At 36.8% G+C, this 57,671-nt stretch carries 45 protein-coding genes, 1 other RNA gene and 1 other annotated feature (2 of these 47 running past the window's edge); of the genes, 38 read left to right on the top strand and 8 right to left on the bottom strand.

Translation table 11 applies throughout. From position 1 onward, the window contains the following. Nucleotides 1–88, top strand: the 3' end of a protein-coding gene (gene hemL, locus HBB17_RS09190) for a glutamate-1-semialdehyde 2,1-aminomutase (RefSeq protein WP_167957178.1). It extends 1,211 nt beyond the left edge of the window; 88 of the gene's 1,299 nt are visible here — the last part of the coding sequence; the start codon falls outside the window, past its left edge; it ends in the stop codon at nucleotides 86–88. Here hemL and HBB17_RS09185 read toward each other — a convergent pair. After that, complete coding sequence (locus tag HBB17_RS09185; RefSeq protein WP_167957177.1) at nucleotides 63–1,247, bottom strand: MFS transporter; 1,185 nt, start codon at nucleotides 1,245–1,247, stop codon at nucleotides 63–65. The two genes, hemL and HBB17_RS09185, sit on opposite strands and share 26 nt — an antisense overlap. Nucleotides 1,248–1,548: 301 nt before the next feature. On the opposite strand from HBB17_RS09185, the gene HBB17_RS09180 reads away from it, so the two are divergent. From HBB17_RS09180 to HBB17_RS20345, 8 genes are all read left to right on the top strand, one after another. Further along, nucleotides 1,549–2,274, top strand: coding sequence for a PadR family transcriptional regulator (locus tag HBB17_RS09180; RefSeq protein WP_167957176.1), 726 nt, complete (start codon nucleotides 1,549–1,551; stop codon nucleotides 2,272–2,274). A gap of 112 nt (nucleotides 2,275–2,386) precedes the next feature. Next, on the top strand, nucleotides 2,387–3,163 hold the full coding sequence (locus HBB17_RS09175; protein ID WP_167957175.1) for an ABC transporter ATP-binding protein: 777 nt from the start codon (nucleotides 2,387–2,389) through the stop codon (nucleotides 3,161–3,163). Then, nucleotides 3,163–3,930: an ABC transporter permease gene (locus tag HBB17_RS09170; RefSeq protein ID WP_167957174.1), complete on the top strand. Its 768-nt coding sequence runs from the start codon at nucleotides 3,163–3,165 to the stop codon at nucleotides 3,928–3,930. Before HBB17_RS09175 ends, HBB17_RS09170 begins: the two co-directional genes overlap by 1 nt. After that, nucleotides 3,902–4,804 (top strand): ABC transporter permease, encoded by a 903-nt coding sequence (locus tag HBB17_RS09165; protein ID WP_167957173.1) that lies wholly within the window; start codon nucleotides 3,902–3,904, stop codon nucleotides 4,802–4,804. Before HBB17_RS09170 ends, HBB17_RS09165 begins: the two co-directional genes overlap by 29 nt. Nucleotides 4,805–5,573: 769 nt before the next feature. Next, a complete protein-coding gene (locus HBB17_RS09160; RefSeq protein ID WP_167957172.1) occupies nucleotides 5,574–5,942 on the top strand; it encodes a VOC family protein in 369 nt (122 codons plus the stop codon). A gap of 64 nt (nucleotides 5,943–6,006) precedes the next feature. Further along, complete coding sequence (locus HBB17_RS09155; RefSeq protein ID WP_167957171.1) at nucleotides 6,007–6,453, top strand: MarR family winged helix-turn-helix transcriptional regulator; 447 nt, start codon at nucleotides 6,007–6,009, stop codon at nucleotides 6,451–6,453. 40 nt (nucleotides 6,454–6,493) lie between these two features. Next, nucleotides 6,494–6,892 carry a metal-dependent transcriptional regulator gene (locus HBB17_RS09150; RefSeq protein WP_167957170.1) on the top strand — a complete coding sequence of 133 codons (399 nt, stop codon included), beginning with the start codon at nucleotides 6,494–6,496 and terminating at the stop codon, nucleotides 6,890–6,892. 103 nt (nucleotides 6,893–6,995) lie between these two features. Then, complete coding sequence (locus tag HBB17_RS20345; RefSeq protein WP_207717337.1) at nucleotides 6,996–8,072, top strand: transglutaminase domain-containing protein; 1,077 nt, start codon at nucleotides 6,996–6,998, stop codon at nucleotides 8,070–8,072. A gap of 32 nt (nucleotides 8,073–8,104) precedes the next feature. On the opposite strand, the gene HBB17_RS09140 is transcribed toward HBB17_RS20345, so the two are convergent. Continuing rightward, nucleotides 8,105–8,896 carry an AraC family transcriptional regulator gene (locus tag HBB17_RS09140; protein WP_167957169.1) on the bottom strand — a complete coding sequence of 264 codons (792 nt, stop codon included), beginning with the start codon at nucleotides 8,894–8,896 and terminating at the stop codon, nucleotides 8,105–8,107. A gap of 235 nt (nucleotides 8,897–9,131) precedes the next feature. Between HBB17_RS09140 and HBB17_RS09135 the strand changes: the two genes are divergently transcribed. After that, nucleotides 9,132–10,613, top strand: a complete 1,482-nt coding sequence (locus HBB17_RS09135; protein ID WP_330588197.1) for an alpha-N-arabinofuranosidase — start codon at nucleotides 9,132–9,134, stop codon at nucleotides 10,611–10,613. After that, complete coding sequence (locus HBB17_RS09130; protein WP_167957168.1) at nucleotides 10,614–10,862, top strand: DUF6171 family protein; 249 nt, start codon at nucleotides 10,614–10,616, stop codon at nucleotides 10,860–10,862. A gap of 54 nt (nucleotides 10,863–10,916) precedes the next feature. Here the strand turns inward: HBB17_RS09130 and HBB17_RS09125 are convergent, their stop codons facing one another. Next, entirely contained in the window at nucleotides 10,917–12,608 is a 1,692-nt protein-coding gene (locus HBB17_RS09125) for a phosphoenolpyruvate carboxykinase (ATP) (RefSeq protein ID WP_167957167.1), read from the bottom strand. Between the two features lie 461 nt (nucleotides 12,609–13,069). Next, nucleotides 13,070–14,821 (bottom strand): DUF885 domain-containing protein, encoded by a 1,752-nt coding sequence (locus HBB17_RS09120; protein WP_167957166.1) that lies wholly within the window; start codon nucleotides 14,819–14,821, stop codon nucleotides 13,070–13,072. Between the two features lie 252 nt (nucleotides 14,822–15,073). Beyond that, nucleotides 15,074–15,326 (top strand) — a binding site (T-box leader). Nucleotides 15,327–15,817: 491 nt separating this feature from the next. On the opposite strand from HBB17_RS09120, the gene metG reads away from it, so the two are divergent. The 5 genes from metG (at nucleotide 15,818) to HBB17_RS09095 (ending at nucleotide 22,356) form a co-directional block, all read left to right on the top strand. After that, nucleotides 15,818–17,779 carry a methionine--tRNA ligase gene (gene metG / locus HBB17_RS09115; RefSeq protein WP_167957165.1) on the top strand — a complete coding sequence of 654 codons (1,962 nt, stop codon included), beginning with the start codon at nucleotides 15,818–15,820 and terminating at the stop codon, nucleotides 17,777–17,779. A 98-nt stretch (nucleotides 17,780–17,877) separates the two neighbouring features. Beyond that, nucleotides 17,878–18,294 carry a hypothetical protein gene (locus tag HBB17_RS09110; protein WP_167957164.1) on the top strand — a complete coding sequence of 139 codons (417 nt, stop codon included), beginning with the start codon at nucleotides 17,878–17,880 and terminating at the stop codon, nucleotides 18,292–18,294. A gap of 321 nt (nucleotides 18,295–18,615) precedes the next feature. Next, the gene (locus HBB17_RS09105) at nucleotides 18,616–19,386 is read left to right on the top strand and encodes a TatD family hydrolase (RefSeq protein WP_167957163.1); all 771 of its coding nucleotides are present in this window, start codon (nucleotides 18,616–18,618) and stop codon (nucleotides 19,384–19,386) included. 78 nt (nucleotides 19,387–19,464) lie between these two features. After that, the gene (gene rsmA, locus HBB17_RS09100) at nucleotides 19,465–20,343 is read left to right on the top strand and encodes a 16S rRNA (adenine(1518)-N(6)/adenine(1519)-N(6))-dimethyltransferase RsmA (RefSeq protein WP_167957162.1); all 879 of its coding nucleotides are present in this window, start codon (nucleotides 19,465–19,467) and stop codon (nucleotides 20,341–20,343) included. A gap of 180 nt (nucleotides 20,344–20,523) precedes the next feature. Then, nucleotides 20,524–22,356 (top strand): DUF6128 domain-containing protein, encoded by a 1,833-nt coding sequence (locus HBB17_RS09095; protein ID WP_167957161.1) that lies wholly within the window; start codon nucleotides 20,524–20,526, stop codon nucleotides 22,354–22,356. A 9-nt stretch (nucleotides 22,357–22,365) separates the two neighbouring features. Here HBB17_RS09095 and HBB17_RS09090 read toward each other — a convergent pair whose 3' ends face one another. Further along, on the bottom strand, nucleotides 22,366–22,920 hold the full coding sequence (locus HBB17_RS09090; RefSeq protein ID WP_167957160.1) for a GNAT family N-acetyltransferase: 555 nt from the start codon (nucleotides 22,918–22,920) through the stop codon (nucleotides 22,366–22,368). Between the two features lie 54 nt (nucleotides 22,921–22,974). Further along, nucleotides 22,975–23,697: an anaerobic ribonucleoside-triphosphate reductase activating protein gene (locus tag HBB17_RS09085; RefSeq protein ID WP_238483712.1), complete on the bottom strand. Its 723-nt coding sequence runs from the start codon at nucleotides 23,695–23,697 to the stop codon at nucleotides 22,975–22,977. A gap of 126 nt (nucleotides 23,698–23,823) precedes the next feature. Between HBB17_RS09085 and tadA the strand changes: the two genes are divergently transcribed. The 10 genes from tadA (at nucleotide 23,824) to HBB17_RS09035 (ending at nucleotide 42,154) form a co-directional block, all read left to right on the top strand. After that, entirely contained in the window at nucleotides 23,824–24,291 is a 468-nt protein-coding gene (gene tadA / locus HBB17_RS09080) for a tRNA adenosine(34) deaminase TadA (protein WP_167957159.1), read from the top strand. A 117-nt stretch (nucleotides 24,292–24,408) separates the two neighbouring features. Then, nucleotides 24,409–24,671, top strand: an RNA gene (gene ffs / locus HBB17_RS09075) — signal recognition particle sRNA large type. Between the two features lie 303 nt (nucleotides 24,672–24,974). Beyond that, a complete protein-coding gene (locus tag HBB17_RS09070; RefSeq protein ID WP_167957158.1) occupies nucleotides 24,975–27,311 on the top strand; it encodes a cyclic nucleotide-binding domain-containing protein in 2,337 nt (778 codons plus the stop codon). Nucleotides 27,312–27,573: 262 nt separating this feature from the next. Next, the gene (locus HBB17_RS09065) at nucleotides 27,574–29,175 is read left to right on the top strand and encodes a hypothetical protein (RefSeq protein ID WP_167957157.1); all 1,602 of its coding nucleotides are present in this window, start codon (nucleotides 27,574–27,576) and stop codon (nucleotides 29,173–29,175) included. After that, nucleotides 29,168–29,893, top strand: coding sequence for a DUF6063 family protein (locus tag HBB17_RS09060; RefSeq protein WP_238483711.1), 726 nt, complete (start codon nucleotides 29,168–29,170; stop codon nucleotides 29,891–29,893). The genes HBB17_RS09065 and HBB17_RS09060 overlap by 8 nt, the downstream gene beginning before the upstream one ends. After that, nucleotides 29,880–34,280 carry a coiled-coil domain-containing protein gene (locus tag HBB17_RS09055; RefSeq protein WP_167957155.1) on the top strand — a complete coding sequence of 1,467 codons (4,401 nt, stop codon included), beginning with the start codon at nucleotides 29,880–29,882 and terminating at the stop codon, nucleotides 34,278–34,280. Before HBB17_RS09060 ends, HBB17_RS09055 begins: the two co-directional genes overlap by 14 nt. Nucleotides 34,281–35,027: 747 nt before the next feature. Then, a complete protein-coding gene (locus tag HBB17_RS09050; protein ID WP_167957154.1) occupies nucleotides 35,028–37,592 on the top strand; it encodes an ATP-binding protein in 2,565 nt (854 codons plus the stop codon). 71 nt (nucleotides 37,593–37,663) lie between these two features. Continuing rightward, a complete protein-coding gene (locus HBB17_RS09045) occupies nucleotides 37,664–39,331 on the top strand; it encodes a putative manganese-dependent inorganic diphosphatase (protein WP_167957153.1) in 1,668 nt (555 codons plus the stop codon). A 20-nt stretch (nucleotides 39,332–39,351) separates the two neighbouring features. Beyond that, on the top strand, nucleotides 39,352–41,160 hold the full coding sequence (locus tag HBB17_RS09040; RefSeq protein WP_167957152.1) for a M28 family metallopeptidase: 1,809 nt from the start codon (nucleotides 39,352–39,354) through the stop codon (nucleotides 41,158–41,160). Next, the gene (locus tag HBB17_RS09035) at nucleotides 41,153–42,154 is read left to right on the top strand and encodes an aromatic acid exporter family protein (protein ID WP_167957151.1); all 1,002 of its coding nucleotides are present in this window, start codon (nucleotides 41,153–41,155) and stop codon (nucleotides 42,152–42,154) included. The genes HBB17_RS09040 and HBB17_RS09035 overlap by 8 nt, the downstream gene beginning before the upstream one ends. Before the next feature lie 150 nt (nucleotides 42,155–42,304). Here the strand turns inward: HBB17_RS09035 and HBB17_RS09030 are convergent, their stop codons facing one another. Further along, the gene (locus tag HBB17_RS09030; protein ID WP_167957150.1) at nucleotides 42,305–43,204 is read right to left on the bottom strand and encodes a LysR family transcriptional regulator; all 900 of its coding nucleotides are present in this window, start codon (nucleotides 43,202–43,204) and stop codon (nucleotides 42,305–42,307) included. 202 nt (nucleotides 43,205–43,406) lie between these two features. Between HBB17_RS09030 and HBB17_RS09025 the strand changes: the two genes are divergently transcribed. The 9 genes from HBB17_RS09025 (at nucleotide 43,407) to HBB17_RS08985 (ending at nucleotide 53,999) form a co-directional block, all read left to right on the top strand. Then, nucleotides 43,407–43,553: a hypothetical protein gene (locus tag HBB17_RS09025; protein WP_167957149.1), complete on the top strand. Its 147-nt coding sequence runs from the start codon at nucleotides 43,407–43,409 to the stop codon at nucleotides 43,551–43,553. 72 nt (nucleotides 43,554–43,625) lie between these two features. Further along, a complete protein-coding gene (locus HBB17_RS09020) occupies nucleotides 43,626–44,825 on the top strand; it encodes a sodium ion-translocating decarboxylase subunit beta (RefSeq protein WP_167957148.1) in 1,200 nt (399 codons plus the stop codon). 444 nt (nucleotides 44,826–45,269) lie between these two features. Next, entirely contained in the window at nucleotides 45,270–46,925 is a 1,656-nt protein-coding gene (locus tag HBB17_RS09015; protein ID WP_238483710.1) for an ABC transporter substrate-binding protein, read from the top strand. 2 nt (nucleotides 46,926–46,927) lie between these two features. After that, entirely contained in the window at nucleotides 46,928–47,911 is a 984-nt protein-coding gene (locus HBB17_RS09010; protein ID WP_167957147.1) for an ABC transporter permease, read from the top strand. Further along, the gene (locus HBB17_RS09005) at nucleotides 47,908–48,744 is read left to right on the top strand and encodes an ABC transporter permease (protein WP_167957146.1); all 837 of its coding nucleotides are present in this window, start codon (nucleotides 47,908–47,910) and stop codon (nucleotides 48,742–48,744) included. The genes HBB17_RS09010 and HBB17_RS09005 overlap by 4 nt, the downstream gene beginning before the upstream one ends. 9 nt (nucleotides 48,745–48,753) lie before the next feature. After that, nucleotides 48,754–49,674 (top strand): ABC transporter ATP-binding protein, encoded by a 921-nt coding sequence (locus HBB17_RS09000; RefSeq protein WP_167957145.1) that lies wholly within the window; start codon nucleotides 48,754–48,756, stop codon nucleotides 49,672–49,674. Next, the gene (locus tag HBB17_RS08995; protein ID WP_167957144.1) at nucleotides 49,664–50,272 is read left to right on the top strand and encodes an ABC transporter ATP-binding protein; all 609 of its coding nucleotides are present in this window, start codon (nucleotides 49,664–49,666) and stop codon (nucleotides 50,270–50,272) included. The genes HBB17_RS09000 and HBB17_RS08995 overlap by 11 nt, the downstream gene beginning before the upstream one ends. 559 nt (nucleotides 50,273–50,831) lie before the next feature. Then, nucleotides 50,832–53,207, top strand: a complete 2,376-nt coding sequence (locus HBB17_RS08990) for an ABC transporter permease (protein ID WP_167957143.1) — start codon at nucleotides 50,832–50,834, stop codon at nucleotides 53,205–53,207. Between the two features lie 18 nt (nucleotides 53,208–53,225). Further along, nucleotides 53,226–53,999: an ABC transporter ATP-binding protein gene (locus HBB17_RS08985; RefSeq protein WP_167957142.1), complete on the top strand. Its 774-nt coding sequence runs from the start codon at nucleotides 53,226–53,228 to the stop codon at nucleotides 53,997–53,999. 19 nt (nucleotides 54,000–54,018) lie between these two features. Here the strand turns inward: HBB17_RS08985 and HBB17_RS08980 are convergent, their stop codons facing one another. Continuing rightward, nucleotides 54,019–54,963 carry an AEC family transporter gene (locus tag HBB17_RS08980; RefSeq protein WP_167957141.1) on the bottom strand — a complete coding sequence of 315 codons (945 nt, stop codon included), beginning with the start codon at nucleotides 54,961–54,963 and terminating at the stop codon, nucleotides 54,019–54,021. A gap of 234 nt (nucleotides 54,964–55,197) precedes the next feature. Between HBB17_RS08980 and HBB17_RS08975 the strand changes: the two genes are divergently transcribed. From HBB17_RS08975 to HBB17_RS08965, 3 genes are all read left to right on the top strand, one after another. Continuing rightward, nucleotides 55,198–55,767, top strand: a complete 570-nt coding sequence (locus HBB17_RS08975; protein ID WP_167957140.1) for a class I SAM-dependent methyltransferase — start codon at nucleotides 55,198–55,200, stop codon at nucleotides 55,765–55,767. 64 nt (nucleotides 55,768–55,831) lie between these two features. Beyond that, on the top strand, nucleotides 55,832–56,521 hold the full coding sequence (locus HBB17_RS08970; RefSeq protein ID WP_167957139.1) for a response regulator transcription factor: 690 nt from the start codon (nucleotides 55,832–55,834) through the stop codon (nucleotides 56,519–56,521). A gap of 66 nt (nucleotides 56,522–56,587) precedes the next feature. Beyond that, nucleotides 56,588–57,671: the 5' portion of a sensor histidine kinase gene (locus HBB17_RS08965; RefSeq protein WP_167957138.1), read on the top strand. The gene runs 233 nt beyond the window's last position; 1,084 of the gene's 1,317 nt are visible here — the first part of the coding sequence; the start codon lies at nucleotides 56,588–56,590; the stop codon falls past the right edge of the window.

The raw sequence follows: 57,671 nt of genomic DNA, 5'->3' as shown, positions 1-57,671 counted from the left end.
CTTATCCGCAGCGCATACAGAAGAAAATGTGCAGACATTTCTATCTGATGCAAAGGATTTCTTTATTTCGATTTCCAACGAGGTCTAAGCAGTAGGATTCCTACGATTAATAAAAGAGGGAAAAGGATTGCCGCAAGGATTCCAGCTTTCAAATTATCGGAGAAGGCACTTGATACAAGGCCAACATAAGTGGGACCACTAGAGCATCCTAGGTCACCTGCAAGTGCTAGTATAGCAAACATGGCAGTTCCGCCACCCCGTAATGTAGCAGAGGCAATACTGAAGGAACCTGGCCATAGGATTCCAACGGAGAAACCAGTCAGTCCACATCCAATCAAACCAAGGAACGGATTGGTAGACAGGGAAATCAGCAGATATGATAAGATACAAGCAATGCAGCTGTACAGCATAAATCGTTTTAGGTTGATCTTATCTCCATATTTTCCGTAGATTGCTCGTGAGGTGCCCATGAGTATAGCAAAGAGCATAGGCCCAGTGAGATCGCCAATACTTTTACTGACGTGTAACCCTTTTTCGGCAAAGGTAGATGCCCATTGGCTGACTGCTTGTTCACTAGCGCCTGCACAGACCATCAATAAGACCAATACCCAAAAGACTTTCTTTCTCACTAATTCGTGTAAGGAAAGTCCTTTTTGTCCTTCCTCTAAAAGTGGTGCAATAGGAACTCTGGTAAATGCCAAAGCATTAAGAAGTGGAATCAGTGCCCAAAATATCGCTAGGAACTTCCAATGTTCTATGCCAAATAAAGTGAAGAATATGGTAGAGAGCAAGACAACGCCTACATGTCCCCAACAATAGAAGGAATGGAGTAGGCTCATTGCCTTTTCCTTATTGTCGGTCGGACACGCCTCTACGATTGGACTAATCAGTACTTCCAAAAGACCACCACCGACAGCATAGACCATGACGGACAAAAAGATACCTATATAGGGATCGGGAGTGCATTCTGGGAGAATGGTTAGTAATAGCAGTCCAGACGCGGCAAATATATGGGCAAGTAAGGCGGAGGTGCGATATCCAATGCGATCAATAAAACGTATGGAAAGCAGATCCACCAATAATTGTAGCCCAAAATTCACCGTTACTAGAAAGGTAATCTTTGAGAGTGTGATATCATAACTGGATTGAAAAGTTAAAAAAAGTAGAGGAATAAAGTTATTAACAATTGCTTGTACGACATAACCCATAAAACAAGCATAAATAGTTTTTTGATATTTGTGATTCAAGTGAAAACCTCCTATGTACATATCGCTTTCCCTAGTATAGCATAGGAAGAAAATAGATGAAATAAAAATTATGGACTCCAAAAGTAAGGAGCTTCAAAGATAAGGACTATGTACATAGGCATTATGTTAGTAAAAGGTAAAAGGGCTTTTGACCCCCTAACCGTAAAAGAAAAAGAAAATGGAAAAAATACTACAAAAGAATTGACAATAATCAACGTTGGATATATAATATACTCAACGTTGAGTATTTGATGTAAATACAAGAACAGAAAGAACATATTAAGAGAGGGGGGAAGAGGCAGTGATAAAAGCGTTAATCTTATACTATCTAAGCATAAAACCAACCCATGGATATGAGATCCAGAAGTTTATTCAATTATCAGGGACGGATCAATGGGTAAAGATCCAATCAGGGTCTATCTATTATGCTTTGACCAAATTAGAAAAAGAAAAGAGTATTGCCGTATTGCGAGAAGAACGGACGGGGTCCCGTGTACGTAAGATCTATGAAATTACCAAGCAGGGAATGGAAGAGATGCATAAGGAAATGGAAAATGTGCTACAAACGCCAATCCAGACAACGGGCTCTCCAAAATTCATTATTGAGCCAATGTTATCGATTCTTTCTGAGGAGGAATTGAATGGAATCATCCGTGGACATATAAAAGAGTTAAAGGAGAAAAAAGCCTATTGGGAACATTGGAGTGAGATAAAAGCAGGAGATAAGGCAACAAAGCTAGTACAGCTATCGTTTGCTATGACCATTCAATCTCTAGAAAATCAAATTGAATGGCATGAAGAGTTGCTGGCAAATCTAACAAAGTATCGCAATGATAGCGATACAATGAAGCAATTTATTCTGCAATTTGATGCAGATAATGAAAACCTACAGGGTGGAAATTCTGAACTAGATGAGAAGATTCACTATCTAACGCAGATTAAATCTATGTTGGCAGTTGATCCAAACAAAGCAATGGATAATCTGGATTCTATCCTGGAAGAATTAAAAAGGCAACGCTCAAATTAAAAGAGTTTATATAGATGCTACTTACTGATGTGCAAGTGGCATCAGCTTTTAAGTATAATATCCAACGTTGGATAAACAATATTAGATAACAATATAAGGAGGATAAGAATTAATGAAAAATTATGGTCAAACGAAGGAGTGCTTATTTCATATTCAGAATTTACAAAAAAGTTATGACGGAAAGGAAATCTTAAAGGGATTAACCATACCTGTCTATGCAGGAGATATGATTGGACTATTAGGACCAAATGGTGCGGGTAAGAGTACAATGACAAAGATTATAGGAGGAATTGAACAGAAAGACGCAGGAACACTCCTGTTTCATGGAAAAGACGTACATAAGAATCCAAGAGAATTTAAAAGAAAGTTAGGGATTGTTCCACAGGAAATTGCTCTATATGAAGAGTTAAGTGCATATGAAAATATACAATTTTTCGCCTCATTGTATGGTTTAAACGGAACGAAGAGAGAGAAAAAGATAGAGGAAGTCCTGCGTTTTGTTGGTTTATGGGAGAGAAGAAAAGAGACGCCAGCCAAGTATTCAGGGGGAATGAAGCGTAGGCTTAATATCGCCTGCTCGGTTGTACATGACCCCGAGATCTTAATCATGGATGAGCCAACGGTAGGCATTGATCCCCAATCCAGAAATCATATTATGAATCTGATTCGTAGTTTACAAGCAGCCGGTACAACGGTAATTTATATCTCTCATTATATTGAAGAAATTGAAGAATTATGTAACCGTGTAATCATTATGGATCATGGGCAGATTCTAGTTGATGAAGAAAAAGAAGCACTTAAAAAACGTTACGTGGAACAAGGAATGGATCATTTGGAATCCATATTTTTATCAATTACGGGAACACAGTTAAGAGATGAGGTGGAATAATGCGTGAGTTATGGACATTAACAATATTTCAAATGAAACGAAGAGTAAGGGATGGATTCAGTATTGGGTATAATGTGATTTTTCCCTTAGTTATCACAGCGTTGCTTGGATTGTTAACAAAAAAGCAATTTACCCAAACCATCACAAGCTATCAGTATTATGCATTAGTAATGATTCCATTTTGTGCAACGATGTCAATAATAACAGCAGCGTATGCGGGAAAAGAAGATGCGTATGCGAAAACAGCCTCTCGTTATCTTATAGCACCCATTCATGAAAAAAATATTGTAGTAGCAAAGATTCTATCCTGTAGCTTAATATTTAGTTGTTGTAACGGCGTTACATTTTTTGTATGTTGTGCGCTTTGGCATATACCAAGTAGCGAAAATTGGTGGCTGATTTTTTTGCTATTATGTGTACTTAGTTTTGTCATTGCTTCAATTGGTGTTCTGATTGGGACGGGGATGAAGAATTTTTTAGTACTTAAGAATGTGATCAACATACCAATTGGATTATGTGCAGTGGCAGCAGGTGTTTTCTATCCCTTTGGTACAAGTGATAGGTTAATACAAAGTTTGCAGAATCTCTCCCCGCTTACGTGGATCAATCGTTTTGTATTTGCGGCCTTATATGATTGCCGAAGTAAAGAAATTGGTATATTGATTGTGATACTAGTAATGGTTGGAGTTGGCATGACAGCATTAGCAGTGAAAAACTTTCAAAAGGAGGAGTTCATACATGGGGATTTACCTGGTTATCAAAAATAATATCGTTAGGGCGACAAAGAAGAAGGGAAATTTGATTCTAATGCTTCTAATACCAATCGTGATCAGTATTCTTACGATCGTTTCATTACAAATTAAGAATAATACTGTTCGTATCGGTATACTAGAAAGCAGGACTGCTAGTATGAATGAGGAGCAAATAAAAATAATGAAAGAAATCTTTGAACCGTATGATCATGTAGAAGTCCATCTTGCACAGAGAGAATATGAGAAAACGTATCAAATCATGGGGAAATACCACTTCTATATTGATTTGGATAAACCGATGCAGGCACAGATTGATCAAATTTTAAGAGAAGTAGGGAATTTGGAAACGGTTGGAAACACAGTGGAAAAAGCAATAGATAAAAATGCAATACAGGAAACAACCAAAGAGGAACAAGCGATGCAACAGGCAGTAGGGCTCTTGATCACTACATTCCTTGTTTTAGCTACTGTACATGGAGCAGGGTATATTAATGACAAAAAGGGAGGAATGGTAGACAGATATCAAATAGCAGGGAATGGAAAAGATTCATATTATGTAGGATATTGTGCATATACTTTTTTAGTCACCGCCTTTCAATGTGGAATCTGTTTGGGACTTATGCAGATTTTTATACCGAATTTTACAATATCCATTTGGTTGAGTCTTAAATTACTTGGAGCAATTGCGTTATTATCCAGTGGACTTTCTATGCTGTTGGTAAGAATGTGTAAAAGTGAAATGCAGGCAAACTTATTAAGTTCAGGGTTGGCCATTGTGCTATCTCTACTTGCAGGAACATTTGTTGAGACGGAGAGTATGCCACAGCTTTTGCAAAACTTACAGGTAATAAACCCGGTTCATTGGATTCTACAGATGTTAGGAACATAAAGATATGAGAAATATAAAGATATGAGAAATATAAAAATATGAGAAATATAAAAAATATGAGAAATATAAAGATATGAGGAACATAAAATTAGCAGAAACATAAAAATATAAGGAATTAAAAGACGGGACGATCTATTGCTCCTAAAATTATGATAAATCAAGTATATATGAAAAAATCTTCATGAATAATCAAACAAGAACTGACACATTGTGCCAAAAGCATGTAATTCATTCATGAAGATTCTTTTTGTGTTGTAATGAAACAACATTTTTCTTTTGTAATGTTATCTTTTGTAAAAGATTTTCTTTTGTATGTTGTTGTACTTGTTAGCACAACCTTATCTTTGGTATTCCCTGACTTTAAGGATTTTCTTTTGTAAAGACTTTTCATTTGTAGTCTTTCATCATTTGTACATATTTTCTTTTGTAAATTCTACCTTATATTAAGGTGTTCTCTTTGGTGATTTAGTTCTTTTGTGGCTTTTTTGGGGCCTAAGTATATTATTCATTTGTATGTAAAAGCTAGATTACTCTAAGCTTTTCATATGGTTGCATTAATTAAAAAAGACAAATTAATGTTTTATCTGATACCATTATAGTACAGCATTTTATAAAAATCAATGGAAAAAACTAAAAAAGAGTCATAATTAATACTTATATAGATTACTTCTTTATTTGTCGTAATTATTTGAAATCATGGATAAGCTATGTTAAGATAGTATTAGATAAGGTTACTCGTGGGTTTGACTGAAAGATATGGAGGTATTTTATGAAGTTTAAGTTTGCGCATAATAATTTTAATGTTAAGGATCTAGATAAATCAATCGCATTCTATAAAGAAGCATTAGGTTTAGTTGAAACAAGAAGAATGGAAGCGGAAGATGGCAGTTTTATTCTTGTGTATCTCGGTGACCAGAGCACGTCACATCTACTTGAATTAACATGGCTCAAGGAATGGGACCGTCCTTATAACTTAGGGGATAACGAGTTCCATTTAGCATTTGAAGTTGATGATTTTGATGCAGCATTAAAAAAACATCGGGAAATGAATTGTGTATGTTTTGAGAATGAAGCGATGGGAATCTATTTTATCAATGATCCGGATGGATATTGGTTAGAGGTTATTCCAGCTAAATAACACATGCCAATCAGGTAGAATATTACGAGGAACGGCGTAAGTGATATAGAAATGAGGAGTCATTATGGATGCATACGATACGTTTCATGAAACCTTAGTTTCTTTATTCAATGATATTATGGAATTGGAACAGAAGGCAATAATTACGGATCGATTTAAAAATATTACGAATAATGATATGCATATCATAGAAGCAATTGGAGACAAAGCAGCAAAAAATATGTCTTCTGTAGCGAAAGCTTTAAAAGTTACGGTTGGAACATTAACCATTGCTATTAACAACCTTGTTAAGAAGGGATATGTAGATCGTATAAGAAGTGAAAAAGATAAACGAGTTGTACTAATCTCACTGAGTGAACTTGGTCGAGAAGCTTACGTACATCATAAGAATTTTCATGAGAAGATGATTGACGCAATGATGGAAGGTTTGGATGAGCACGAAACAAATGTGTTAGTCAAAGCTTTGACTAGCTTAAACCAGTTTTTTAAAAGTTACCAAAGTGATAAATAGCTGATGCGTTACAGATAACAGGTTATCTGGAGGTTTACAAATGAAAGAGAAATATATACTTACCGCATCACAAGAGGATTATTTGAAACAAATCTATGTGTTGGGAATGAAACAGGAAGAGGTGAGAGTAACCGATGTTGCAAAACAACTAGGGTTATCCAAACCAAGTGTGAATCGAGCAATTAATACGTTACGGGAAGGGGAGTTTCTTGTACATGAACATTATGGGACACTGCATCTGACGCCAAAAGGCGAGAAAGCTGCTAATAATATCTATGAGTCCTATAAAGTTATTCGAAGATTTCTAATCGAAGTGTTAGAAGTTGAGGAAGAAGTTGCTGATAAGGAAGCAGACCTTATGGAACACAATATCAGCAAATCGACGAAAAAGAAGTGGAAGAAATACATGAAAAAAGAACGGAAGAATAAAAATAAGTAAATATCTATAAAACTTCGCACTAAATTTATGGATAAATTCGACCAAGATAGTATAGTAGAAGGCGTGAAGTTTGAAGAGGCTAACAGATTAGGAGGAGCGCAGAATGATTATGAGACGAGTAAAGGCAACTATTTTATGTATACTTATCTGTATTTCCCTTATCAATCCTATAAAAGCAACGGCTACAACCACAAATACACGAGATGAATTTGTAAGGGAACTATATGAAGCAATTGTAAATCGTGAAGATGATGTAACAATAACCTATACAGGGTCAACGGGAGATAAATTATTTGATGAATTCGAAGAATTGATTGAGGAAGTATATGAAATCGATGAGGAAGATACATCAAGCGATGCGGACTATATACGAGGATTATTAAAGTCTTATTCCGTATCATCAAATGGAAGTTTATTCATTATAAAATTTAAGTATTATGAATCACTAAAGGAAACGAAAAAAGTAGATACAAAGATCGCAGAAATTTTAAAATCATTGGATATAAGCAGTCTTTCCACGTATGGTAAAGTAAAGGCAATTCATGATTATCTCGTTAATCATGTGTCCTATGATACGACATCTACGAAATTCAGTGCATATGATGGGCTGTTCAATAAAAGTACAGTATGTAATGGATATGCATTGCTTTACTATAAGATGCTAATAGAGGCAGGGGTCCCATGCCGGGTTGTTACTGGCTTAGGAACGGTAGATGAATCACAGATGTTGCATGCATGGAATTTGGTTAAGATCAACAAAAAGTGGTATTGCGTTGATGTAACTTGGGATGATCCAATTGGTGGAAATCGAGTTTATTATGATTACTTTTTAAAAGGTAGTAGTAATTTTGATAAAGACCATATGGCAACCGACAAGTTTGAAAATCAGGAGACACTTTCTAAGTACAACATCTCATCAAAGAATTATAGCGTGTTATTGTCCGATATCAAGATGATTAATAAGGCGACATTAAAAGTAAGCAAGACAAAAAAAATCACGTTACCTGTTCCAGAGAAAGCAACGGTAAAATGGAAAAGCAGTAATACAAAGGTAGCAACAGTATCGAAAACTGGTAAGGTCACAGCAAAAGCAAAAGGCACGGCTACCGTATCAGCAACCGTTACATTGCCAAATGGTTCGAAAAAGAAAGTAACAACGAAAATAACGGTTAAGAAGTAAACGATTTATTATTGCACTGGATTTTGATGATCTTATTTTTGAGAAGATAGCCGTAGTCGATATTGTTTCGGGGTATATCCTGTATACTTTTTGAATTGTCGGAGAAAATGTACATCATTTTCATAACCACAAAGTGTGGCAATTTCTTTGACAGAATAGTTCGTTTGGTCAAGGTGGTATTTGGCAAACTCAAGTTTACTGTTGATCACATCTTGGATACAGGAAACGTGAAAAGTTTTTTTGTAAAGTGTGTGAAAATACGAAGGACTTAGATCCAACTTACCTGCCAATTCTTCTACGGTGTGTCTTTGTTCTACCGTGTTATAGATGTAAGAACGTAATGAGAGTAATTCATGATAGTAACTGGAATAAGGGGTGTTATTTGCAATTGAACTTAATTGTTCCTCAATTTTTAGGAACAGAAGTTTTAGGATCAATTGCTTTGACTCCTCTTTTTTTTTGTTCGCAGATAAATGTTCAAAACTTAATTCACGAATCTGCCTAGAAAGTAATTCTATGGAAGGAATCTCATAGATTGTATCAAAGGTAATAATAGAGGAAACATAGGATAGTTCAGTTTTGCTATCGAAATCAAAGTGTAAAAAATCATTGCAGTATGGTTTCTGGTCTGCACGATAATGCTGTGGGGAATTCTTATTAAAGAGTATGACACAAGGATTTTTCTGAATTGTAGTTACACCCTTTATACAAAAGACTGTTGGTGTAAATGTGAGTAGTAGTAGATAATCACCTGTACCTTGGGGACGATCAATACGAAAGGTTGAATCATGATGATAGTGATAGCCGATACCATGGATTTGCATGTATAACCCTCTTTCTATATAAAAAGTAGAATAGTTCAGTTTTATAATACAATAAATCATTGTAATGCATTTGTCAATTTTATATCATGAAGTAAGGGGCAAAGTATCGTTTGACCGTATGATACATGAATCGTTTCGTTGCCTTGCAACTCCCGTATCTAAAGCTGAATGTGGCAGTAGAGCAGAAGAAAGAATAGGATGGGGAACATACAAAATTGAACATTGTAGGAGGAATATGATGAAACAGGTAAATCTTTATGTGAATGCAGCAAATCGGAAAAGCAAGATTAATAAAGAAATTTATGGTCATTTCTCAGAACATCTGGGAAGATGTATCTATGATGGAATCTATGTTGGAGAAGACTCTACCATACCAAATGTAAAAGGTATGCGAAAAGATGTTGTGGATGCCTTAAAAGAAATCAAGACACCTGTTCTTCGTTGGCCAGGCGGATGTTTTGCAGATGAGTATCATTGGAAAGACGGAATTGGTCCAAAGGAAGACCGTAAGAAGATGGTTAACACCAACTGGGGGGGAGTAACAGAAGACAATAGTTTTGGTACCCATGAATTTCTGGAATTATGTGAACAGATTGGTTGTGAACCATACATAGCAGGTAATTTAGGAAGTGGAACCGTTCAAGAATTATCAGAATGGGTAGAATATATGACTTTTGATGGGATCTCACCAATGGCTGATTTAAGAAAGAAAAATGGTAGAGAGAAACCATGGAAAGTGAAATATCTTGGTATTGGGAATGAAAATTGGGGCTGTGGAGGAAACATGGAACCAGATTATTATGCAGCAGAATATCGTCGATATCAGCAATTTTGCAAAAATTTCAGTGGAAATGAATTATATAAAGTAGCATGTGGTCCGAACAGCGATGATTATCATTGGACCGATGTACTTATGTCAAAGATTAATAAAGGCATTAGCAAAGCCATTAGTTTACACTACTACACCGTACCAGGCGAGTGGAGTAAGAAAGGTAGTGCGACTGCATTTAGCAAGGATGAGTATTTCACTACTTTACAGAAAGCATACAAGATGGAAGAATTAATCGTAAAACATTGTGAGATTATGAGCAAACATGATCAGGAACATGAAATCGGTTTGATCGTAGATGAATGGGGCAATTGGTTTGATGTAGAACCAGGTACGAATCCAGGCTTCTTGTACCAACAAAATACGATGAGGGATGCAATCACCGCTTCAATTAATTTGAATATCTTTAATCAACATTCTGATCGAGTTGTTATGGCAAACATTGCACAAGTTGTTAATGTACTACAATCGGTAATCCTTACAGAAGGTGATAAGATGATTAAGACACCAACATTCCACATTTTCCGGATGTATCGTGATCATCAAGAAGCAACTTTATTGGATAGTTATATTGATGCAACCACTACAGCGGAAAATGCGACAATTCCTGCGTTATCTCAATCTGTTTCAATGAAAGAAGATGGAAGCATCTTAGCAACAATTTCAAACTGCGATTTGGAACAGGATTATGAAGTAACAATCCATCTTGCAGCAAAGTGTGCAAAATCTTGTACTGCTGAAATTTTACAGGCAGAAATTGATGCTTATAATTCATTTGACAATGCTGATGTGGTTGAACCAAAAGTATACAACGGTTTTTCTATGAAAGAAGATACAATTGTAGTTACGGTACCAGCAGCAAGTGTTATCGCACTTTCAATCAAATAAATGAAAATGTGTAAACGATGTCTTCTTTCTGAAATCGATCAGGATCAGTACTATGCCAATATGTACGAATACATTGCATTGCTTCCAGTGGATATTAAGACTGAAGAGAAAGAATATCAAAGAAGGCTAAGCTTGTGCAAACAATGTGATGAACTTCAAAATGGTATGTGCAGAAAGTGTGGTTGTTTTGTGGAAGTTCGGGCAGCAAAAAAACAAAATTATTGTCCAAGTGAAAAGAAGTTCTGGTAAGTAATAAAACAAAAAAACGAGCGCCGTATACGGCGCTCGTTTAACGTATTTGAATTAGTTTAATTCAGCAACAAGTTTCTTTAATGCTTCTAATGCATCTTCAGGAAGTGCATCATAACCATCTTTTGCAGTTTTCATAGATTCAACGAAGTTTACACGATCTTGCATACGAGCTTTTAATTGATCCGTGTAAGATTTATCATTCATATCTGGAACGAATCCTTCCCAATCCATGATTTCGATATCAGAGAAGTTACCCCATTGTTTGAATTGAGCTCTTTCTTCTACGATTGCTTCAAGTACACCTAATGTATCTTTAGGTTGAACTTTCTTGCCCATGAAATCACCAGTGTTAACAATGTAACAATCTACATTCTTATCACCAACTAATTTTTTGAATTTTTCATAGTCGTTTACAAGTGGGTAAGTTCTGAATGGGTTAGCATATGGTACAACTACTAATGCATTTGGATCTGCTCCTGGAGCAAGTCTTTCTGCTGAAGATCTCTTAGTTGCTAATGTAGCACCCATAACAGAAGCTAATGAAGCACCTTTTAATTTTACTACTGGTGGAATTGTAGGGTCTTTCATAATCCAGAAGATTGCATTAACAGGAGCATCAATCTTATCAACACGGTTTGGTGACCATAATTTAGATTTGATTGCACGTCCGTTACCATTTCTGATATCTTCTGTAACTAATTGAACTTTTCCTTCTTCATCAAGTGTAGCAGAACAGTTTTGAGCAGATAATAAGTATTGGTTATCTGGACAACCTGTTGGGTAGTCTGCAGTTTTATCAAAATATGTAGGCTCTAATGCGATTGATGAACAAGTATCTGTATTGATAATGAAGGCATCATCATGAAGAACTTTGATTTCATATTTTCCGCCATGTTTTGCATGAGTAAGAGTTGATTTACCTGATCCAGATAAACCATATACAGATGCAACGAATTTCTTTCCGCCATCTAATAAGTATTCTTTTTGTCCACCGTGACAAGAAGCGTAACCATTTCTGTTAGCAATAGCCCAAGCCATTGTTAATGTACCTTTCTTGTGTTCACCGAAATATCTCATACCTAAGATACAAGCACAGTTTTGTTCTGTGTTGAAGTAGCATAAGCATTTAGGATCGCTTAAGCAAGTAAGGTCAACGTTTGGACGGTCAGCTGGAATCCATTGAGGATCAGAGAAGATATAGATATCAGCTTCTTTTCCATCACCAACTGGTTTAGAGTTTTTGTACATCTTTACATATTCATCTGACATGTATTGGAAGTTTAACATCCAATTGTACATAATGTTTTCTTCGCCTTCTGGAATAAGAAGATGAGCTTTTACCATGAATTCTGGATCAAGACCAACGAATACTTCTGCATGATACATTGTTTTCCAACGTGATTCATAAACAGCATCCATTGTTAAACGATCTAATTTAGCACAGTTAACTCCTGGTTCGCCAGCAATACGACGAGCAGTAGCGTAACGTCCAGTTACAGCACCATCATTGAATAAAAGAACTTTTGCATCTTTTTCAAGACCAAATTCTTCACCTCTGTATACTGGCATATCTGTTACAACAGTTCCTGGAGAGTTTTTAGCTAATTCATAAGCTTCTTTTAAAGTGTTTACTTTTACTACGTTATTACCGTAGAAAGCAGCCTCGATGATTGAACGAGTTGTTGAGAAACCAACTTTTCCTGCTCCAATTTCATTAATTGGATAATAAGCCTTAGTTGACATGAAAATTTCCTCCTATACTATAAGGTATTGTTAGTGTAACTATTCTGTGGCTTTCTTTATGTAGCGAATAGTCACTGTTATATTATAAATTAGCTATGACGACACATGGAGACCCATGGGATAGAATGTCTTGCTAAATTTATGCGAGTTTATAACAAGTACAATGTATAACCATAAGAGAGGGATAGGTAAACGCTATTCATCTTAGCATCAGTTAATTTTTTAACAATAAATTAACATCAAATCGTATGCCACCTTAAGTATAATTTCTTTTGTTGTAAATGTCAACAAAAGAAACATTAATTAATAATTATTTATTAAAAACGTAGAAAAATGAATAAAAATTTACAAAAAAGCACTTAATTTGTATTTATAGGTAGCAATTGATACACATGCTATCCTATATTACCAAATTAAGTGCTAGACGTAAAGCTTAATTGTTCAATTTGCGTAAGGAATTACTACTTCATGGTAGAAATCCATTGATCCATGTAGTTGTCAAGTACAAAGAATTGACAAGGACCTGCTTTTAGTAGAAATTCATGGAAGTCTTTTTCCGAAAATTGATCTCCAAGTTCTTTCTCTGCTTTGCTACGAAGTTCCATAAACTCAAGGTATCCAATGGTATATTGAAGGTAGTTTGCAGGCTCTTCGATCATAGACATATAGAATTGATCTAACGTTTCTTCATCTGTAATACCTAACATGTTGTTTAAGTATTTGTCAGAATCCTCCCGTGTCCAACCTTCGTAATTAATTCCAATATCAGCTCTTGCGTAGAGCATAAGGATAACGGCATTGTTTTCTTCTAGAAGAGTTGCTAAGGAATCATCAATACCAGACATATGATATGCAATCATCTCTACATAGGTTGCCCAGCCTTCCGAGTATCCACCAAAATTCATCGTACTACGGATTGGAGATGGACTTTGCTGTGCATAGTATACATTCTGGAATAGATGGCCAGGATATCCTTCGTGTGCTAAGGTTGTGAAGATTTGTGAAAGATCATACTTGTCACTTCCATTAATATAGATGGAGTTTTCTTTATAATTATCAATAGCAGGCGTTAGATAAAAAGCTGGACTGATAAAATCTTCCAATGATTTATTAACATATTTTATGGAGTAATTAACTTTTTCCATATCAGGGAATCGATCTTTGATGGCATCTTGCAGATACGTAAGAATCTTTTCAGGATCAGTCATTGGATAGGAAGGATCATTTGCTTTATCAAGTAAAGTAGGGTCTTTGGCAAGAAGTGCCTGCATACTTGCAATGTTTTTGTTCATGTATTTCTCGATCAATTTTAGGAGATCATCGATGCTACGGTCGGAACCAGTTTCTGTTTTCACAAGAGATTCGTAGTATTCCTTACCTTTTGGAAAATTACATAAACCTCCATCATTTTTGCCTGTTCCTTTTAAGTCATTAAGACCATCGATCAATAGCTGGTAAGCTGGTATTACGTAATCCAAAATAGCTGCTTTATTCTGTTCTTTGTAAGCTTTGATTTCCTCTTTTGTTAATCCATCAAATTCTTTTATCTTGTCATTGAAGACGGATATCAAGAAGTTATCCTCTTTCTCTTTAATCAAAGATTCACATTGTTCTACGATGTCCTCAACAGCACGGTCGCTCATGAAAAGACCAGCTTCTGATTTTTGCTTCTGGAATTCAATGATCTGTTTAAAATAATCATATGTACATGGGAGTAATTGCAGATAGGAATCAATATCTTCTTTATCATAAAAAGAATATTCCGCAAACAATATTGGTAGTTGTGCTTGTAAGCCGATGGTTGGACTTAATGTTTCATAATAAAGCAGTAGATCCTCTGCATTTTTATCTACTTTGTAGTAATCCTTCATTACGTCATAGGTTAGTTTTTGGTCATCCGTTAATTTCTTATAATTAATTTGTTTTAACCTTGCGGAGTAATTTTCACATTTAGCTAAATTCTCTTTCATGGAATCCAGTGTAAATTCACCCAACGTTGGTGTAAAATTCGTAATACCGTAATTTTCAGGATTTGCTAAGGTGTAATTTAATGTTATGCTATCACTTTGTACATTATCTAAAAAAATCTCATTTGTTAATGCTTCAAATTCTGTCTGACCGAGTGTTGCACGTTCTTCTTTTTTACATCCGTTTAATGCAAATAGAAGGAGAAGAAAAGTGAATACCAGGTACAGTTTTTTCCTTATTTTCATAGTTACCTCCATTCATGTTTGTAATGCTAATCCTATGAATCGACTTGCTGTAGGAGTTCTTTCCCTATAAGTATTATATTAGCATTCACAGTGTATATGATACTAGAAACTACAGGATACAGCGATTCACAGATATCGTGACCTTTTGACCCTTGTATCATCTTAATATATTTACAAAAGAAAGTAAATAAAAAGGAGGCGCAAAATTATTTTGACAATATTTCTGTACGATGCTATACTACAAAGTAATAATGAAAAGCTACGAAGAGAAGAGTACATGTTGGGAAGCTTACAGAGAGCCTTGATTGCTGAGAAAAGGTAGAGGAAGAACGTGGAAGATGGTCTTGGAGCTTTGTTCTTGAATGATCGTAAGAAACTGGTCTTTAGGGAACAACGGGAATCTGCAACCGTTATCATGCAAGACTGTATTTTGCAGTTTGTAAGTTCTATTTTGTGAGAAATAGAAGAATTAAAGTGGTACCACGGGTCATTACTCGTCTTTAATCGAAATCAGTAGATTTCCCTTAAAAGACGAGTTTTTTTATATAATAGGGTTCGGGTGCCAAAAGCCCTTATTTATTTTGATTTCCGTCAATTTGCACAAATTAAGTTTGTCTAACATGTAATACAGGACATAGTTCACTCGCAACACGCTCTCGCTTGGATGAAGTTCGTAGTGGTACATAAGGCTCTAAAGTACAGAGCCAAAGTACCAACGACTTCATACAGTTGCTCATCAAACTATGTCCTGTATTACATGAGATTAGCTAGTGTTTGTGCAAATTAACGAAAGAAAGTTTTACTAAGGGCTTTTGACACCCGAAGCATAATAGGGAAGTCCTCTGACTTTCCTATTATAGAACCAACCGGGGGATGCGCACTTTGTTCTTGTATTTTTTATAGTAGTAAGATCAAACATCATGATTAGAAGAACACAACATTGTTAAAGAACACAACATATGGGTAATACTATGTTTATATCTAGGAGGAATAAAAATGAGTAAAAAACCTTATTACATCTCAACGGCTATCGCTTATACTTCAGGTAAGCCACACATTGGAAATACGTATGAAATTGTTTTAGCGGACAGTATCGCACGTTTTAAAAGAGCGCAAGGATATGATGTGTACTTCCAGACAGGTACCGATGAACATGGACAAAAGATTGAATTAAAAGCTGCTGATGCTGGAATTACACCAAAAGAATTTGTAGATGGTGTAGCTGGGCAAATCAAAAGAATCTGGGATCTTATGAATACGTCTTATGACAAATTCGTTCGTACAACAGATGAGCCTCATGAAAAACAAGTACAGAAGATCTTTAAGAAATTATATGATCAAGGAGATATCTACAAAGGGTTTTATGAAGGAATGTATTGTACGCCTTGTGAATCTTTCTTCACTTCATCTCAATTAGTAGATGGCAAATGTCCAGACTGTGGAAGGGAATGCCAACCAGCTAAGGAAGAAGCATACTTCCTTAAATTAAGCAATTACACAAATCGTCTGATTGAACATATCAATAGCCATCCGGAATTCATTCAACCAGAATCAAGAAAGAATGAAATGATGAACAATTTCATTCTAGCTGGATTACAAGACCTTTGTGTTTCAAGAACCTCTTTCAAATGGGGAGTTCCAGTAGATTTTGATAACAAACATGTAGTTTATGTATGGTTAGATGCATTAAGCAACTATATTACAGGTCTTGGTTATGATGTAGATGGAAACAACGGAGAAAACTTTGGAACGTATTGGCCTGCTGACTTACATTTGATCGGTAAAGATATTCTTCGATTCCATACGATTTACTGGCCAATCATGTTAATGGCACTTGATCTTCCATTACCAAAACAAATCTTTGGTCATCCATGGTTGTTACAAAATGATGGTAAGATGAGTAAATCCAAAGGAAATGTGCTCTACGCAGATGACCTTGTAGATTTCTTTGGTGTGGATGCGGTTCGTTATTTTGTTCTTCATGAAATGCCTTTTGATAACGATGGTGTCATCACATGGGAACTTATGGTAGAACGTATGAATTCGGACCTTGCCAATACATTAGGAAACCTTGTAAACCGTACAATCTCAATGTCAAACAAATATTTTGATGGTGTAGTAACGGATCGTGGAGTGAAAGAAGCTGTTGATGAAGAGTTGGTAAAACTTGCATTACAGACACCTGATAAAGTGGCAGAAAAGATGGAGAAACTTCGTGTTGCAGATGCAATTTCAGAAATATTCACCTTATTTAAACGTTGCAACAAATACATCGACGAAACCATGCCTTGGGCTTTGGCAAAAGACGAAAGCAAGAAAGAAAGATTGGAAACCGTATTATATAATTTAGTAGAATCCATTTGTATCGGAGCAAGTTTGTTAGAATCCTTTATGCCAGAAACTTCTGCTAAGATCTTACAACAAATGAATACAACAACACGTTCACTAGAAGATATGAAGGAATATGGAAAATATCCTTCTGGAAATAAGGTTACTAGTACACCAGAAATCTTATTCCAAAGATTAGACCTTGCAGAAGTAATGGAAAAAGTTGAAGTCTTAAGAGCAGACCAAATGAAAGATGTAATGCCAGAGAAAGAGGAAGAACCAGTGATTGATATAGAAGCAAAAGAAGAGATTACGTATGAAGATTTCATGAAGATGCAGTTCCAGGTTGGAGAAATTATTGCATGTGAAGAAGTGAAAAAATCGAAAAAATTACTTTGCTCACAAGTAAAGATTGGAAGCCAGGTGAAGCAAATCGTTTCTGGAATAAAGGCACATTATACAGCTGAAGAGATGGTTGGTAAAAAAGTGATGGTATTAGTGAACTTAAAGCCAGCTAAATTAGCAGGTGTATTATCAGAAGGAATGTTACTTTGTGCAGAAGATGAAAATGGAGAATTGGCATTAATGGTTCCAGAAAAGAAAATGCCAGCTGGCGCAGAGATCTGTTAGTAAACAGGTAGGTACGACCAGTCGCTTACGGCGTACTTGACTTAATATGGAAAAAATGTTAAATTAAAGTTACGTTTTTAACCCAAGGAGGTCATAATATGAGAATTGCGATTTGTACTCATGATGATAATCAGTGGGGAAGCTTATCTCAGATGATTTCATCATTTTATTCATCTGGTAAGGATACTGTAGTCATTGAGGAATTTAGCAGTAAAGAAGCATTTGCGAAGAAACATGTCGTAAGTGCATTTGATATTATGATTTGCTGTTTTGAGGGAACGGAGGGGTTGGAAACAATAGCATTAGCAAAACGCTCTCGTAGCGATATCCAGTTGATCTGGTTAGGAGAGAATAATACATTCTCTCCATGTGGCTATCGAATTCGAGTGGTAGATTACATTGAAGGACCTCATGTGAAGGACCAACTGAAAGGCGTACTTTTTGGGAAACAGAATGTGATTCAATACCCTGTTTACCAAAAAGAGAGAGACACATTATGTTTTCATATATGCTAGGAATAAGAGCTTTTGTAACGTAGAGATCGCGTCTACGGAACAAAGGCTCTTTTTCGCACATAAGGTAGATGTCAGCGGAAGCTGACTTTCCTCTATTAGGGAATGGATTATCTATGTAAGTAATTCACGAGAGGAAGAAATCCTTGTAAGTTCTATATCTCTTGGTTATAATAAGGAAAGATGAAGTAGTGTTGAGGACATCAAAACCAATAGTCACGTCATATGTATTATTGAAAACATGACGTGATATGACCTTTTGACCCTTACATCATAATATTAGAAATGGAATAAGAACAAAAGTGGCTTGAAAGGACAGATAAAATGATCATTGATACACATGCACATTATGATGATGGACAATTTGATATAGATCGGGAAGAACTTTTAACTTCTATGGAAGCGAATGGAATTACCCGTATTGTAAATGTAGGAGCGGATATGGATAGCTCTAGACAGACAGTTGCATTAACAGAGAAATATTCTTTTTTGTATGGTGCAGTTGGTGTACATCCCAACAGTACCGCAGAATTATCGCAGGAGAAGATTATAGAGTTAAAAAAGATGGCACAACTGCCTAAAATTGTTGCAATTGGTGAGATCGGATTAGACTATTACTGGGATGAACCTGAACCTTCTGTTCAGAAACAATGGTTTGACTGTCAGATGGATCTGGCAAGAGAAGTCAAACTGCCTATGATCATTCATAGTCGTGATGCTGCAAAGGATACAATTGATATGATGAAGGCACAGAAAGCAGGAGAAATCGGAGGAGTAATTCATTGCTATTCTTATTCCGTTGAGATGGCAAGAGAATATCTGAATATGGGATTTTTCCTAGGAATTGGTGGAGTGGTAACCTTCAAGAACGCAAAGACAATCAAAGAGGTAGTTTCTTATGCACCAATCGAGGCGCTTGTATTGGAGACAGATTGTCCATATCTAGCACCAGAGCCAAATCGTGGGAAACGGAATTCTTCAAAGAATATTCCATACGTAGTACAGGAAATTGCTCGACTGAAAGATATAGATGTTGAAAAAGTGATAGCGGTAACAGAGAAAAATGCAAGAAGCTTATATCCAAAGCTAAAGTGAGTAATTGAATACGTGTGACCAATAAGAGAAAATGAAGCAAGAGAAGTAGAGGAAAAAAGAAAGATAGAGGAAAACGGAATGGATCATAGTAATAAATTAGCAAATCCACAGAATACTATTGAAGTATTGAAAAAGTATAATTTTGTATTTCAAAAGAAATTTGGCCAGAATTTTTTAATTGATACCCATGTGTTAGAGAAAATCGTGACGGCAGCAGGTGTAACGAAAGATGATTTTGTATTAGAGATCGGACCTGGAATTGGATCAATGACACAATATCTTTGTGAACATGCAAGAGAAGTTGTTGCAGTTGAAATTGATACAGCTTTAATTCCAATCTTAAAGAATACGCTATCTTCCTATGATAATGTTACGGTATTGAATGAAGATATTCTGAAAGTTGATATTAATAAACTTGCGCAGGAAAAAAATCAAGGGAAACCGATTAAAGTGGTTGCCAATTTACCTTACTATATTACAACACCAATTATTATGGGACTATTCGAGAGCCATGTTCCAATTGATAATATTACCGTAATGGTACAAAAAGAGGTGGCAGATCGTATGCAGGTTGGACCAGGTACAAAGGATTATGGCGCATTGTCATTAGCAGTACAATATTATGCAGAACCATATATTGTAGCCAATGTTCCACCAAATTGCTTTATGCCTAGACCAAATGTAGGTTCTGCGGTAATCCGTTTAACGACCCATAAAGAAATACCGGTACAAGTGGATGATGAAAAATTAATGTTTCGTTTGATTCGTGCATCTTTTAATCAACGAAGAAAGACATTGGTAAATGGATTGAACAACTCTCCAGAAATCCATGTTGATAAGGAAGTAATCATCAAAGCCATTGAGAAGCTTGATGTCTCTCCAACCATTCGAGGAGAAGCGCTGGATCTTCAACAGTTTGCAAAACTAAGTAATGCGATCAGTCGTATGCAGGCTTAAGAAGAAAAAGCAGACTTGTATAAGCAATGATTTATACAATAGAATAAACAATAGCATATTTTCACAAAAAACTGACATAATGGACAACCTTTTTGAATATATATAAAGCATAAGAATTGCGTTCGGAAGGATCATTTAAGGAGAGATTCTTCATATGGTCAAAAAGGAAGGATGAGTGGAGTGGCTGATTATCGAAGACTGATTTCATACATTTATAATTATGAAAAAGGGATAAAAAAGAATAATGTAGGGTTTGCGAAGATTGAACTTCGCAATGGACAATGCAAGTTTACTATAAGCTGTAAAGCAACCAGTCTAAATGGTCAAAAATTACGTATTTATGTATTTTACCGCGAGAAAAGAAAAATGATTCAAATCATATTAGCAGAATCAACGGTTAAAAATGGCGTATTCGAATGGAAAGGAATAACCAATTCGGAAAATGTCATGAATACAGGGTATTCTTTTGATCGTTTAGGCGGGTTGCTTTTGTTCTATTCTTTGGACAAATTTTATGGAACAGAATGGGATGATCAAAGAATTGAGATGGATCGGCTGATTCAGTGGGACGAGGTTCGGGATAATGAGGAACAAGATGCATGGAGACCGATGAAAGAAGGACGAACCAAGACGGTGGTGGCTGAGGTAGAAGCAAACCCTAATAAGACCAATCGAAAAGAGAAAAAAGTTGTAGAGTTGGGCAAAATAGACCAAAACCTTATGGAAGTTGTTAGAGATGAACAGGCGTATCAGGAACAGATGAAGGTGGCGGAAGAGGCGGTTACCAGAAGCCAAGAAGAAATTGTAAAAAGTATTCTTCGCAGTATAGATGAAGGACTAGAACGGTTTTGTAAAGAGGAGAATGGATCATTCAATAAAGGTAATACATTTGCCAAACGGGAAAAAGACAGAGAAATACATATGGACAGAAGTGGTGATGGCGTACAGGAGGAATTGTGTGCCTCTGAGATTGAACATAACACGTCTAAATCATTTCTACAACAAGAAGAGATACCAATATCACCAGAAGCAGCGAAGTTGGTAGGCTATCGTTTTATTAACTGGTATCGGAGCAGAGAATCCGGTTTTCCAGAACCTAGAAAGCAGACATCGATACTGCAGCAGGATAAACAAGCAACCGTAAATATAAAACAAATAGAAAATGAAAACCAAGAAGAAAGTGTCAGTCAAGAAGAAATTGTCAGCCAAGAAGAGAGTGCAAGACGAGAAGAAAGTATAAGGCAAGAAGAAATCGTCAGCCAAGAAGAGAGTGCAAGACGAGAAGAAAGTATAAGGCAAGAAGAAAGCGCAAGACGAGAAGAAAGTATAAGACAAGAAGAGAGCACAAGACGAGAAGAGAGTGCAAGACGAGAAGATAGTATAAGACAAGAAGACAGCACAAAACGAGAAGAAAGTATAAGACAAGAAGAAAGCGCAAGACGAGAAGATAGTGCAAGACAAGAAGAAAGCGCAAGACAAGAAGAGAGTGCAAGACAAACAGAGTCTGAAGAAATGCTAGTAAGTGAGGCACAAACAGATGCTACAAAACAAGCTCGTACAGAAAGGAAGGAAAAATCCACGGAATATCGTTCCTTTTATGGGATAGAGAATGAAAAAGAATGGAATGCCAAACTTGAAGAGGTAGCAAAGAAAAAAATAACCACAGCAGAACGAATTCTGCAGAAATACCCTTCGATCTATCCATTTGAAGACAATGAAATCTTATCTTGTGTACGAATCGAACCAGGAGATATTGGACTATTCCCAATAGAAAATTGGGTACTTGGAAACAACAGTTTTCTTCTTCATGGATATTATAATTTTCGGCATCTGATTTTTGCAAAACGTAAGACGGAAACGGGGGAAGAGTATATCTTAGGTGTTCCAGGGATCTACCAGAACCGAGAGAAATTTATGGCGAAAATGTTTGGGTTTACACAATTTAAGAGTTCCAAAGCAAAAGAACAAAAAACTGGGGGATTTGGGTACTGGTATGTTACCGTAAATATGTAAACGTATAGCTTACAATTCCAATGGATTGATCAATGCATAACGCAGATGGTCAGTCCATTTTTTATTTAATCGGATGCACGACTTGGCGATACCCTCAAATTCAAAATGCAAACGTTCCGCTAATTCAATAGAAGGCTCATTCATTGGGTGGATGAGTGCTTCTATACGATGAAAACCTAATTCGTTAAATACAACCGAAAGGGCTTTCTCAAGGGCTTCTGTTGCATATCCTCGTCCCGTATAACGGTGATCTAGTTTATACCCAACCGTACAAGTCATTAGGGAACCCTTCTGAAAGTTCTGAAAGCAAATGCTTCCAATAATCTTTTCTGGATTCGTCTTCTCAAAAAGCCAGAAGCGTAGAAAGTGGAGTTTTACCGTTTCATTATATTCATAAACCAAGTTGGCGCGATGAAAGTCTTTTGTATAAAACAAACGAACACGATCTGGTTCCCAACGATTAAAGTAATCTTTATTCTCTTCGTAAAATGCAAGTACCTCTTCTGCGTAGCTACTAGTGAGGACGCGGAGTTGTAATCGATTGGTTTCGTAATATAGTTTCATTGATCCTTCCTACTTTCTTAAATGATGATTAGAGCGTCTTGTAATTTAGGCTCTTTAATCCATACCTCGTAGCTCTACCACTTTAAAATGAGGTTTCAGTGCTTCCTTGTAGGCAAGCATTGTCTCCCGAGAAGCTGCATGCAGACCATTTTGTAATAGGTTACCGCTGTCGATGAATTTCTGCAGATAATAAGCAGGAGAACCGTGAAGCCATTCACCAATGGAGAGGATATCGTCCATACGATGAAATTCGGAGACAATTGTGGTCCGAAATTCATATGGAAGATTGCTTTGCTTCAATAAGGATATGGATTCTATGACCTGGTCCATACAAGAAGAACTTAACCCTATTGTTTTATTGTATTGCTCTTTTGAATTTTTTATATCCATTGCGACATAATCTAATAAATGTTGATCAAGCAAGTAAGAAAGCATAAGGGGATTACTACCATTGGTATCTAGTTTGACCTTTAGCCCTAAATCTTTAATCTGAGCAATAAAATCTGGAAGGTCATGTGTTAGGGTAGGCTCTCCACCAGTAATACAGACACCTTCTAGAATACCTTGCCGTTCCTTTAAGGTGTTTATTACATCCACAGCGGGAATGGTGGGCTGCTTTTCTGGTGCAAGAACCAGAGAGGCATTATGACAAAAAGGGCAGCGGAAGTTACAGTGCCCAAGAAAGATAGTTGCTGCAAGATGCTCTGGATAATCAAGTAATGTAGTTTTATTAAAACCATGAATTTGCATGGGTATTCCTCCGATTATGGCTTCCATTCAATAGAACTGCCAGTTCCTTCTTCTACAATTTTATGCTATGATAGGGATAGGTTGTAATATCAGTATAGTCGTTACAGACTTTAATGTAAAGCACGCAAGCAATACCATATAGGAGAATAGAATATGACAGATATAAAATATATGAAAGAAGCATTAAAACAAGCAAAAAAAGCGGATAAGATCGATGAAGTGCCGATTGGTTGTGTAATTGTATATCAAGATCAGATTATAGCCCGTGGATACAATCGCCGAAATATAGATAAGAATACATTAGCTCATGCAGAATTATTAGCAATCAAGAAAGCAAGTAAAGTACTGGGAGATTGGAGACTAGAGGACTGTACGATGTATGTGACGTTAGAACCTTGTCAGATGTGTGCAGGAGCCATTGTGCAAGCGCGAATAAAAAGAGTTGTAGTGGGGAGTATGAATGCTAAGGCGGGATGTGCAGGTTCTGTTTTAAATCTTCTACAGATGGAGGAATTTAATCATCAAGTAGAATTAGAAACAGGAGTAATGGAAGAAGAATGTACCAGTATGCTAAAAGCATTCTTTAGACGATTGCGAGAAGAAAAGAAAAAGGGCGAATAAGGTAGGAAGAAAATAGGTTGACAATACGGAGATGATTGTGTATACTGAATATCTGAATGTAGCCTAAATTGCTACAAGAACAATTAAATAGTTAGATTTTAATACGTCATAAAATTTCCGTGCAGCCGGGGAGATAGCGGTGCCCTGTACCTGCAATCCGCTACAGCAGGGGTGATGCCTCGTCTGAGGGTATTCTTTTGTAGAGCTGCCCTTTAAAAGTGATGTTGACGTCTGGGTCTTGCGCAACAAGAATTCGTGAACCGTGTCAGGTCAGGAATGGAGCAGCACTAAGCGAAAACTCTTGTGTGCCGTAAGGGTGCCTGGGCCGAGTTAACTAGAAAGGTAACGTCTATGGTGGATATTCGAAGCGAGGCGCACGGATTACAATATAGATTACAATTAATTGAATATAAAAGTAGAAAAGAAACCACTTGATTCCCTTTTTGTGAATCAGTGGTTTCTTTTTTGGTAATATAGTCCCGAATATCTATAATTTCGCTCTATTTCATCAAAATGTGAGAAATATACTTTGATGTTCTGCGTACAATGGATTATAATAATAGTAATATGGCAAGGTACTCGTGTATCAACACATATAGATTCAGCCGAGCTACTTACATTATCTATGAATCTGATTGTGGCAGTACACTAGAGACATAATATTATAATTTCGAGGTGATATAATGGGAGCGATTCTTAATCCACACACAGTTAATCAGCTAGTAAAAGGAACAGAAATCTATGGGGAGCATGAAGCCCTATCAACAATATGTCTTGTGCTAAAAGGTCGTGTATTGATTCAAAATGATGGTTCAAGAACCGTTGTCGGTTCCGGTAGCTTCATAGGAATTACAGATTTATACGCAGGAAGGATGATTAGCAACTATATTGCATATGAAGATGTGGTATTGTATCCCTTTGAAGTAAAGGATAGCAGCAGGATCAAGGATATTCTTGCAACGAATAAAGATTATGCAGGCTTATTGATTGCGGGGGTATCAAGAAGTCTAGTAGATATGCAGAAGACTTATGTAGAATTTGATCTTGCAGTACAGCATTTATATAAGTTTCTTAATAATGCATACAATGAATTTAAAGTTTTATCAACAAAAGTGGGTTATCGTGTAAGCCCTATTGATTCTTTGGAGACACTAGAACCATTTCCAGCTGAAGTCCTAAGAAATCATGCAAATATTGAATACTACAAGACGTTAAGTAAAGTCCCAATTGATATTCAAAAAGCATTTTTTAGCTGTGGAGAAGAATTAACAAAACATCATGTAAATGAAATAGCAAAAGACTATATCCTATATATGACAGAAGCGACAGAACGTGCCGTATACATCAGTCAATTGTTAGAATACATGATTAGCGAATCCAGTGAGTCCTTATTCTATCAGGCAATTAATGTTGCCATTGATGTACATAAGTTTGGCAGAAAGAATGATAATTTAGATGCTATGGTTGACCAGTTGATTGAGGAAATCAATAAAGCAGAAAAATTATTATCAACAAAAACAGGTCGTGTTGTTTCTATTAATAGAGAAAAGATGGAGAAATTGTACTCCATTCTATTAACGGGAACAGCAGCAGAAATAGAAAAGAACGAAGAAAAAGAGGAACATGAGCAAGTAGACCAGACGATGGTTTTGAATGAGTTACATGATTCCATGAAAAAGATTCTAGATTACTCTGGAATCAGTGTGGAAGAAGCTATGGACATGAAAAAATATGTAATTGCATTTAGAAATCTTTCGGATAAATTTGATTCATCAGATGAAGCCAGATCCATTCGTCGAGGAATATCAAAAATGTTCTATCCAATCTATCAAGCTGTTTTTCTAAGGGCATACCAGGAAAAGAATACAGATAAGGTGATTGACCTATTCCTTCGTTATGGATTTTTAGATGAAACACTACTATCAAAAGAGCAATTAGTAGAATTATATAGTCTGGGCAATCAAGTGGAGGAGAGTATTCCTTGTAAAGTATACAACATTCGAGATTGGTTGATTGAAATCTACGAAGGTAGAAGAGAACCTTCTAAGAGTGAATTCGATCTCGATTATATTGAATCTGTTCGTGAAATGAAGAAATCCGTTCATATGAGTCAGGCGGAAGAAAAAGCGTTGTTAGCAGATCAAAGTAAAAAATTAAATTATGAGATTATAAATATGTTCCAGTGTAATAACCGTCTTGTAAATGGACAAGTTTCTTTCTTTGTACCAATTTTACATCAGGAGTTATTCATAAAGAGTTTGCGAGATACATTTGTTACAGCTGCAAAAGTGAATTATGAGATCAATCAATTACGAGACATCGATTACTCGGTATTTTATCGTGAGACTTTATATTATGATCATGAAAAGAATATTGAAAAAGAGTATATACAAAAAGAAGTATTTCCTGAAATTATTCTTTTGCCGACTGCAGGTATCAATGGAGTTATGTGGCAGGAGATTACAGGGAAGAAGAGGGATACAAGCGGTCGTTTCTTACTTCCATGCTTTGCAGAGGTGGATATCCAAGATATGTTGGTTAAAGTACTGGGAAGATTCCATTGGGAATTGTGTAGAAGTATACAGGGAACGGCTTGGAATAATATTAAGTACAAATCTCTTACCTCAGAATATGTAGATTATATTCAGTTTTACCGGAAGAATAGAGATTTATCACCGGAAACGAAAGAAAGAATCAAGTTACAGATTCAAAAAGGAAAGAACAATTCCCGTGAAATCTTTGTTATTGATTATGTGAACTGGATTAAGAATGAATCAAAAGGAGCTATTCGATTAAACAAATATGTACGTGAACTTTTAGCAATGTATTGTCCATTCAACAAAAAGATTCGTGATCGTTTAATGGCCCAGCCGTTATTTGCAGAAGCCATGAATCGATTCAACCGTGAACATGCAAAGAAGATTCATGAAATCGAATTGCGTTATAAAGCGCTAGAAAAAGAGAAAATTGATTTAACAGAAGAATTAATTGCAACAAGAGATTTTTACAACGAGCAGTAATTGTTCAAAGCGAATACAAATTGTTTTCGAGAAAGGCTTTGTATAGTTACAAGGAAATTATGCACGTTTAAAGGATTATCATACGATAAGGCTCTATGTTAAGCTTGCGATGCTAGGTGTTTATACCTGCTCGAACGCTTGGCATAGAGCTTTTTGAGTTGTGTAGATCCATGTATTTGTTCTAGGCAGTTTGAAAGAAATATGGTATGATAAAAGGTAGCGTATTTTGAAAGAATTGATCGAAGAAGAAGGAGGGATAGGTTTGATTCAAGAAGTTTTGGATTTTCATTATGAGCGAATGCAGAATCTAAAAAAATACTATCCATTTTTTAAGATAAAGGATTCTTCTCTAACATTGTATAAGGAAGGAAAGTATGCTGACATTGATATGGGATATGTATTAATGGCGGTATTGCGGTTTTTTATAGAGGAGAATAATTTTAATAATATGGAAGTGACATATGGTAAATATGCCGCATTTCTATATGAATTATTGGAACGGGATTTTCAGATACCTTCCTCCTCTGAGGATACAAAAGAGTTGATCGGATATATTTTTGATAAGATTCATAATGAAGGAAAGCCATTTTATATGGATTATTATGATCCGGCAGATCGTAAGAAAAAAGTGACCCGTGTAAAGTTGATCAATAGCCAGTTAAATGAAGGGCAGGTTACGTATACACTGACCTCCGATGCCATCGAATTTTATCTTGATACAAAAGAGATTAAGGATGAAAGTAAGATTAATATAGAACAACTGCTTTTGGAGAAGATGATACGTTCCAATGATTTCGCTGCGGGAATTCAGGTGGTTCGTCGCATTAATCATGAGGTAACGATGCTTCGCTTAAGAAAGAATGAAGTAATTCAAGTCCTTAGCAATGATGTATTTGAAGGAATGTCGGCATACGACAGTTTTGTGAAAACGGGTATGCGGTGGTTTGATGAGGAGCAAAAGTTATTTCAGAAAAATACGGAGTTGATAAGGAAAGCCGTAGAAAAGGCGGAACTCAGTAGTAAGGACGAGGGTGCTACAGATGCATATCGTCGTTCGTTACAGGAGGTTCATGATTTAGAGAAAGAATTATTAAAAGCAATTGGAAAACATAATGAGCTGTTAACAGATTGTATAGATCTACAAAAAAAAGCAGATGAGATGTTACGTACAGCCAAATTTAATAAATTACGTGCAACGTTTGATTTCCGTGATTACGAGGGCAAGATTCGTGCAAAACAAGATACAAGTATGTTGAAATTGATAGTAGAACCATTGCTACTTCCTAATATACGCAAAACCTGGAATCTGTCCGGAATTGAGGATCTGATTACCTATCCGCAGAATGCAGAAGAGCAAGCGGAGAAGGTTGAAGAGACGGAAACGACAAACTATCAATATGAAGATGAAGAAGCGGACAAGAGAATTCACCGGAACTTTGTTTCAATTGCCCGTACGTTATTTGATCAGTTGCTTGTAAAGGAGCGGTTTGATCTACGTGCTTTTAATCGGAAGCTAGAAATCAAGTATTTTGATGATATCTTTCGTAATAGTGATTATTATTCGTTTTTTGTACATTTGTGTCAAAAACGGGAGTATCGATTATGGGAGATCGAGAAGGAACCAGATACCTTTTTAGAGGGAATCATTGCAGATCTGCTGAGGTTGCCAGAAAATGAAAAGTATCGGAACCTACATTTTCGAATCAACCTATCCAAGGATTTTAGTGAGGATTTGATCGAGAATATTCAGGGAGTGTCGGGTGAAGAGAAAGAGAGCTTTTTCACTTCCAATATAGAATTCTGTAATTGTAAAACAGAAGGGGAACAAAAGGGACAGAAAGGAGTAGAACATGTCCATGGATAACCATAGTTTTGAAAAGGCAATGGAGCTTTTTGGAAAGTTAATTGCAGGAGAAGAGATTAGCGTCAGAAGTGGAAAGAATGCTGAGCTATACAAAGAGTATCGAGATCATGCAGAAGTATCGAATCTGCTGGATACGATGCTTACGCAGATGAATCTAAAATTGTATGAGTATAATGAATCTCTCTTTATAACGGCGGGAAATCATAACCATGTATTTGGATATACCAATGAAGAACTTCGCCGTTTATTAGGGGTTCGTTTGAATAAAGAACTATATCTTTGCTATTTCATCATTTATCAGATTATTACAAAGTTTTATACCCAATCAGGAAGCTATACGTATACCGAATATGTGAAGATTGAAGATATCATGAAGGCGGTAGACGCAGGATTACATAATGTAATCTCCAATATGGAGCAGTTTCGCTTGAGTGAATTAGAGGAAAATAGCTTTGAGGCCATTGCAAACTTATGGGATGAACTTCCAAGTGTAGCCAATGAAGAAAATATGGGAGGAAAAGCATCTAGAGGTTCCCGTTATGGGTATCTGAAGATGGTGTTTAATTTCTTGCTATCCCAGTCCTTATTCTTAGAGATGGAGGAACGGTATTATATTACAGACCGATTTCGTGCTGTCATAACAAGATATTTTGAAGAGGAGCGGGGGCGCTTATACGAGATCATGACAAAGGAGGAGATCGACAATGCCTCATATTAATCGCTTGCGTGTGAACAATGTCAAATACAATTTTGGTACACAGTATTATGATGATTTTATGATGAAACCTTATGGAAAGAACATGCTATATGATCTTGCCAACGGTGGTGGGAAGAGTGTATTAATGTTGCTGCTTTTACAGACAGTTATACCGAATTGTACCCTAGATGATAAGCAGCCTGTAGAGAAATTATTCCGTACTTCTCAGGGCAGTTCGACCATTCATTCCTTGATTGAGTGGAAGTTGAATGATGAGGATATTAAGGATGGATTTCAGTACATGACCACTGGTTTCTGTGCAAGAAAAGGAACTTCTCAAGAGGAAAAAGAGACCGCTTCCATTGATTATTTTACGTATTGTATCTTCTACAGAGAATATAATGAGAATGATATTCGGAACCTTCCTTTGATCAATGAGAATGAAAGGGTAACCTATTCAGGGCTCAAGCAATATCTGAAAGATCTACAACGTGAACCTGGTTTGAAGGTGGAAGTGTTTGATCGAAAAGGCGAGTACCAGCAGTTTATTAGTAATTACGGAATCTATGAAAGTGAATGGGAGATCATTCGAGGAATCAACAAAACAGAGGGACATGTTCGTACCTACTTTGAGACAAATTATAAGACAACAAGAAAAGTTGTGGAAGACCTGTTGATTGAGGAGATTATTCAAAAGTCATACAATCGTTATCTGGAAAATGCAGAAGGGAAGGAAAACGAGGAAACTATGGCTGGAACGCTGCTAAGTATTAAGGATAAATTAATTGAATTATCCCAGAAGAAAGCAGCAGTGAATCTATACGACCGGCAGATAGAGATTATGGAAGGCCTGAAGGAACGAGTAGGTGTTCTGGATCATGTATATAGTAAAGAACAAGAACAAAAGAATAACTTACATTATGCGTATCAATACAACGAAAACTGTTTGAAGGACCAACAGGAAGAGTATACGTTGGTCATGGAAGAAATCGATGCATTAGATGCAAAGAAAAAGCAATTGGAAATTACGGTTGAAGCAGTTAAATTGAGAAAGAATGAAGAACTGTTAAAGGAAGTTCTCGGAGAAATTGAAAAATTAGAAAAAGAGATTACCTTACAGAATGACCTATTAAATCGTAAACAGAATGAGATCTCCTTAAAAGAAAGCATGAATGACTATCTGGAGTATCTGGAGGAAAAACGAAATCGTGATGAACTGAAGGAGTCTCTAGATATTATCAAAGATGGAAGTAAAGTAGAAGTAGAAGAACTGAATCAACTGGCATACAATAAAAAGATTCTTTGGGAGCAGAAACAGGAGGAGTTAGAAGCAACCAAGCAAGAGATTACGGCAAAATGGCTGGAAGCACAAGAACTCTGGAAAGAATCCAGTGAAGAAGAACGAAATCTAGATATACAACGTGCCATTAAAGAAAATCAATACAATATAACAAATGCGAAGTTGGAACAGATGGAACAAGAAGTGAAGCAGATGCGGAAACAAGTGAATCTGCTCTTCTTAGAGGAAACGAAGAATGCGATAGAAGAAGGAAAGAAACAACAAGAGGTTGACAAGGCGCAGGTTGAAGAATGGAAACAGGAAATTGAACAACAGATGGAAACCATGGCATCACAAAAGTTGGAGTTGCAAAAGGCGGAGGAAAAGAAGCAAAGCTTATGCAAGCAGCAACAGGATTGTGAAAACTGGATGCAGGCCTTTGAGGAACGGAAGAGAGCATATGAAAAGCTGTTAGCAATCTACCATGTTGTATCCAAAGAGCATTGTCTAGAAGAGTTAGAGGAACAATATAAAGCACTTCTAACACAGATGGTGAAATGTAAAGAAAAAATACAAGTAAATGAACGGTATCTGACACAATTAATGGATCGAAATTTAGATGTTGATAGTGAAGGTCTTAACAAGGTAAAAGAATATCTAGGAAAACGCTATCACGACCAAGTTACTACGGGAACCGCTTATCTTCAGACCTTATCAGAAAAAGAAAGAGAGAATCTATTAAAACAGATTCCACTTCTTCCATATGCATTGATCATTATGCGGGATTATGAGATGTTACTGGAGGATCGATATTTCCGTCGCAAAGATTTTGGACCATATGCCATACCAATACTAAATCTTGAAGAAATCAAACAAGGAAAACTACATTTATCAAAAGATACCATTACATTTGCCATGAAAGAGGATGAATTATTCTACCGTGAAGATCGTATGGCAGAGGAAGAAAGCATCGTTCGTTCGGAATTGGAGGAAGAAAAAGAAAACCTCAGAAAGTTAGAAGCACAGGAAGATGTTTTGAAAAAGGATATGGATCAAGTTCGCTACTTCAAGAAGCAGGATCTAGAACAATACCAGAAGATGCAAGAAGAGCGGGAACAGATTACAGAAGAGTTAGTTGCGATGGAGAGAACGATTCAGCTGGTGGTCACTTCCTATGAAAAAGATATGGCTCAGGTCGCGCAGTTGGAGAACAAAGTAAATGAGTATGTAAAGCGTCTTGATGAACAAGAGGAAGAGTTGCTTCAATTGACAAAGTTACAGCAAATCCTAGATCAAAAACAGCAATTAGAACAGGAAAGCAAACAATTATGGGAAGCTTATGATGAATTAGAGAAACATTATAAAAAAGTCTGTGAAACAAAGGATTCCTGGAGTGAAAAGGAAAGACAGTGGAAAGTACAAGTGGATACTGTGGATAAACAGCTATCTCAAGGAGCGCAACAGTGGATAACTACCTACCTTCCATACTACAAAGAGGAACCGTTTGAGAAATTGTCTCTTACAGAGGAAGAAATTGATGCAAGATTCCGTGGTAAGAAAGATGCATTTGAAAAAGAATACAGTGACCTAGGTGATAAGGAACGTCTACTGAATTCCTATATTAATGCGATGAACCGAAGCTTGAAAGCAATTGCCAAGAGAAAAATCAGTCTTGCAACATTAGAGGAGATGAAGCAGTCACATACGCTAACTGGAATCAGTGAAGATATGTTGCAAAGTGAGAATGCAGATCTGTTAAGACAGGAGTCTGTTCTGTCTAAGTTGCGTGAGGATTTAGAGAATAAGAAAGCATTCATGCATCAATTGGGTGGTAAGATAGAAGAAGCTCGAGTTGTTGGGGAAGAGAAGTTTGGTACAGAATTCGGTAAAGCAGTTGATCAAGTTCAACCAAGTATGGATATGGAAGAACAGAAGACAGCTCTGCAGAAATTAGAAGGAACGATCAAAGAACGACAAGAGGATTTGAAGCAAAAGGAACAGGAACGTAAAGTGTGTGAGAATGCAAAAGAAGATATGGAACGAATCTACCGACAATTAGAACTTGCCAAATGTGTGGTAGAGGAGGGCAATCCAATTGCAGATATTACAGTATATGTTCAGAAACTAGGACGTACGTTGGAATCCACTGCTAAGGAAATTGGTCGAAAGAGAGAAGAATTCAGCCAACAGGTGATGAAGACAGCACAAACATTGGAGTTATTGCATGGATATGAACTGGCACAAGAATTGCGAGAAGGTGTTCAAGTTCCTAAGTCATTAGAAGAATCTGCAATGTTGCAAAATAATTTAGAAGAAGTATGTGCATGTATCCGTTTGGAAAGAAACCGTGTGGAACAAGGACTAGAAGATATGGAACGGATCAAGCAAAGCTTTGAAAACCAATGTCTACAGAGATGCGATCATGTAAAAGCTGCATTAGAGAGATTACCAAAATTGTCAAAAATCATGTTAGATAATGAACAGATTCCGATGATCGGTTTAAGTATATCTTATGTGGAAGAAGAGTTACAGAAGCAGAGAATGTCTGATTATATCGATTCCATTGTAGCGGGTGTTGATGAGCAGGACAGCAATCGAGATAAAATTGCCTATATTAAAGCAGCGTTATCCTTAAAACGATTATTTGCTGTAATTGTCACGGATATGAATCGCATTAAACTTACTTTATATAAGAGAGAGCGTATTAAAGAACAGAGTAGACATTTGCGTTATGAGGAAGCGGTTGGTAGTACAGGACAATCCCAAGGTATCTATATTCAGTTCTTGATTGCAATTGTTAATTATATTACCTACATGAATTCAGGAAATATGGATAATACAGGACTGCGTAAGGTTATTTTTATTGATAATCCATTCGGAGCAGCAAAGGATATCTATATATGGGAGCCAATCTTTGAATTACTGAAGATGAACCACGTACAGTTGATTGTCCCAGCAAGAGGAACAACACCTGCCATCACAGGCAAATTTGATGTTAATTATATACTTGGACAACGACTGAATGAACAAAAACAGCAAACCGTTGTTGTAGATTACCATAGCAGTGTGGATACTTCTGAAGTAGAATATATCCCATTACAGTATGAACAGACAAGTTTGTTTGAATAAGCGTTTCTTTATTTGTAACTATGTTTTCTAGATATTTTGAAGCGAATCCTTTATTTTATAATTAAACAGGAAAAATTGTTGACAAATAGTAACATTTTTACTATACTTTAATATAATAAAGTGTTCTGATTGGTTATACGGTTCTTGTTTCGTGCGGAATTGAAGGCACCAAATTGATTTCTTCGATTATTTTATTACACCAGAGTGCTAGAAGAACAATCACTCACCTTCAATGTGAGACCGCCAAAAGACAAAGTATAAATAGATTAGGCCTGTCAGGAGAAGGGAAGCCTCTTGTCCGCCTATTGTGTTGGAATGGTAATGAGTTGAAACATTTCCTCTGGTGTAAAAAAAGAGCGATGCTTTAAGATGCGATTAATCTTGAAGTATCGCTCTTTTACTATATGGGGAAATGGTAAACTGCTAGTATTTCATGTACAAGAAATGAAATAACTACATAGTGAATTTTGTAGAGAGAGTAAAAGCAATAATGGAACATTGTTTTTGTATTTTAGGAAGTAGGAAATCGTACAAAGTATGATTATTTCATGAAATTTTTGGTTCATCGAAAAGGTCTCTTGTGTTCCGTATACAGAAAATGCTATAATAACAAAGAAAGCGTAGAATTATAAGAAAACAGGGGAGAATCTGTCTACTTAAATATAGAGAAACAACGTGGAACTAGAAGATGGTGAAAAGTGAATGATTGGTTTGGGTGTTCTGCGGATGCATATGGAGGTGCGATAAATGGAACGTTATGCTTCCAGTCTAAAGATGAAAGAAATTAAACGGCTTGCTGGTGAAAAGCAGTATCTGAAAGCGATGAAGATACTGGAAACTTTGAATGTAGATAAGATTCGGAGCATGTCAGATCTATCAGTTATTGCAGAAGTATTGATCAGTAATGAGGATTATGAAGATGCAATGGAGATTTTATTACGCATCTATGAAAAGTCATGTACAAGAAGAATTCTGGAACAATTGATTGATGTATCTATAAAGATGAAAAATATGGAGGAAACACAAGAATATTATAATGAATATATTCGCATTGCGCCAAGAGATCCATACCGTTTTGTACTTCGTTATCATATTCAAAAAGCGAGTCATGTACCATATGCACAGAGAATTGATACATTGGAACAATTGAAAAAGGAAGATTACATGGAAGAGTGGGGATATGAATTAGCCAAACTCTATCATAAGACAGGGCAAGTAGATAAATGTGTAGAAGAATGTAGTGATCTGATCCTTTGGTTTGGACAAGGAATTATTGTGGATAAGGCAAGATTACTGAAAGAACATTACACCAGTGGATTTAGTATCACGGATAATCTTGCTCCAGGAGAATTTGATGCTACTAGAAGCTTGGAAGAAGTAATCCGTCAGGTTAAACAGCGTCGTGGAAACAATCCTGTACCTGTGGAAAATGAAAATCCATCACCAGTTGACATTGACCGTACAGTTACAGATAACATGCAATATGATAATGATGCATTATATCGTAAAAGTGAACAAGCAGCAAGGAGCGGGGAAGAAGTAGAATACCATAGTATTGATGAGAAAACGTATGTTGCGCAAACAGAGGAAATGGAGAATCCATTATGGAATACTGATCCAACGGATGCTGTAGAGGAGCAAGACGAGTCAATAAATCATATGCAATATGAAGAGAAACAAGCATATGAGGATAATATGGAATATGATGAGAAACAAGTATATTCTGAAGGAAATGCAATACCTGAAGAAGGGCAAGGCTATCTAGAAGATAAGATAGAATCAGAAGAAGAGAATCAAATATATCCGGAAGCTAATGAAGGGGGGTTAACAGGAGAATATCTGCTTACCCCAGATGTGATCAAGCAAGTGAAAGCCCGTGTGAGCGAACTGAATAATGAGAGCAAGAAAGTAGAGTCCATTGAAAAAGAGTTAGTAGCAGCAGAAAAACATATGGAACAAGTACAACATGGATTTGTCGAATATGAGAAAGAACAACTTGAAAAAGCAATTGATCTACAAGAAGAAAGTCGCGACAGTCTGAATAAGGTTATGGAATCAACAGAATATGGAGAAGAGCAGTTGGTTCATGTAGATCAGATTCCTGTAGAACAAAAGAATCCTGAAGATACGTATGGAAAAGTAGAAGAAAACCCAGTAGCTAGGACAGAGGAAGAACTAAAAGAACAGACAGTACCAGAAATAAAGAAAGAACGGGAAGAAACAGTAGTACCAGAAATAAACGAAGAACTGGGAGAAACAGTAGTATCCGATACAAAGGAAGAACTGGAAGAACAGACAGTACCAGGAATAAATAAAGAACTGGAAGAACAGACAGTACCAGAAATAAAGAATGAACTGGAAGAAACAGTAGTACCAGAATCAAACGAAGAACGGGAAGAAACAGTAGTATCAGATACAAGTGAAGAATTGGCTGAAAAACAGTTGCTAACAAATGAAGAACTTCAGCGGATGAAAGAGAAGATGCAGCAATTGCAAACAACGGATGTGATTCAGACGTATCGTCATGACACACAGGACATTGTTCAAGATGGTGACACGACATATGCGTATGGTGTTAATCTGAATACGATATTCCAAAATTATATAGAGAATGATTCTTTAAAGAATCAAATTCTATCTATATTGGAGAATATGGAACCGAGAAAAGAATGTAATAACTTTATGATCTGTGGAGAAGAGAAAACAGGCAAGACTTCTCTTGCTCGAGCAATTGCCATTACCATGTGGAAGTTAAATCGAATTCCAACCAAAAAGGTAGCAAAGATAAAAGCAGAAAAGTTAAATCAAATCAACCTGATTGAAAAGATGGAGCCACTTGCCGATGGAACACTTGTAATAGAGGAAGCAGGCAAGATGGAAGGGAAAACCGTTGCCGCTGTATTGCAGATGATTGAGATTTATCAGGATCATATATTAGTTATATTAGAAGATGAAACAAGACAGATGGAGAATTTACTTGGAAGAGAAGAAAGAATACGGGAATATATGACCCATCGGATCATTCTTCCACATTATACAGCAAAGGACATTGTTGGATTTGCATATAGTATGATTCATCAACAGGAATACGAAGTAGATCCAGATGCAAAAGAAGAGTTAGAAGCGAAGGTGGAGAGAATCTACCGTATTACGCCTTACAAAGAAATCCTTGATAAGGTAAAAGAATATACAGCAGAGGTAATTAAGCGTGCTGAGACAAAAAACATGCTTCTTTTGATGAAACAGGCAAAAGAAGGTAATTTTACGCAAAATGTAACCAATATAATTAAGAAAGAGGATATTATTGATTAAGAAAATGCATAATGCAAGCAAGACCATGGAAAAATGTAACTAAGAGATGTTGTACTATAGAAGGAGTATATATGAGTGAAGAAACAAAGAACAAGACAATTTATGTAATAGGACACTGTAACCCAGATACCGACTCCATTTGTTCTGCCATTGCATATGCAGATTTAAAACGAAAATTAACAGGAGAGAAGTATAAAGCGAAACGTGCAGGTCAGGTGAATTCAGAAACAAAATTTGTTTTACAGTATTTTGGTGTAAATCAACCAGGATATTTACCAGATGTACGTACGCAGGTAAAAGATATTGAGATAAGAAAAATCCAAGGAATTAACCGAAATATGTCCATAAGACGTGCATGGGAAAAGATGACAGAGAATAGTGTTGTTACCTTACCAGTCGTAGAGAAAGATGATCATATGATCGGATTGATCACTATTGGAGATATAACCAAATCGTACATGAATGTTTATGATAATAAAATCTTGTCTACTGCTAAAACACCAATTGCGAATATTCTTGATACATTACAAGGGGAATTAATTGCAGGGGATGCAGAAAAGGTAATTGAAACAGGAAAAGTACTGATTGCGGCGGCTAATCCGGATTTAATGGAAAGTTATATTGAAAAAAATGATGTTGTCATTCTTGGAAATCGGTATGAATCACAATTATGTGCCATTGAAATGAATGCCAAATGTATTATTGTGTGTGATGGTGCTCCTGTATCAAGGACCATTACCAAATTAGCACAAGATAAAGAGTGTACCATTATCAAAACACCATATGATACGTATACGGTAGCTCGTTTGGTCAATCAAAGTATGCCGATTAGTTTCTTTATGAAACAAGAGAACCTGATCACATTTACCACAGAAGATTTTATTGATGATATACGGGCGGTTATGGCTAAGAAGAGACACCGTGATTTCCCAATATTGGATAAAAAAACAGGGGAATTCATCGGTATGATATCAAGACGTAATTTATTAGATGCAAAGAGAAAACAACTGATTTTAATGGATCATAGCGAACGTTCACAGGCGGTAGATGGATTAGAAGAGGCAGACATATTAGAAATTATCGATCACCATCGTATTGGTAGTATAGAAACTATGAGTCCCGTCTATTTTCGTAACCAGCCACTGGGTTGTACATCGACAATCGTTTATCAGATGTTCCAGGAAAATGCCATACCAATTGAAAAAGAAATTGCAGGTCTATTGTGTTCTGCGATATTATCTGACACGTTGGTTTTCCGTTCACCAACTTGCACACCAATCGATGAAATGGCAGCAAAGGATTTGGCGAAGATTGCAGGAATTGAGATTGAATCTTATGCCAAGGAAATGTTTACAGCTGGTAGCAATTTGCTAAGTAAGTCACCAGAAGAAATCTTCTATCAAGATTTCAAGAAATTTACCACCAATGATCTTACATTCGGTGTGGGACAAATTACTGCGATGAATCAGGAAGAACTTGAGAAGATAAAAGATAAATTAGTACCTTATCTAGAAAAAGCATTTAGAGATCATGGGGTAGAGATGTTATTCTTCATGCTTACAAATATCTTACAAGAAACAACGGAACTGATATATGAAGGAAATGGTGCAAAGGAATTAGTAACCAATGCATTTAATATCAGTAATCCTGATGAAAAAGTCATCCTAGAAGGGGTAGTGTCAAGAAAGAAACAGTTAATCCCATTGCTTATGATGTCACTGCAACAGGATAATAACTAAACTTGGAGGAAAAGTATTTAATGAACAAGAAGATTATACGAAATGCAGCCTATTGTTTAGCAATGGTTGTGTTTGTTGGTATTATTCTGCGAATTGGTTTCCTACAGATCACAGAATCGAAGACACCAAAGAAATTCAAAGAAACTACTGTTGAGTTAGGTGGTATGGAAAAGGGCGTATCATCACTTAATATGGTTCTAACGCACATTCAGAATATGGGAAGCGTGGAGCATAGTGCCGGGACAGAGGCAAATGTGCAGGTTAAAGAGTATATTACAAGTGTGCTTGATCAATTACAGGCACCATATATGGTGGAACCATTTGAGTTTGATGTAGATGCATATGCCAATGATGCTAAGAAAAGCTATGAAGACGCTATGGCAGAATACCCAGATATGGTTGAAGAAAACAACAAATTCTTAGAAGAGAATTCCTATAAAGATTTCATTGACTATGTTAAAGATGTAATTGGATTGCGGAATGAATCAAAAGTGATAATGAATAATATTGTTGTATCCTTTGATGCACCGAATACAGAGCATGCAATCGTATTTGTTACCCATTATGATAGCCGTCCAGATTCTACGGGAGCTTCCAGTGCAGGATTAGGATCAGCAGCATTTTTAGAAGCAATTCGCTTAATGAAAGAACAGGAAACACTAACGAATGATATCTATTTTCTATTTACCGATGGAAAAGAAATTGATCTTTTAGGGGCAAAAGCATTTCTTGAAGCGCATAAAGAGCTAGAAGGGAATGTTGATGTGGTGTTGAACTTTGATGCACAAGGTACCGATGGAACCCTAATGCTTTATGAGACATCAAAGGGAGACTATACAATTGTAAAACAGTATCAGCAGGCAGTTTCAAGAAACTCAGGTTTTTCTTTCTTAGCTGATTTATGCAAATTACTTCCTCATGAGACAGATTTTCAGGTATTTTCTGATGCAGGATTCCCTAGTATGAACTTTTCTATGTTAGAAGGTTCTTATACGTATAATCGAACAGCAGATACGCCAGAACATGTTAACCGTGGTTGTGCTTATGAGTATATGCATACACTGAATGAATTAGTGGACTATTATGGAAGTAATCATGTACATGTTACGGAGAAAGGACAAGGTGCAGTATTCTTTAACTTTTTACGAGATACAATTCTCGTATTACCTAGTAATGTAGTAAGTTTAGTTACCTATTTGACAAGTATGATAGCCATTGGATTGCTTGTTTTCTTTAAAATCCGCAAAAAGATTCGTTATCGTTTTGTAGCAAGAAGTACGATTTTTACCATTATATCCATGATTCTTACAGGAATCGGTGCTGCGGTCATCATTGCACCATCCATGAGTAAATTATCGAATGTGGAAACAAAAGGGGAATGGAATGAATCCCAGTTGCTTTTCTGCCTTGTTATAGGAGTGGCATTTGTATTAACCGGATTCTTTACATGGATAGCAATGAGAAGAAATAAACATCAACTTTCCACATTGATGGGACAATTACCAATTTTGTTGACGTTAGGGTTGGTCATGGGGCAGGAATTTGTCTCTTTATCATACCTATTTACCGCAGCAATGTGGATGGTATATGTTGCAATTGCAGTATGCGTATTTTTGGAGAAAAAGCCACAGATTCAGAAAGTATGTTACGTAGCAATGCTAATTGTTTTTGGTGTGATTCTCTCGATCTTATTTACACCAATTATCTATATGGCATATGTTAGTTTATCCATATCTGTGTCAATCATCATAGCGTTTATTAGTGTAATACCAATTGCATTATTATATGTGTTTATAATTACGGTTTGGAAGGAATATATAAGTGAATAAGAACAACATTTTACGAGTGATAAAGATTGCAATCGGCAGTACAATGGCAATCATAATCTGTAATTGGTTGAACCTGCGTTATAGTACATCAGCAGGTATCATAACATTACTGACGATACAAGAAACGAAAAAGGAAACATTACAGGTAGCAGGAAAGAGAATTCTTGCATATATTATGTCCATATTAATTGCGTATCTTGTATTTCGTATTTGGGGATATCATATCATGGTATTCGCCATATATATGTTCCTATTTGTATTATTTTGTTTTCTGTTTGGATTACAGGATGCATTGTCTATCTGTGCTGTTATTACCACACATTTTTTAATGGAAAAAAGTATGAATCTTGCAATGATTGAGAATGAAACCATGTTACTCTTTGTTGGTATGGGAAGCGGGGTCATCTTAAACCTCTATATGCCTGGCAAGCGAGGGGAAATCTTGAAGGATCAAGCAGCTGTGGAAGAGGATATGCGAAACCTGATCTTGGCAGTGGCGGATAACTTAGTAGAGAGAGGAAAAGAGGCAGATGAAAAGTTCTGTTTTACGTCTTTAGAAAAACGGGTTGACGAAGCCATTGAGAAAGCATATAAGAATGTCAATAATAATCTGATTAGTGATACTAGATACTATCTGGAATATATGGAGATGCGAAAGAGACAATGTATTGTTCTTAAAAGATTATACAAAGAAGTGGATTCGTTAAAGCATAGTTATCGCCAACATGATATTATTGCAAATTTTTTAAGGGAAATGTCAAAACATTTCCATGAATACAACAATGCCATGGTTTTAGTGGAACAGTTGTATGTGATCAAGTCAGAGTTTGAAAATGATGATCTACCTACAACAAGGGAAGAGTTTGAAAGTCGTGCAATCTTATACTCCATTATGAATGAGTTACAGACATTCCTAGAGATTAAAAAGGATTTTGTACAGACTTTAACAGAAAGTGAGATTCAGAAATATTGGAGTCAATGCACGGATGAGTAATTGAAAAGAGAGTATCATGAAATGATGAAAAGTTGTAGACATCATTTTGTGATACTCTTTTTATATATAATAGGGGGCGGGTGTCAAAAGCCCTTAAGCTGACTGTGCTCAGCGCGGAGAACGAAGTGTACGAAGTACACTTTGTTCTGTCTAAGAAGGTAGCATTGGGAATTCAGAATGGATTAACTCAATGAATTTCCGTGAAGTGGTTGAAAGCACTTTATTTTTGTTATAAATCAAATTATAAGGATAACTTTTGCATGGTATGGAATAGTTAATCTCTTGCAAAAATCCATGTTGTATTTCAAATTTCACAGCTGTATAAGGTAAAAGAGAAATTCCTAGATTCGAATTAACTGCGCGCTTGATGGCATCAATATTGCCTAAGCACATGGCGATATTCTCTGGAATTCCTACGTTATTAATAAACGTTTGGTATGCCGTATAGAGCTGTGAATCTGTATTATGAACAATAAAATGCATATTCTTAAGTGTCTCCTGTTGCAAAACATCTTGTTTTGCAGCAGGATTTTTTTGAGAAGCTACCAAAACTAAACGATCATTGAAGATTCTTTCTACATGTATGGAGTCGTTGTAAACACAGTTTCCACCATTTATAGCAATATCAAGTGATCCTTCTGCAATCATTTGAGAAATCGTAGACGTATTATTGATATGAAGATTACACGTACTGTTCGGATAACGTTGTTTAAATTGGCCAAGTAAATCGGGAAGAATATAGGAACCTGGTGTATTACTTCCGCCTATGAGGAGTGTTCCATTAACGACTTTATTCGTTTCTGATATGGTATTTTCTAATTCGTGTACAATATAAAAAATCTTTTGCGTATATTGATGCAGCAATAATCCGTTATCATTTAGGTAAATCCGATTTCCTATTTTATCAAAAAGCTTTAGTCCAATCTGTCCTTCCAAACGTTTGATCTGAATAGAAAGAGCTGGTTGGCTGATATGTAAGACATCTGAGGCTTTTTTGTAACTTTCATATTGTGCAACGGTATTGAATATTTCAAGATAATGCAGATCCATAATAAACCTCCTATTGCATACGGATTCTTTTCATAAGTTTAAAGTATTTGTAATCAATATATTCGTTGTGTTCTCTAGATGACTTTAAATGAAAACCATTATCATAAGTTTTATATATCATGTATATTTACACAATATATTTGATTAAAATCGACAAAATGTTAGTATTTGTATATAGATGATTTAGAAAGGAAGAAGAACGATGTTTTTAAGTATAGCAGTTCCACTAAAAGTAATGGGATTGGGAGTTCTCATATCCTATGGCATCGCTGTTTTGATCAAGCTCTTGCTAAGTTGCATACGGTTATTTGGTCACAAAGAGCATGATTCCAATCAAAACGATATATAAAATGATTGGTTGTATAATAGGAAACCATCATACTAACGATTCCATATTATACAACAAAACGGGAGGAAAAAGATGAATATTTTAGATTCTTTTCAAGGAATTAGCACGATGTTTGAACAGGAGCCTGCAATTGTAGCTCTACGTATCGGACTAATCTTTTTGGGATTTTTACTAGTGTATCTAGGAAAGAAAGGAACACTAGAACCATTGATCATGATCCCTATGGGACTTGGAATGTCAGCGGTGAATGCAGGTGTTCTATTCATGGAGAATAATGAGATCGGGAATCTGATCATTAACCCATTGTTGACAACAACGGATGATCTGATGAAATACATGCAGATCGATTTCTTACAACCAATCTATACCCTTACTTTTAGTAATGGTTTGATTGCATGTTTAGTTTTTATGGGAATCGGTATTATGTGTGATATCGGATATGTATTAGCTCATCCATTTATCAGTATGACATTAGCTTTATTTGCAGAACTTGGGACCATTGCCACATTCCCTATTGCAAAGTTAATGGGACTTTCTGATGGAGCAGCAGCAGCAACCTCCATTATTGGTGGAGCCGATGGTCCAATGGTATTATTCGCCTCATTGAAACTGGCACCAGAATATTTTGTACCAATCTCCATTGTTGCCTATCTGTATTTGAGTTTGACTTATGGAGGGTATCCTTATCTGATCAAACTATTCATACCAAAGGAATTACGTGGAGTTGTAGTTGTTAGTAAAAAAACAAAACATAATATTACATCTACGGAAAAGTTAGTATTTGCCGTTATTGCCAACGCGGTATTATGCCTACTATTCCCTGTGGCAGCACCGCTGTTCTTAAGTTTCTTCATTGGAATTGTAATTCGTGAATCCGCATTGACGAAATACATTAAGTTGATTGAAGAAGGATTCTTATACATAGCAACGTTCTTCCTAGGATTAATGCTTGGTGTTTTATGTGACGCAAGTACAATCTTGAATCCTGTTGTATTAAAATTACTAGTGCTAGGTATGGTAGCCTTAGCATTGTCAGGAATCGGTGGAATTATCGGTGGGTACGTGATTTACCTGATTAAAGGAAAGAATTTCAACCCGGTAATCGGAATTGCTGGTGTATCTTGTGTACCATCAACGGCAAAAGTTGCACAAAAGGAAGTACATAAGGTAAATAAATGCGCCTTCATTCTAGATTATGCTTTAGGAGCAAATATCTGTGGAGTAATCACCACAGCAATTTTAACAGCGTTATATGTTACATTCTTGCAGTAACGATATAAGTATTAAATAGAGAAGAAGTCATACGGATTGAAGATAATCCACATGACTTCTTTTTTATTTACGCGAGCAACGAGCCAAAATCCAAGTTTACTTGAGACCTTGGCGACTGCCGCGATTACTTGATAAACTCGCAAAGCGTGTTTATCATAGTTTTTATAAAATTGATTGTTATATAATATTGATATATTTATACAATTGCTATTAAATTTGACAATAGAATACGGGAAGGTATGTATTGTAATGGGGAAGAAACAAAAAAAATAGAAAATTACTATAGTTTATCTATAGGATATCTAATTATAACCCCCTATCTGGGTTGTGGATTGAGGAAAAGTGTGATAACCTACCCAAATAATATTCAATCTTGATCTACCTGTTTACAAGAAAAGTTGTAATGCGTAGATCAGTTGAATTGAGTAGGAGGAGATTTGCCAAATGATAAAGAAATTCACACGAGTGGGATTAATTATGCTTGTATTACTCACGATGAGCACAAGTCTTTTTGGGTGTGGGAAGAATACACAGACATCGAAAGTAGATACAACCGTACAGAATAAACAAGCAGAGGAACAAAGTACTGGTTCCATAAAGGAGGAATTAGTGATTGCTGTGGGTGATATGACGGAAGGGGACTATGATGCTTGTAAGGGATATACGATGTATGGAACCAATATATTCTATTCCACATTGTTAAAGTTTAATAAGGATCTTGAGACAGAACCCGACCTGGCTTCTGATTACACAGTAAGTGACGATGGATTATACTATACATTTACATTACGAACGGATATCAAGTTTTCAGATGGGGAACAAGTAACGGCAAATGATGTAGTATTTACATACAGGACTGCCAAGGAAACAGGTGCAAGTGTGGATCTAACAATGGTGGAGGAGATAGAGGCAGTTGATGATCATACGGTCCAATTCAAATTAAATCGCCCATATTCTCCATTTGTACGAACGGTAGCATTGCAGGGAATTGTTGCGGAGCATGCCTATGGGGAGGATTATGCCGAGAATCCAATAGCAAGTGGTCCTTTCAAAGTAAAGCAGTTGGATATTGGACAGCAATTGATTGTTGAGCCCAATGAATACTATTATGGTGAGCAGGGGAATTTTGCACAGATTACATTTTTGAATATTGATGAAGAAACTGCATTAACCTATGCACAATCAGGAATGTTAGATGTGGTGAAGATTAATCCAGAGTATGCATATGAAGAGGTGGCGGGTATGCATTTGGAAACCTATGCAACATCAGATAATCGAGGTTTTTCGTTGCCATGTATCCCAGAAAGCACCAATGCTTCAGGAGTAGTGGTAGGTAATAATGCAACTAGTGATATTGCTGTTCGAAAAGCTTTGAACATAGGGATCAGCAGGCAAGAAATCATTGACAATGCATTAAATGGAATTGGAACGCCAGCCTGGGTACGCTTTGAGAACCTTCCATGGGCAAACGAGGAGCCAGGTTTAGAAGATGGTCAGGTAGAGGAAGCATGCAAGATTCTTGCGGATGCTGGTTGGATTGATACGGATGGAGATGGAATACGGGAGAAAGATGGTGTGAAATGTGAATTCACCATAACGGGACGTACGGATGATCTGCAACGGTATAACCTAGCAGTAGCATTGGCACAAAATGCAGAACAGCTAGGTATCCATATCATTGCTGAAGCAAAGGATTGGACTACCTGTAAAGAGGAAGGAAGAACCAATCCAACCTGTATTGGAACGGGAGATTATAATTTTATTGATGTGTATAATGCATTTTCCTCTGAATATGCAGATCCCAATCTTGTTAGTTTGAGTAATCCAGCTATGTATACCAATGAAACAGTAGATGAGTACTTACAGAAGGCATTGGAAGCAAAGACCGAAGAAGAAGCAATTCAAAATCTGAAGTTAGCACAATATGACGGTAAAACAGGTCCCAATGTAGATTTCCCTTACATATGGATCGTCAATATTGATCATACGTATCTGGTAAGAGATGGTCTGGATCTTGGAGAACAGATGATCCATCCACATGGACATGGTCTTCCTATTATACAAAATATGAATGAATGGATGATTACAGGAGATAAATAGGAATGAACAAATATGTGAAGTATATAGTAACAACCTTGTTACGAATGGTTTTACTTTTGATTGGTGTATCCATTGTATGTTTTATGTTGATCACATCGTCACCTATTGATCCTGTTGAAGCATATGTAGGTTCAGAATCGAATATTTCTCAAGAACAAAAAGATGTGATTGCAGAATATTGGGGACTTAATAATCCGCCCGTTCAACGTTATGTGACCTGGGTGAAAAATCTTCTTCATGGAGACATGGGTATCTCGATTGCATATCAAAAACCAGTTACGCAGATTTTAGCACAACGGTTTCAGACATCAGCAGTCCTAATGATAACCGCTTGGATCTTGTCAGGAATTATTGGCTTCTTAATTGGAATAGTCGCTGGTTCACATGCAGGAAGTGTATTAGATCGTGTGCTTAAGACATTCTGCTTTATCTTGTCCTCTACGCCAGCATTTTGGATCGGGTTACTTCTTCTAGCGGTATGTTCTGTGCAACTAGGCTGGTTCCCTGTAGGTTTTGCCGTTCCAGTAGGGAAAGCGGCAAGTGAAGTGACGGTGCTAGATCGAATTCATCATCTTATTCTTCCTGCACTGACTTTAAGTATCACAGGGATATCCAATATCGCTCTTCATACCAGACAGAAACTAATTGATGTGTTACATAGTGATTATGTTCTGTTTGCGAAAGCGAGGGGAGAGTCTGCCTTCCAAATTATCAAGCGACATGGTTTACGCAATATCGCAATACCCGCACTTACCCTTCAATTTGCAAGTTTTAGTGAATTGTTTGGCGGAAGTGTCTTAGCAGAGCAGGTATTTTCTTATCCTGGCCTTGGCAATGCTGCTACGACGGCAGGATTAAAGGGAGATGTTCCGCTATTGCTTGGAGTTGCATTGTTCTCTGTATTATTTGTATTTGCGGGAAATTTTATGGCCAATCTATTATATGGTGTGTTAAATCCACAGATACGGAAAGGAGAGGGACAATGAGAAGAATAAGAAGAAAAAAAAATCAAAGAAAACGGACCATTTATCTCATTCTGCTCATTGGTATATTGCTCCTACTCCTTGTAATTGCTGGGAGGTTCCTGTCACCAGAACAGTATGGACCTGATTACAATGAGAAGAAATTAACCCCTTCCATTCAGCATCTGTTTGGTACCGATTACCTCGGTAGAGATATGTTTGCCCGTACCATAAAGGGTTTATCCAATAGTATCTTAATTGGAACTCTGGCAGCAGGGTTTAGTGCTTGTGTCGCGCTTGTGTTAGGAATTCTTTCTGCCACCATAGGCGGACTGGTAGATAAAATCATATCCTATCTTGTTGATCTATGTATGGGAATTCCTCATTTGGTACTCCTTATGCTCATTTCCTTTATGATGGGAAGAGGGCTGCGTGGGGTTATTGTTGGAATTGCATTGACACACTGGCCAAACCTTACAAGAGTAATACGAGGGGAAGTGTTGCAGATTAAGAATATGCAGTATGTGAAGGTAGCAGAAAAACTTGGGAAAAGTAAGATCCAGATTGCGTTTCAACATATTCTACCTCATGTAATCCCTCAATTTATTATTGGATTGATCTTATTGTTTCCTCATGCCATCTTACATGAGGCAGGGGTGACTTTTTTAGGTTTTGGTTTAAGCGTGGATACACCAGCGATTGGAATTATTCTATCGGAAGCATTAAAACATATTGCAACAGGTATGTGGTGGCTTGTATTTTTCCCTGGAATGATGCTTGTTATGGTAGTTATGATGTTTGACCAGTTGGGAGAGCATGTAAGACGTCTGCTGGATCCATCTAGTGCAAGGGAATAGGGGGAAGATATGGAACGTAAAGAGATTTTAGAAGTAAAGAACCTTTCCGTATCTTTTCAGATGTACGACAAAGGATTACGGCAAAAGGAATTACAAGTGATACGAGATCTTAATATAACTGTTCATGAGGGGGAGATTCTAGCAATTGCAGGGGCATCCGGTTCCGGGAAAAGCCTACTTGCAAATGCAATCTTAGGAATTCTTCCATTACATGCTTCGGTAAAAGGAACAATGAAGTACCGGGGAGAATCCTTAACGTTAGAACGACAACGGAAGCTACGTGGCAAAGAGATTGCTTTGGTACCCCAATCAGTGGGATATTTGGATCCGTTAATGAAAGTTGGAAAACAAGTTGTTGGTGTGAATGGTTCAAAAGACAGACAACGAGAAGTATTTGCCCGATATGGTTTAGGAAAAGAAGTGGAACAGATGTATCCTTTTCAATTATCAGGAGGAATGGCTCGAAGAGTACTGATCGCAACAGCTATGATTTCTAATGCAAAATTGTTGATCGCGGATGAACCAACTCCTGGCCTGAGTACGGAGATGGCGAAAGAAACCATGGGACATTTTCGGGACTTAGCCAAGGAGGGGAGAGGAGTCATCTTGATCACTCATGATATTGACCTTGCTTTTGCGTATGCAGATCGGGTGGCGGTATTCTATGCGGGTACAACAGTAGAAACGGCTCCAGCCAGTGATTTTAGAAAAGGACCTTCTGCATTGCGCCATCCATATTCCAAAGCACTTTGGGAAGCACTTCCTCAAAATGGTTGTAAACCAATACCTGGGACACAACCTTACGCAGGTAATCTGCCTTCAGGCTGTCTGTTTGCACCAAGATGTCCTTATCGCACAGAAGCTTGTGAGACAACGATACCCGTTAGACAGATTCGTGGAGGGGAGGTGTGCTGTAATCATGCTACTTGAAGCACAGAATCTAACATTTGGATATAAGAAAGAACGAAGAATTATAGATGATGTTACGTTGTCAATTGACCGAGGAGAGAGAGTTGCTCTTGTTGGACCTTCCGGTTGTGGAAAGAGTACACTATCCCAGATTTTAGCGGGCTACATTAAGCCACAAAAAGGAATGGTGTTATGGGAGGGAAAACCTTTGCCGAAAAAGGGATATTGCCCCATTCAATTAATTTACCAACACCCCGAGAAAGCCATTAATCCAAGATGGAAATTAGGGAGAACTTTAACAGAGGCATGGCAGCCCGACCCCGTCTTCTTAGAGGAGATGGGAATTGAACCTGCATGGATGGATCGATATCCGATTGAACTGTCAGGTGGAGAATTACAGCGGTTTTGCATTGCACGGGCAATGGGACCAGAAACAAAATTCCTGATTGCTGACGAGATGACCACTATGTTAGATGTGATTACCCAGGCACAGATCTGGCAATTGATGCTGCAACAGATTGAAAAACGCCAGATGGGAATGATGATGGTTACACATAATGAAGCATTAGCGAAACAAATATGTAATCGTATCATTGATTTTCAACAATTAAATCTGTAGTATGAAAACATACTTATGTTTTACAATTGCATTTGTTAAAAGATATTCGGTATGGAATGACAATAAACTGGTAACGTAGTATTTTAGCAATTCTTAATTTAATAATAGAATAATACAAATCTTCTTGAATGAAGGGAAGAAGAACCCCCATATATACGGGGTTCTTTTTGTCATGATTCAAGGAGATTTTTTCTATACTGTGGTTTGGGTGTCAAAAGCCCTTATTTATTTTGAGGCCCGTCAACTTACACATTTAAGTTTGTCTAACATGTAATACAGGACATAGATTGTTCATCGAAAACTTTATTATAAAAATAATTTATTTAAGGATTATTTAATAATTAGCATGTTAGAATGAGTACATCGATCGTAACAACGAAATGTTGTATCCAATCTCTGCTTTATCTCAATAGGGAATGCAAGTATATTTATCATTTGTGTAAGGCTGGTAGAAAGAATGAAGAGGTATGGCTAGGGTTATTAGCTAATGGATTACTTACATTTCTTATAGCAGGAAAGACCTGCGCAAAGCGCTTATCTAAGGAGAGGAGTAAATATCATGTTCTTTAAAATAATAAAAAAAGATTTGCAAAGAAAAAAAGCAATGAACATTATTTTGTTATTATTCTTAATCTTATCATCTGCATTGATTGGAGCGAGTATGAGTGTCTTCTACTCAACGGTTACAGCAATTGATTATTCCATAGATAAATCCAATATAGCAGATGTGATTCAATTATGTAATAAATACGGGGAGGGAGATAAGCTTCTTAAAAGTCTGGATTCTCAAGAAGAATCTCTCTATAAAGTTGTGGAAACGGAGCCATATGTAATAGTAAAAGATTCCGATATTCAGACACAGGATGGCAAAAAGGAACAAAGCGGAGTTCTAATGTGGAGCTGGCTGCAAAAGATTCCAACGAACTACAATAAAGTGTTTGATGAGATGGATGAGGCATTGGTATTAGAACCTGGGGAGATTGCGATTCCAAGGTTCACGAATGAACGAAGGAATATGAACATTGGAGATCAGATTAAAATCACCATTGAAGGGAAATCCTATACCTTTACGATTGCTCATCTTGTAAAAGATATTGCCTTCGGGTCAGAGATGTTGGGGGCAAAGAGGTATTTTCTTACGGATCAGGATTACGAACAAATTGTACAGGAAGTCGGGGCTAGCAACAAAGGAGAGGTGTTGAATTTTAAGGTAAAGGAGGGAACTACCTCAGAGGAACTTGTTCAGCAGATTACAGATTTGGATTATTCTGTTACACAGGGATTTAATTTTACCAAAAACCTTGTTGGTTTTGAGTATGTTTCCAATATGTTAGTGGCTGGAATTATTATGGTTGTGAGTATCATCTTGATTGCGATTGCCTTCATGATTCTGCGATTTACGATTGTATTTACCTTGCAGGAAGAATATAAAGAAATCGGTATAATGAAAGCAATTGGTTTGAAAGAACGACCAATAAGGAGAATCTATCTTGTAAAATATCTGTTTCTCTCTGTTATTGGTGGCGTTATAGGTTTCTTTATTAGCATTCCCTTATCAGTTGTCATGTTGGGATCACTTAAGAATTACCTATTGCTTGGTGATGACCACCTAAAGATTCTGTTGAGTCTATTTGGTGTTTGTCTTGTTATTCTGTTAACTATATTGTTCTGCTATAGGTGTACAAAGAAGATTCGAAAATTTTCTGTAATGGTTGCAATACGCCAGGGGAGTACAGGGGAGCGGTTTCATTCAATTAAACATTTTCCCAATTTGCAGAAGACGAGGCTTAAGATACCAGTATTCTTAGGAATAAGTGATCTGTTTGCTAACGGAAAGCGATTTGTTGTAATGATGATTACATTCATTTTGGGAACTACCATTATGATCATACCGATCAACGCTGCGAATACACTAAAGTCAAATAATATGATTGAGATGCTAGGGCTGGCACAGATGGATTGCTATATTAAGATAGAGTCTTTTGATGGAGAAACGGAGAGTGTTGACGATTATGTGGAAAATCTACGAGGGGAATTTGAAGAAGTTGTACCAGGAATAGATGTTTGGGCGGATTATGGTGTGACAGCAAAATTAATGAATCTAAATCAAGATCGCTCCAAAAATATAGCAGGATATCGAAGTATAGGAAAAGGTGCAGAGGCCTATTCATACCTTGAAGGAGAGGCTCCAAAACTCGCGAATGAAATTGCAGTAACGAAGCAAGTAGCCGCCTATCTAAACGTAGGATTAGGGGATGTCATCTTCCTAGAAGTGAATGGAGAAAAAGCAGAATATGTTGTAACTGCGCTTTATCAAACCGTTATGAATATGGGGGATGGTTTCCGTCTTTCCAATCAGGCTGAAATCACAATGCCAGATGAACAATCCTTCCTGTGGGCATGTAAGTTCCCTAACACAAAGGATACCAAGGACAATATTGATAAATTGCAAAAAGCGTTTCCAGAGATGGAATTCCATACAACACAGAAGTTTCTATCTTCGATGTTAGGTAGTTTTCTAGATTCGGTAGATGATATGATACATCTGTTAATGGCAATTGTTGCAGGTGTAGTGTTCATGATTACGTGTCTGTTACTAAAGATGTTATTAACAAAAGAAGTACCAGAAGTGGCGATACTAAAAAGTCTTGGATTTAAAAACGCATCCATACGCTTGTGGCAGTTAAGTAGAATCTTAATCATTTTATTACTTTCCATCGCCCTTGGTACGGTCATATCCAATACGGTAGGAAATGCATTGGTAGGTTTAGTATTTAAGTTTGCCGGAGCGGAAAAAGTCTTAATTATGACAAAACCTTTGCAAGTGTATATTGGTATACCAATTTTTCTACTGTCAGTAACTACCCTTGCAGCAGTATGTAGTATGGGACAGATTAAGAAAATAAAAATCTGGGAGATCAATAACCAAGAGTAAAAAAGAGGAGTGAAGAGAATGGAAACGGTAATGAAGGTAAGTAATTTATGTAAGACATATATTATGAATAAAAATCAGAATAATGTATTAAGAAATGTTAGTTTTGAGGTGCATAAGGGAGAGTTCATATCCGTTATGGGACCTTCGGGATCCGGTAAATCCACCTTGCTATATACAGTCAGTGGTATGGATAAAATGACAGCTGGTGAGGTGAATTTTGGAGGGAAACTGGTAAGTCAATTTGGGGAGAATGAATTAGCTAACTTACGATTAAATGAGATGGGGTTTGTATTTCAACAGATGCATATGCTACGGAACCTATCCATATTAGATAATATTGTGCTTGCTTCCTATCATAGTGAAGCAGGGAAAACGAAAGAACAGCGAAAACAGAAGCGAGAAAAAGCAATTGCATTAATGAAACAGTTGGATATTATTGATATTGCTGATCATGATATAACAGAGGTTTCTGGTGGACAATTACAACGGGCATGTATCTGCAGAGCATTGATGAATGATCCGAAAGTATTATTTGCAGATGAACCAACAGGAGCATTGAATTCAAAATCAGCAAAAGAAGTGATGAATCAATTCAATCTGGTCAATAAGACCGGGACTACCATATTATTAGTGACGCATGATGTGAAAGTAGCGGCTAAATCGGATAAGGTTCTTTATATGGAAGATGGTAACATACAAGGAGCATTTACCTTGGGTAAGTATACGGATGAAATAACAATTAAGGAACGGGAGCGTACGTTGAACAGTTGGCTGATGGATATGGGGTGGTAAGAACCACGAATCTTCTGCATCAGATTAAGCCCAAGGTACGCAGTAGGTAAACCCAGAATGTTAAGGTAATGGAGGAGAATAAGGTAGCTGTTACGACTACACTGGATGAGAGAACCGCATCGTTATTCATGTTCTTTGCCATAATGTAGCAGGTTACGGTAGTTGGGGAGGCTAACATAACTAAGATTGCCACCAGTTCACTATCACGAAATCCAAACCAATAGGCAAAGGGCAAGAATAGGGTTGGAAGTAAAACCAGTTTGATAAAAGTAGCAACCGCAGTGGGCTTGATTTTCTTGATTGCCTTTTTTCCTTCAAAAGTAGCACCAACTACTAAGAGTGCAAGAGGGGTAGCGGTAGAAGCAACGCTAGAGATTGCTTTAAGCGGTATAGCTGGAACTGAGAGACCCGAAATTGCAATTAAAAGAGCAGCGAATATGGATAATATAATGGGATTTTTTGCAACATTCATACAGGCAGTTCGAATTCGATTTTTATCTTTGACGACATCATTAGAATGGAAAGTTAGTATAATAACCGAAAAAATGTTATAGAGTGGAACAGATGCCACAATCATCATCGGTGCCATACCCGAATTTCCATAGATATTCTGAACGAATGCAATACCAAGAACGGCACTGCTTCCCCGTACACTGGCTTGAATAAAGGCTCCTGTCATTGTTTTGTCTTTCATGAATAAGTCTGCAAGTAACCAAGTAGTAAGAAACATTATTGTCGTAACGATCATACAAAACAAGACAAAGGATAGATCAAAAGTTTCCTTCAAGTTTGCAGTAGCAATATCTTTAAAAAGTAAGCAGGGGAGAGCAATTTTAAATACAAATTTATCTGCAACGGAAGTGAATTCTCTATTCAACATATGCGTTTGCATAAGAATCCAACCCAGTATAATAACAAGAAAGATTGGTATTGTAGCGTTTAAACTAAAGATGAAATTATCCATATGTACCTCCAAGAGGGGCTGTTGTATACCAACAGTCCTTTCATTTTATTCGTGTACGCATAGGTTTTGACATGTAATTTAAGATTTGCTATGCTATGAGTATTAAAATTAGTTAGTGAACAAAGCACACTTTGTTCTGTTATAGTAGTACCATGAAAAAGCGAAAAAGTCAATCAATGGAATAGTAGATGAAAAGCATCATTTTCAAAGAGACGGGCAACGAAAGGAGTACATATGGCAATTTATATGGGAAATGAAAACTGGTGGGATGATCGTTTTTCTGGTAGAGAAAAACGTCTAGGAAAACCAGAGGAAAAGTTAGTTGCGTGGGAAAATCGGTTGTTACCAGGTCCTGTACTAGATGTTGCATGCGGGCAAGGAAGGAACGCAATCTATCTTGCTTCCTTAGGATATTCCGTGACGGCACTTGATTTTAGTAGAGTGGCAATTACGCATCTTCGGGAGTTAGCAAAAGAAGCAGGGGTTACGATTGCTACGGTGCAAGGTGATTGCCAATGTAGAGATACCTTTGTACCATTGGGAATGTTTCAAACGATTGTAGTGAATCATTATCGTCTTACGCAGGAGATTGTGGGGGAACTGCTTTCCCATCTGACCCCCGATGGTTTGTTATGGATTAATGGGTTCTGTCGTTGCCCAGAAACGAATCCCAATATTACGACCAGAGATTTATTGAATGTGGAGGACTATATGCAATACAAAGAGCGCGGATATGATGTCCTTACAGAACAATACGAAACAGATCTAGGGGAGTTTGTCTGTATAGTAATAAAAGCCCAATAGAAACGGCTGTTTCATGAGTATAACGTAGTTACGAAAGATAGAAATTGGTGAAGGAGGTAGTACAATGACAGACATTCTTATAATTGAGGATAATCTGGAGCTTGGTACATTACTTTGTGATTTTTTGAAGCGGGATGGCTATATTGTTTATCATGCTAAGTCAGGAGAAGAAGGCATACGGTATTTTCAAAGTTCGCCAGTTCGCTTAGTTTTGCTGGATATTATGTTGCCGCATCTGGATGGATTCGGTGTATGCCGTTTAATTCGTGAAAAAGAGAATATACCGATTATCATTATGAGTGCAAAAGTGGATAAAGAAGACCAATTAGCTGGTCTAGAATTAGGTGCAGATGATTACATAGAGAAACCCTTTGACATAGACATTATGTTGGCGAAAGTGAAAGGGCTTATGCGAAGAAGTTATGGGACAGACACCAAGCAGGAATTGTTGCGAGATGGTGATCTGGAAATCAATAAGACAGCAATGACCGTAACAAAGAATGGTATATTGTTAACAATGACAAAGAAGGAGTATGAGTTACTGGTTCTTTTCTTAGAAAATGGAGGAAAGACATTACAGAAAGAATGGGTATTTCAGAAAATATGGGGGAGTGACAGTTTTAGTGAGCCTTCCACGTTAACTGTACATATCAATAAGTTAAGAGAAAAGATTGAAGAAAATCCCAAGAAAGCAAAGAGAATCCTTACGGTATGGGGAGTTGGATATAAATACTGCTATACGGAAGTACTATAAAGAGACGAGTAAGAAGGTTTATGGATTTTGCAAAGGAAGAACAGAAGGTGGAGAGGCGATGGAACCATGAAAAGGTATGATAAGTTATTCATCTGGGTCGTTGTGGTATGGTTGCTCATTACAATTGGAGGTGTCATTGTTCTCCAAGGAGGGCATGAAAAGAAACAAGGCAAACCGTATCAGATTGTGATTAATCGTCTACTAGAACAGGTGAAAACAAAAGAAGATATCGAGGAACTTGACAGTTGGATTGTCGATGCTGAGAGTACACCCTACATTCAACAAGTTGCAGTTCAAAAAGAAAATACAAAACAAAAAGAAGATGTAGAACAATTAGAAACATTTTTGGATGCATCTACAGGAAATCAGGAGACAGAATATCTTACACGATTTGTTCAACTGAATGATGGACAGGGATACTTTATACGATTTGAAGTGAAACAAGTAGAGAGTTCTTCCAATGGTACAATATACTACTATTGGTTCTTTCTAAGTGGAGCAGTACTTTTGCTCATCGTCTGGCTTCTAGTGCATGTTAAGAAGGAAATCTTGCAGCCATTTCAAATGATAAAGAATATGCCATATGATCTTGCACGCGGGCATCTAAAACAGGAAATGAAGGAGAATAAAAATCGTTACTTTGGGAAGTTCCTTTGGGGAATCAATATGCTTCGTGAGACAATGGAAGATCATAAGAAAAAAGAAATGGAATTGGAAAAGGAGAAAAAGACAATGGTAGCATCTCTTTCCCATGATATTAAGACGCCACTTAGTATGATTACCTTATATACACAAGCCTTGAAGGAAGGGTTATATGATACAAAGGAAAAACAAAACGAAGCACTGGAACAGATTTTGGAAAAAACGATGGTGATTCAAAATTATGTATCGGAGATTGTGCATGTATCAAGGAACCAGTTATGTTCGCGAACGGTAAGGGAAGAATCTTTTTTATTGGAGGAGGTTATTGCATCGATTCGTTCCAGTTATGTAGAACGATGTAAGCGATATTATATAGATTTGACGATACAAGAAGTGCCTTCCTGTATGGTGTTAGGCGATAAGGATTGTCTTATTGAAGTCGTTGAAAATGTTTTGGAGAATGCGATTAAGTACGGGGACAAAGGAAGCATTACCATATCTTTCTTTG

Origin of the sequence: Anaerosporobacter faecicola (assembly GCF_012070565.1) — a bacterium.
GTDB lineage: Bacteria > Bacillota > Clostridia > Lachnospirales > Lachnospiraceae > Anaerosporobacter > Anaerosporobacter faecicola.
The sequence above is the reverse complement of the archived record's forward strand: the minus strand, read 5'-3'. Positions and strand labels throughout refer to the sequence as shown.

Bases quoted from the DNA above. Each gene is read 5' to 3' on its own strand.
- HBB17_RS09105 (WP_167957163.1), top strand. From the start codon at position 18,616: ATGATCATTGATACACATGCACATTATGATGATGGACAATTTGATATA.
- HBB17_RS09160 (WP_167957172.1), top strand. From the start codon at position 5,574: ATGAAGTTTAAGTTTGCGCATAATAATTTTAATGTTAAGGATCTAGAT.
- HBB17_RS09155 (WP_167957171.1), top strand. From the start codon at position 6,007: ATGGATGCATACGATACGTTTCATGAAACCTTAGTTTCTTTATTCAAT.
- rsmA (WP_167957162.1), top strand. From the start codon at position 19,465: ATGGATCATAGTAATAAATTAGCAAATCCACAGAATACTATTGAAGTA.
- HBB17_RS09025 (WP_167957149.1), top strand. From the start codon at position 43,407: ATGTTTTTAAGTATAGCAGTTCCACTAAAAGTAATGGGATTGGGAGTT.
- HBB17_RS09070 (WP_167957158.1), top strand. From the start codon at position 24,975: ATGGGAGCGATTCTTAATCCACACACAGTTAATCAGCTAGTAAAAGGA.
- HBB17_RS09175 (WP_167957175.1), top strand. From the start codon at position 2,387: ATGAAAAATTATGGTCAAACGAAGGAGTGCTTATTTCATATTCAGAAT.
- HBB17_RS08995 (WP_167957144.1), top strand. From the start codon at position 49,664: ATGCTACTTGAAGCACAGAATCTAACATTTGGATATAAGAAAGAACGA.
- HBB17_RS09110 (WP_167957164.1), top strand. From the start codon at position 17,878: ATGAGAATTGCGATTTGTACTCATGATGATAATCAGTGGGGAAGCTTA.
- HBB17_RS09010 (WP_167957147.1), top strand. From the start codon at position 46,928: ATGAACAAATATGTGAAGTATATAGTAACAACCTTGTTACGAATGGTT.
- HBB17_RS08975 (WP_167957140.1), top strand. From the start codon at position 55,198: ATGGCAATTTATATGGGAAATGAAAACTGGTGGGATGATCGTTTTTCT.
- HBB17_RS09085 (WP_238483712.1), bottom strand. From the start codon at position 23,697: ATGGAAGCCATAATCGGAGGAATACCCATGCAAATTCATGGTTTTAAT.
- HBB17_RS09140 (WP_167957169.1), bottom strand. From the start codon at position 8,896: ATGCAAATCCATGGTATCGGCTATCACTATCATCATGATTCAACCTTT.
- HBB17_RS09055 (WP_167957155.1), top strand. From the start codon at position 29,880: ATGCCTCATATTAATCGCTTGCGTGTGAACAATGTCAAATACAATTTT.
- HBB17_RS09005 (WP_167957146.1), top strand. From the start codon at position 47,908: ATGAGAAGAATAAGAAGAAAAAAAAATCAAAGAAAACGGACCATTTAT.
- HBB17_RS09045 (WP_167957153.1), top strand. From the start codon at position 37,664: ATGAGTGAAGAAACAAAGAACAAGACAATTTATGTAATAGGACACTGT.
- HBB17_RS09030 (WP_167957150.1), bottom strand. From the start codon at position 43,204: ATGGATCTGCATTATCTTGAAATATTCAATACCGTTGCACAATATGAA.
- HBB17_RS09130 (WP_167957168.1), top strand. From the start codon at position 10,614: ATGAAAATGTGTAAACGATGTCTTCTTTCTGAAATCGATCAGGATCAG.
- HBB17_RS20345 (WP_207717337.1), top strand. From the start codon at position 6,996: ATGATTATGAGACGAGTAAAGGCAACTATTTTATGTATACTTATCTGT.
- HBB17_RS08990 (WP_167957143.1), top strand. From the start codon at position 50,832: ATGTTCTTTAAAATAATAAAAAAAGATTTGCAAAGAAAAAAAGCAATG.
- HBB17_RS09125 (WP_167957167.1), bottom strand. From the start codon at position 12,608: ATGTCAACTAAGGCTTATTATCCAATTAATGAAATTGGAGCAGGAAAA.
- HBB17_RS09120 (WP_167957166.1), bottom strand. From the start codon at position 14,821: ATGAAAATAAGGAAAAAACTGTACCTGGTATTCACTTTTCTTCTCCTT.
- HBB17_RS08980 (WP_167957141.1), bottom strand. From the start codon at position 54,963: ATGGATAATTTCATCTTTAGTTTAAACGCTACAATACCAATCTTTCTT.
- HBB17_RS09060 (WP_238483711.1), top strand. From the start codon at position 29,168: ATGGATAACCATAGTTTTGAAAAGGCAATGGAGCTTTTTGGAAAGTTA.
- HBB17_RS09000 (WP_167957145.1), top strand. From the start codon at position 48,754: ATGGAACGTAAAGAGATTTTAGAAGTAAAGAACCTTTCCGTATCTTTT.
- HBB17_RS09150 (WP_167957170.1), top strand. From the start codon at position 6,494: ATGAAAGAGAAATATATACTTACCGCATCACAAGAGGATTATTTGAAA.
- HBB17_RS09015 (WP_238483710.1), top strand. From the start codon at position 45,270: ATGATAAAGAAATTCACACGAGTGGGATTAATTATGCTTGTATTACTC.
- HBB17_RS08970 (WP_167957139.1), top strand. From the start codon at position 55,832: ATGACAGACATTCTTATAATTGAGGATAATCTGGAGCTTGGTACATTA.
- HBB17_RS09040 (WP_167957152.1), top strand. From the start codon at position 39,352: ATGAACAAGAAGATTATACGAAATGCAGCCTATTGTTTAGCAATGGTT.
- metG (WP_167957165.1), top strand. From the start codon at position 15,818: ATGAGTAAAAAACCTTATTACATCTCAACGGCTATCGCTTATACTTCA.
- HBB17_RS09170 (WP_167957174.1), top strand. From the start codon at position 3,163: ATGCGTGAGTTATGGACATTAACAATATTTCAAATGAAACGAAGAGTA.
- HBB17_RS09050 (WP_167957154.1), top strand. From the start codon at position 35,028: ATGGAACGTTATGCTTCCAGTCTAAAGATGAAAGAAATTAAACGGCTT.
- HBB17_RS08985 (WP_167957142.1), top strand. From the start codon at position 53,226: ATGGAAACGGTAATGAAGGTAAGTAATTTATGTAAGACATATATTATG.
- HBB17_RS09020 (WP_167957148.1), top strand. From the start codon at position 43,626: ATGAATATTTTAGATTCTTTTCAAGGAATTAGCACGATGTTTGAACAG.
- HBB17_RS09090 (WP_167957160.1), bottom strand. From the start codon at position 22,920: ATGAAACTATATTACGAAACCAATCGATTACAACTCCGCGTCCTCACT.
- tadA (WP_167957159.1), top strand. From the start codon at position 23,824: ATGACAGATATAAAATATATGAAAGAAGCATTAAAACAAGCAAAAAAA.
- HBB17_RS09165 (WP_167957173.1), top strand. From the start codon at position 3,902: ATGGGGATTTACCTGGTTATCAAAAATAATATCGTTAGGGCGACAAAG.
- HBB17_RS09135 (WP_330588197.1), top strand. From the start codon at position 9,132: ATGATGAAACAGGTAAATCTTTATGTGAATGCAGCAAATCGGAAAAGC.